The following is a 57,108-nucleotide window of genomic DNA, read 5'->3' as shown; positions in this document are numbered from 1 at the left end:
ATGATCTTGGTCTGTCCCGTCTCGGGATCGACCTCCACCTCGCAGATGTAGCAGCCGGCCGGGAAGGTGAAGTTGGCGGGGTCGTAGAAGGCCCCTTCCTTCAGCCCCGGCTCCATGCCGGCGGGCAGATTGTGGGCGGTATAGGCGGCAAGGGCCATCTGGAACCAGGGCACGGCCTTGTCGGTGCCGGCGACTTTCAGCTCGCCGTTCTCGATGACGATGTCGCTTTCGTCCGCTTCCATCAGATGCGCGGCGATCTTCTTTGCCTTGGCCTCGACCTTGTCGAGCGCCTTGACGACGGCCGACATGCCGACGGCACCGGAGCGGGAGCCATAGGTGCCCATGCCCATCTGCACCTTGTCGGTATCGCCATGCACGATGTTGACACTGTCGAGGGGCACCCCGAAGCGGTCGGCGACGAGCTGGGCAAAGGTCGTCTCGTGGCCCTGGCCATGGCTGTGCGACCCGGTCAGCACCTCGATCGTGCCGACCGCATTGACGCGGACTTCGGCCGATTCCCAGAGACCGACGCCGGCGCCGAGCGAACCCACTGCCGCCGACGGCGCAATGCCGCAGGCCTCGATGTAGCAACTCATCCCGATGCCGCGCTTCATGCCGCGGCTTTCGGCATCCGCCTTGCGGGCGGCAAAGCCGTTCCAGTCGGCCGCCTTCATCGCCGCATCGAGCGAGGCCTCGTAGTCGCCCGCGTCGTAGTTCATGATGACAGGCGTCTGGTGCGGGAAGGAGCGGATGAAATTGACCCGCCGCAGTTCCGCCGGCGAGACGCCGAGTTCGCGTGCCGCCGTCTCCATCGTGCGCTCGAGCAGATAGGTCGCCTCCGGCCGTCCGGCGCCGCGATAGGCATCCACCGGCGCGGTGTTGGTGTAGACGGTGCGGACATTGGCATGGATCGCCGGGATGTCATATTGCCCGGAAAGCAGCGTCGCATAGAGATAGGTCGGCACCGCCGAAGAGAAGAGCGACATATAGGCGCCGAGATTGGCGATCGTATCGACCTTGAGCCCGATGATGCGGTTGTTGGCGTCGAATGCCATCTTCACCTTCGATACGTGGTCGCGGCCATGCGCGTCGGTCAGGAAGGCCTCGGTGCGATCGGAGGTCCATTTGACCGGGACGCCCGTGCGCTTCGAAGCCCAGAGACAGACGATCTCCTCCGGATAGATGTAGATCTTCGAGCCGAAGCCGCCGCCGACATCGGGGGCGATGACGCGGAGCTTGTTTTCCGGCGCGACGTTATAGAAGGCACTCATCACCAGCCGCGCCACATGGGGGTTCTGGCTGGTCGTGTAGCAAGTATAGTGATCGTCGCCGCTGTCATAGATGCCGAGCGTGGCGCGCGGCTCCATTGGGTTGGGCGAAAGCCGGTTGTTGTGGATCTCGATCTCGGTGACATGCGCCGCCTCAGCGATCGCCTTGTCGGTCGCGGCCGCATCGCCGAGTTCCCAATCGAAGATCAGGTTGTTGGCCGCCTCCGGGTGAAGCTGCGGCTGGCCTGGCTCCAGCGCCTTGGTCGCATCGGTCACGACAGGAAGCTCCTGGTAATCGACCACGACCGCCTCGGCCGCGTCGCGGGCCTCGGCCACGCTGTCGGCCACGACGATCGCCACGGCATCGCCGACATAGCGCACCGTCTCGTGCGCGAGCGGTCGCCAGGCGCCCATCTTCATCGGCGTTCCGTCCTTGGAGTGGATCATCCAGCCGCAGATCAGGTTGCCGATTCCGTCGGCAAGAAGCTGCTTGCCGTCGAGCACGTCGATGACGCCAGGCATGCCCTTGGCTGCGGATGCGTCCACTTTGAGGATTTTGGCGTGCGCATGCGGGCTGCGCACGAACACCGCATATTTCATGCCCGGCACGGACATGTCGTCCGTATAGCGGCCCTTGCCGGTCAGGAACCGCTTGTCTTCCTTGCGCGCCACCCGCGCGCCAATGCCTTCAACTCCCATTGCCGATCTCCTCCCGAGATTTCCAGCGACAGTCCTTCGATGACATGCAGGGCGACGCTCTTTTCGCCCCCGTCCGGCCGCTATTCTGCAGCCACGCGTGCGCCGCTCATCTCGGCGGCAGCAGCAAGGATCGCCTTGACGATATTGTGGTAGCCGGTGCAGCGACAGATGTTGCCTTCGAGTTCGGCTCGAACCGTCGCCTCGTCCAGTTGCCCCTGGTGTCGGCGGATCATGTCGACGGCCGTCATCACCATGCCCGGCGTGCAGAAGCCGCATTGCAGGCCGTGATTGGCCTTGAACGCCGCTTGCACCGGGTGGAGTTCGCCGTCGGCCGCCAGCCCTTCGATGGTGGTGATCGTGGATCCGGCCGCCTGCGCGGCGAGGATGGAACAGCTCTTGACCGACTTTCCATCCATGTGGATGACGCAGGCGCCGCACTGCGAGGTGTCGCAGCCGACATGGGTGCCCGTCAGTCCAAGATTTTCGCGTATGAATTGCACCAGCAATGTGCGGTCGTCGCAATGACCACTCACCTGACGGCCGTTGACCGTCATTGTCACTTTCGCCATTTCGCTCCTCCGGGGTCGGTCAATGCCAACACGAGCGCGGCCGAAAAGTCGGGTGAGATGGTTCACGCGACTAGGGGTACGCGCCAACTGATATCGATGCCCGTCGCCCACGAATCCATTCCTCCCGGATTTCGTAGGCTTGTTTGTATCATTTGTCTTTTTTTGGAATGCCGCAACCGCTACCGCCCGCCGAACGACAAAATTTTTCCACGCCGGTTGTATCGCGGGGAACTGCGCCTTCATGTCCCGTTCAGGAACGATATCATTATCTTGCGCGCCGGAAGAAACCGCAGGTCTCCCGTAGACTTTAAATCGGGACCGCGTATTTTCCGAACTGCAAGTTCAGGTGGAGCGGGATGATCCCGGCTCCGCCATCATCCAAGGGACGGATTGAGCAAAGGCTAAGATCCGTAGAGATCGGAGAGGACAACATGAAGAAAGCCATCGCACTTGTGCTGGTCGCCCTGTCGGTCGCAAGCTGCACCCAGACGGAAAAGGGCGCCGGCATCGGTGCCGTTTCCGGCGCGATCATCGGCGGCGCGATCACCGGCGACGTCCGTGGCGCAGCGGTCGGCGCAGCCATCGGCGGCGTTTCCGGCGCAGTCATCGGCCATGTCAGCGAACAGCCGGGACAGTGCTACTACCGCGACCGCTACGGCCGCCGCTACATCGACGCCTGCCCGCGCTAAGGCGTAGCGAAGGCGATCATCCTTCGGCGTAGCGCAAGCCCACCGCAGGATTCGTTTACCCCCTCATGGCCGACGCCCTGAGGGGGTTTTTCGTTCCGGCGCATCACCCTTGGCATTTACGGCGCCGGCATGATGGTCGGTGCATTCGCCGCGCCCGCCATTGCGCGCCGTATTTCGTTCGGCGCAATGATCGCGCTTGGTCCTCTCGGCGGCCTGGCGGCGGCCGCGGTGATGCTCTCGACGATCTGGGTACCGTCCGGTATCCTCGCCGCGGTTAGCTTCTTTCTGTTCGGCGCCGGCCCGGTGCTCTGGTCGATCGCAACCCTCACCCGTCACGCCGAATGCCATGCTTGGCCGGGTTTCCGCCTTCATCACCACGGCCACGTTCGGAGCGCGGCCGATCGGTGCAGCGCTGGGGGCCGTCGTCGCCACGCGCTTCGGCGTCGAGCTATGCCTGGCGGTCGCCGCCGCGGGTTTCCTGATCCAGTTTCTCGTCATCATAGCCTCTCGCGTACCGCAGTTGCGCGCGTTGCCGGAAGCAGCCTAACCCTGGTGGACCGCGAACAAAGCCAGCCAAGCGCCCGACAAAATCGTCGGAACGCCTGGCTGGAAACCGTCCGTTCGGAGCCTATGGTTGTGATGCGCCGACAACATATCGAAGCTTTTTCCAGCAAATCGCCACCGAAAATCGGCATCAGGGGTGGATGCGGCCGGCCGTCATCGTTAACAGATGGAAAACCTTAGGCATGCAATAGTGACCCGGCCGCATATGCAGGCAGTTTGTATTGGGTCGCCTGAAGACGGGATGCGGAAGCGAATGTCCCCACCACGGTCGAGTATTGCGTACTGGAAGGCCGCAACTGCGCTTGCAGTCGCCTTCTCGTTTGCGCTCGGCCCGATTTCCGTCAAAAGCGCCCACGCCTTCAAGCTCTTCGGCATGAAGTTCTTCGAAAGCGACGAAGAGGAAGCGCCGGTCATCGACCCGGTCAACTACACGCTTACCTTCGATGCCGGCACCGACGACAAGGAACTGAAGGAAGCGCTGGAAAACAGCTCGCAGCTCGTCCAGGGCCAGGAAAAGCCCGTGTCCGGCGATCTCGGCCTTGCCATCCGCGCCCGCGACGATCGCGACCGTCTGCTCGCAGCCCTTTACGAAAAAGCCCGCTACGGCGGCACTGTGGCAATTCGCATCAACGGCCAGGACATCGACAGCCTGCCGCCGGATCCCGCCTTCCCCGATGGGCAGGCAATCCCGGTAACCGTCACCGTCACGCCCGGACCCGCCTTTACGGTCGGCTCCGTCAAGTTCGAAGGCGATGCGGCCGGCTTCAATCCGGATGACTACGGCCTGCCGGCCGGTGCCCGCGCCGATTCGACCCTGATCATCAAGGCTGGCGAAAAGGTCGTGAACGACCTGCGCGAGCAGGGCCGGCCGCTCGCCAAGCTTACCGAACGCAGCGCCGTCGCCAATCACGCCAATTCCACCGTCGACGTCGTCATCGGCGCAAGCGGCGGGCCGGTCGCGCCTGTCGGCGATGTCAGCGTGTCGGGAACCAAGACCGTCGATCCCGCCTTCGTGCGCGACTATTCGCGCCTCAATGAGGGCCGCCCCTATTCGCCCGAGAATATCCGCAGGGCATCCGAGCGCCTGCGCCAACTCGGCGTGTTCTCGAGCGTGACGATCAAGGAAGCCAACGCGCTTTCGCCCGATGGGTCGATCCCGATGAAGATCGAGGTCTCCGAGGGCAAGCATAAGTATTTCGGCTTCGGCGCCCAGGTTTCGACCACGGACGGTCTCGGTCTCTCGGGCTATTGGGGACACCGCAATCTCTTCGGACGGGCGGAATCGCTGCGCATCGAAGGCTCGGTCGACCGCATCGGCGAGACGAAGGAACTGGACAAGCTCGACTATTCGGTCGGCATCCTCTTCGCCAAGCCCGGCGCCTTCGGCCCTGCCTCGACCTTTACCGCCAGCGTCAAGGCCAACATCCAGGATCCGGACGCCTACCGCGCCAAGATCCTGACGGGTGCGGCCGGTGCGACATTCGAACTCTCGCCGACCGACACCGTCTCGGGGGGTGGCGAGCTGAGCTGGGCCAATATCGACGACGCCTTTGGCTCGAATTCCTACCTGACCGCCGCCATTCCGCTCGAATATGTGCGCGACACCCGCAACGACAAGCTGAACGCCACCGAAGGCTACCGGGCGATGATCAACGCCAAGCCGAGCTACGAGATCAAGGGCCAGACCTTCTTCTCGTCTTTCGAAGCGTCGGCATCGGGTTACCATGCGCTCGGCGACGAGAAGCGTTTCGTCCTCGCCGGCAAGATCGGCGCCGGCGTGCTCTTCGGCGGCGGCGGGCTCGAGGATATCCCGGCGAACCGTCGCTTCTATCTCGGCGGCGGCGGCTCGGTGCGCGGCTACTCCTACCAGGAGATCGGCCCGCGCAACTCCGAAAACAGGGAGACCGGCGGGCGCTCCTATGTCAACGCCTCGCTCGAAGCCCGCATCGCGATCACCGACACGATCGGCGTGGTTCCGTTTATCGATGCCGGCACCGTCTCGGCGAAAACGACGCCGGATTTCTCCGATATTCGCGCCGGCGCCGGCATCGGCTTGCGCTATGCCACGCCCTTCGGCCCCATCCGTCTCGACTTCGCCGTACCGCTGAACAAATACCCCGGCGGCACGAAATACGGGATTTATGCCGGTATCGGCCAATCCTTCTGATTCCTGATGTGGGTGATTCGGAGCGGGTCACCCCTACGGCGCCGCGCGTCTTTCAAGACGCGCTAAGGTCGCTAACACTTTAGATCTGCTGCATAATTCCTCAAATCGATGCCGATCTGAGGAATTATGCAGCAGGTTCCGCAAATTGCCCTCATCCGATGATAGTTTCGCCCGGCGGCGATTCCGCTGCAGCGCAACTTGCGCTATGGGTAGAACATGAATCAGGTCGTCCGCTTCCTTCGCGCGACGCTGCGCTATGGCCTTCGTGTGCTTGGCGTGATTGCGGTCGTTGCCCTCCTTCTCGTCGCCTTCGTGGGCTTCACGACCCCCGGCGCACGGCTCGTCGCCTGGGCAATCGAGAAATATGCGGCAACGCCTGACCAGATCGTGCGGATCGCCGATCCGAGTGCGCTGCTGACGGGTGAATTTGCGGCGGGAAGCATCACGCTCTTCGACGGCCAGGGCGTCTATGCGGAGATTCGCGACCTCAAGCTCAACTGGTCGCCGGCGGCCCTCCTCTCCTTCCGCTTCGACGCCGCTGCGATCTCCGCCGGCTCGGTGCGTGTCGAACGCCTGCCGATCCCCTCGACCGAGACCAAGGAAGTGCGCTCGACCTTCGTACTTCCCGTCGACGTCAAGATCGACGCGATCGATCTCAAGGAAATCGTCATCGGCAAGGCGATCGCTGGCGAGGACCAGTTCCTGACGGCCAGCGGCAAGATCAATGCGACCAACGAGAGCATCGCCCTTGGCCTGACCGCCGCCCAGCGCGATCGGCCGGAAGCGCGCGCCGTCGCCGATATCGTCTTCAATCCGGCGGGCAACGAGCTGAGGCTCGAAGCGACCGTGGACGAGCCCAGCAACGGTGTGTTGGCGAAGCTGCTTCGCCTGCCCAACGAACCTGCGGTCAATATCAGGCTGACCGGTCAGGGACCGCTTTCCGACTGGGCCGGCACGGCAACGGCTGCGCTCGACGGCAGCGAGATCCTCAAGCTCGACGGTCGCCACGTCCAGACACCGGATGGCATGCACCGGCTCACCGTCACCGGCGGCGGCGGCTTCGGTTCGCTGATGCCGCCGGCCCTGCGTCCGATGTTCGAGGGTGAGACCAGCATCGACGTTGCCGCCGCGTTCAACAGCCAGGGCATGGTGCGCGTCGACAAGGGGCAGATCGCGACCGGCGCGCTCACCTTCGGCGCCTTCGGCACCTTCGACAGCAAGGGCGACAACAATCTGCAGGCCCGGCTTGCCGGCACCAACGGCGCGATCGACTTCCGCTGGCCGCTGCAGAAGGGTGAGGCGCAGGCAAAGATCAACGCCGTCAACCTGTCGCTGATCGGCGACGCGCAAGCGGCAATCCTCGATCTCGCCGCCGACGTCGCCTCGGTCACTCTGCCGGATGTTGCGCTCGGTTCCGTCAAAATGTCAGCCCGCAGCGACGGCTTCAACCTCCAGGCCCAGTCCGGTCCCGTGAAGACCGTGCTCGAAGTGGGCGAAGCCGGCTTCAACGACGCCAACCTCGCCCGGCTGGTGCAGGCGCCGATGAAGGTTGACGCCAGCCTCGCGGTGACGAAGGAGAGCATAGGCTTCGATCCGGTGACGATCGAAAGCCCCGGCATTGGCGGCGCGCTTACGGGCGCCTTCTCGCGTGAAGAAAACACCGTCGCCGCTGCGTTCAAGCTCTTTGCCGTTCCGGGAGCCCTGCCGCCGGCCGCTGCAGCGAAGTTCGACGGCACCATCGCGCTTGCCGGGGAAGTAAAGACGACGAGCGACGGCGACGTTTCCGTGGAGGGCCTCGAGCTCAAATCGAGCACGATCGAAGCAGCCGGTACCGTCGCCCTGGCTCAGGGTCAGCTGACGACCGATCTCAGGGGAAAGCTGCCCGATCTCGGCAAACTCCTGGCCGATGCCAAGGGCGAGGCTGATTTCACGGCGGCGGTGGCCGGTCCACTCGCCGAACTCGGCATCAAGGCCGAACTGACCTCGAGCGGCGCCACGCTTGCCGGACGCACGCTCAGCGATCTTACGATCAAGGCCGACGCGAAGGCCAACCCATCAAGCCCGCAAGCGAGCCTGACCGCCACCGGCGCGCTCGACGGCCAGGCAATCGACGTCAAGGCCGACGTCGTCTCAAAGGACGGGCGCACCACGATCCCCGTGCTCGAAGCCCGGATCGGCGAGAACAAGCTGACCGGTGCGATCAGTTTCACCCCGGACTTCAAGCCGGACGGCACGATCGATTTCAACCTGCCCGATCTCGGCCTTTTGGCCGCCATGGCCGGACAGAAGGCTTCGGGCGATCTCAACGGGTCGGCCGCAATCAAGACCACAAACGGCATCACCTCCGTCGTCGTCAAGGCCGGCGGCAGCGGCATCAAGCGCGACGCCCTGACGATTGCCAAGCCGACCGCCGATATCACGATCTCCGATGTCGCCGCCCTTGCCATCAAAGGCAGTGTGCGCGCCGAGACGATCGCGCAAGGGCCGAACCGCGTCGCCGGTCTCGCCGTCGATTTTCAGCAGCAGGCCGGACGCACCGGCTTCTCGATCGACGGTAAATATGACGGAGGTCCGCTCACGGCCAAGGGCGATCTCACGAGTGCGAAGGGACGCACGGAAATTCGGCTCGCATCCTTTGGCGCGACGCCGAAGGGCATCCCGCTGAAGCTGGCCCAGCCGACGGTCATCGCCATCGAAAACGGCGTCGTCCGCCTCAACGCGCTGACGATCCAGGCATCGAAGGGGACCATCGCCGTCAACGGCACCGCCGGCGAAAAACTCGACATCACTACGAAGCTCAACGCGCTACCAGCGGCGTTGGTCAACGCCTTCGCGCCGGACCTCGGCGCCGAGGGCACGATTGCCGGCACCGTCAATGTCGATGGTGCAGCATCCTCGCCGGTTATCACCTACGACCTCAAATGGTCCGGTGCCTCGCTCGCCGCGGCACGCACGGCCGGGGTCGCCGCCTTCGACATCGCCGCCGACGGCAAGTTCGTCAACAACAAGGTAACGCTCGACACGACGCTTTCGGGCGCCGGCGGCCTTTCCTTCAAGGGCGGCGGCAATGTCGACATCGGCGGCAACATGCCGATCGCGATGAAGTTCAACGGCAACCTGCCCTTTGCCCTCATTGCCAACCTGATGGCGGAAAAAGGCTTCACGCTGACGGGCCAGGCGGGCATCGACCTTGCGATTTCCGGCTCCGCCAAGGCGCCGCAAATCGCCGGCACCGTCACCACATCTGGCGGCCGGCTCGTCGACGTGCGCCGCAACCTGGCGCTCAACGACCTCACGGCGAATGTCGCGCTCGACGGCAAGCAGGCAACGATCTCGAAGCTCTCGGCCAATCTCGCGACCGGCGGTTCGATCGAGGCGACCGGCACCGTCGGCACGGTTCCCGGCTCCGGTTTCCCGGCCAACCTGACAATCCGCCTGAACAATGCCACTTACGTCGACGGTACGCTGTTCAACGCCAATCTCGCCGGCGAAATGACGCTGACCGGTCCGCTGGTCGCGACCCCGACGCTCGGCGGCAAGGTGACGATCCGCAAGGCGTCGATCACCATTCCCGAGAAGCTGCCGACCTCGCTCTCGGCAATCGACATCAAGCACAAGAATGCGCCCGCCAAGGTGCAGAAGATGGTCAGGGACCTGCGCAAGGACGAGGTGCCGGCAGCCGGCGCCAATGCCAGCGGCATCATCGCCTTCGATCTCGGCGTCAGTGCCAACCAGGTCTTCGTGCGCGGCCGCGGCATCGACGCCGAACTCGGCGGCGACCTGACGATCCGTGGCACGGCGGTGCAGCCGATCGTATCCGGCGGCTTCGAAATGCGCCGCGGCCGGCTGGAAATCCTCGGCAAGCGCCTGACGTTCACCGAAGGCAAGATCGGCTTCGGCGGCGATCTCATCCCGACACTGGATCTGAAGGCAACTTCGAGCGTCGGCGCGACGACGATCACCGTTTCGGTCTCGGGCCTCGCCAACAATCCGCAGATCGGCTTTTCGTCATCGCCGGCGCTGCCGCAGGACGAGATCCTGGCGCAGCTCATCTTCAACCGGTCGCTGTCGAACCTCTCGGCCTTCCAGATCGCCCAGCTCGCATCCGCCGTCAGCCAGCTTGCCGGCGGTGGCTCGACGTCGCTGCTTGATGGCCTGCGCAACAAGCTCGGCGTCGACGACCTCGACGTCACCACCGACGAGAAGGGCGGCGCCTCGGTGCGGGCAGGCAAGTATCTCAACGACCGGACCTATATCGAACTGCAGCAGGGTTCCGATTCCTCCTCCAGCAAGGCGGTCATCAATCTCGATGTCGGCAAGGGCGTGAAGCTCAAGGGCTCAGCCGCCGGCGACGGCTCCGCAGCGGGCGGCATCTTCTTCGAGAAGGAGTATTGAGCGGCGACTCGTCTGGCGGCGCGCTCCTCGACGACCGTCTGATCAAGTCAAAATACGGCCTGCGGACCAAATGCGATCCTGAGCCGCGTGAACGCGCGCATCACCTGTGGAACTGCCGCCGCGGCGAACCAACATCGGCGTCGGCCGTCATCACGGCCAATTTGCTTCATTCATTTTTCAGGTGATCGTCTTGTCTTCCCAAAAACCGCATCTCGAATTGCCCGACAATTTCCTGCCGCTCGTTGCGGGTTATGACTGGAACCGGGACACGCTCGGACAGTCGGACTCGAGCATCTTTCTGCTGCAGGCGCCGGATCGTCCGATGCTGGTGCTGAAGATCGAGGTTGCCGGCCCGTTCGGCGAATTCGTCGACGAAGCGGCGCGGCTCGATTGGCTGGCGTCTCAGGGCATGCCGTGCCCGCGGGTGGTCGCCCGCGCCTTCGAAACGGAAACGAACTGGCTGCTGCTGCAGGCCGTCGAGGGCACGGACCTCGCATCCACGACGCGATCGCCAAGGGACCGGATCACCATCCTGGCGGACGCCCTGAAACGCTTGCATGCGCTGGATGTCTCCGGCTGCCCTTTCGATCACCGGATCGACAAGCGGATCGCCATTGCGAGAACGCGCACCGAAGCCGGCCTTGTCGATGAAGACGATTTCGATGAAACGCGGCTCGGCCGGACGGCGGTCGATCTCTTTGCCGAGCTGCAAGCCCGCGTGCCCTCGACCGGCACGCGCGTCGTCACCCACGGTGACGCCTGCCTGCCGAACATCATCGAGAACAACGGCCGGCTTTCCGGATTCATCGATTGCGGCCGGCTGGGCGTCGCCGATCGCTACCAAGACATCGCCCTTGCCTGCCGCAGCATCACCCACAATCTCGGCGAGGAATGGGTTGAGCCGTTTCTGACAGCCTACGGCATCAACGAGGACGATCCCGACAAACGCGACTTCTACTGCCTGCTCGACGAGTTCTTCTGATTGCCGCGCTGCGACCAACATATTCCGCCCAACCAGACAGCAATTTAGCGAAAGGCCCGCAACGCCTCAGGCGGCGTTGCGGGCCTCGATGCTCAGATCGACGATGTCGGCGTCCTCAATGGCATTGAACAGCGCCCAGATATGGCCGAAGGGATCGATGAAGGCACCGACACGATCGCCCGTCGACAAGGTTTCGGCCGGGTTCCGGAGGCTGGCACCGGCACCAATCGCCCGGCCGATGACACGATCGACATCCCGCACGTGCAGTTCCAGGATCACCGCCGTGGTGCCGAGCGCATGCGGCGAGCGCGGCCCCCCAAGCTTGGGTTCCGCATCACGACGCGGGTTGGCCCCGGCAATCCGGAAGACCGATTCCCCGATCCGCAAATCCGCGCTCGTCAGGATCCCGCTCGGCCATTCATGCCGCTGCAAAAGCTCGGCGCCGAGCGCCTCGCGATAAAAGGCGATGGCGCGATCCTCGTCGCCATGCCTGACAAACAGCTTCACACAGATCTGCCGATCGGCAAGCCTGCCGCCATTGGCAACCATGACATCCTCCATCTTGGGTGAGGCGCACATGATAGCGAAATACTGGAACAGAGCAAGAACAATTCGACCCCGGACGCGATTTCGTCATCCGCCAGAGCAGAGCCAACCGCTCAGAAGGCGCCGGTCATCTTGCTGGTTTTCAACAGGATATTGGTCTCCGTGACGGTGATGCCGTCGATCAGGCGGATGCGCCGCAGCGTTTCGTCGAAGGAGACGAGGTCGCGATCCTCGAGCTCGGCGATGAAGTCCCAGCGGCCATTGGTGCTGTGCAATGCGCGGACCTGCGGCAGGCCGCGCAATTGCTCGGCAACACGATCGGCCATCTTTCCGTGGACTTCGATCATCACCACGGCGCGGACCCCTGAGGCCGGAATTTCCGCGCCGGTGCGGATGGTAAAGGCGGCAATCGTGCCATTGGCGACGAGCCTGTCGATGCGGGCGGCAACGGTCGCGCGCGAGACGCCGGTCATTTCCGATAGCGTCGAAACGGGAATGCGCGCATTCTGGCGCAAGGCGCTGATCAGTGCCTGATCGAGATCATCCATTGCCTGTCACTTTGTAAAATGATGCTTATCAATCTGTCGATTCTATCTCACTAATCGGCAGTTTTCCATCTTTTTGCTGACACGCATTTTGGCCATAATCCGCGCGATCCCAACCGGGAACACACGGAATTATCTTGAGAAGGAATCGGGCGGATATGACGACCATCACGCTGATTGGCGCACCCATCGAAGAAGGTTCTGGACGACGCGGCGCGGCCATGGGGCCGACGGCGCTGCGCATCGCCGGCATCGACACGGTGCTGCGCGACCTCGGCCACACGGTTCACGACGAAGGCGACGTCAAGCCGCTGCCGGCCCGCGACCTCGCCAACCACCCGGGCGCCAACAATCTGCAGACCGTCGCCGCCTTCGCCCGCGCGCTGCATGACTCCGTGCACGACACGGTTCGCAAGGGCTATTTCCCGATCATCCTCGGCGGCGACCACGCGCTCTCCATGGGCAGCGTCTCGGGCATGGCGCGTTACGCCGCCGAAGTCGGCCGGCCGCTCTTCGTACTCTGGCTCGACGCCCACGCCGACTTCAACTCCCCGTCGACCTCGCCTTCGGGCAACATGCACGGCATGCCGGTCGCCTATTTCTGTGGCGAAGCGGAATTCGCCCCGATCCTGCCGGCCGACCGCCCCTTCGTCGATCCGAACAAGGTCTTCCAGGTCGGCATCCGCTCCGTCGATGATCGCGAGCGCGAAGAAATCGCCGAGCATGGCGTACGCGTCTATGACATGCGCGCCGTCGACGAACTCGGCATGGCCCACATCATGCGCCAGATCCTCGAAGAGGTTCGTGCCGCCAACGGCCTGCTGCATGTCAGCCTCGATGTCGACTTCATGGACCCGGAACTCGCGCCGGGCGTCGGCACCACCGTTCCCGGCGGCGCCACCTTCCGCGAAGCGCACCTGATCATGGAAATGCTCTGGGAAAGCGGGCTGGTTTCCTCGCTCGATGTCGTCGAGCTCAATCCCTTCCTCGACGACCGCGGCAAGAGCGCGCGCATCCTGGTCGAACTGACGGCGAGCCTCTTCGGCCGCCGCGTGCTCGACCGGCCGACCCGCAGCGCCTGAGATGACAAACGGAGGACAATGCATGAATACGACGGCAGCCCTGATCGAAACCGAATACCGGCTCGGCGCGCATAATTACAAGCCGCTCGACGTGGTGCTCTCGCGCGGCGAGGGCGTCTATGTCTGGGACATGGAGGGCAATCGCTATCTCGATTGCCTCTCTGCCTATTCCGCCGTCAATCAGGGCCACTGCCATCCGAAGATCCTGAAGGCGATGATGGAGCAGGCGCAGAAGCTGACGCTCACCTCCCGCGCCTTCCGCAACGACCAGCTCGCGCATTTCTACGAAGAGATCGCGGCGTTGACCGGCTCGCACAAGGTGCTGCCGATGAACTCCGGCGCCGAAGCCGTCGAAACCGCCGTCAAGGCGGTGCGCAAGTGGGGCTACGAGGTCAAGGGCGTCGCCGATAACAAGGCGGAGATCATCGTCTGCGCCAATAACTTCCACGGCCGCACCATGGGCATCGTCGGCTTCTCGACCGATCCGGACGCCCGCACCGGCTTCGGCCCCTTCGCACCGGGCTTCAAGGTCGTGCCGTTCGGTGACATCGAGGCCTTCCGGGCCGCAATCACCGAGAACACCGTTGCCTTCCTCGTCGAGCCGATCCAGGGCGAAGCCGGCGTCATCGTTCCGCCGGCTGGCTACTTCACCGCCGTCCGCGAACTCTGCACCAAGCATGGCGTCACGCTGATCCTCGACGAGATCCAGACCGGGCTCGGCCGCACCGGCAAACTGCTCGCGGAAGAGCACGAAGGCATCGAGGCCGACGTGACGCTGATCGGCAAGGCTCTTTCAGGCGGGTTCTACCCGGTCTCCGCCGTGCTTTCCAATACGGAAGTGCTGGGTGTCCTGAAGCCCGGCCAGCATGGCTCCACCTTCGGCGGCAACCCGCTCGCCTGCGCCATTGCCCGCGCGGCGCTTAAGGCGCTGACTGAAGAAGGCATGATCGAGAATTCGGCACGGATGGGCGAGCGCTTCCAGAAGGGCCTCACCGACATCCGCTCTAACATCATCAAGGAAGTGCGCGGTCGCGGCCTGATGCTGGCGGTGGAGCTGGTACCGGAGGCCGGCGGCGCCCGCAAATACTGCGAGGCGCTGAAGGAGCGCGGCATTCTCGCCAAGGACACCCATGGCGACACCATTCGCATCGCACCGCCGCTCGTCATCACCGCCGACCAGGTGGATTGGGCCGTAGAGCACTTCGCGGCAGTCCTCGCCTCCGCCTGACCCTTTTCAATCCTCCGCCCCGGGCCAACCTCGGGGCGGATTGGTTTGTGAGCACTTGCAAAAGCAAGTCTTAACGAATCCCGGCCTATAGTCCCTTCCCAAAGCGCAAAGCGGTTCTTCCGCGCATGATGCAGCTGCGCCCCGCCGGATGTGATCGGCGGACTGTAAGGATCTCTCCCCAACGGACCATCGCCGCGCTCCCGTCGTCGGCAGTCATGCGGAGATATCTCGAGTTGGGCGGTGTCGCGTCCATAGGCGTCGACCGGAAAGCTGGAAGGACCTTCGATGACAAACACAATCAGGACGGCCGGTTTCGACGGCGAGACGCTGGAGATCATTGCGTTCCGCCTCCACGATCAGGAATTCTGCGTCAAGACGACGACGATCCGCGAAATCCGCGGCTGGGCACCCTCCACCCCCATTCCGCATTCGCCGCCGGAAGTGATCGGCGTCATGAACTTGCGCGGCACGGTGATCCCAATCATCGACCTCGCCCACAAGCTCGGCATGAACTCGACGACGGCCAACGAACGCAGCGCCATCGTCGTCGCCGAAGTGCACAACATGGTGATCGGCCTCGTCGTCGACCGGGTCTCCGACATCCTCACCGTCCAGGGCAGCCAGGTGCAACCGGTGCCGGAAGTGACTGCATCCTTCGACAAGAGCTTTGCCGAAGGCATCATCGCCAACGAGAACGGCATGATCTGCTTCCTCAACCTCGCGCGAATGTTCAAGGAACGCGACGTCGAGGAAATGGCCGCCTGATCATACGCGCCGGCCTGCTATTCGAGGGCCCCCTCGCCCAACGGCGAGGGGGCCTTTCCTTTTGGCGAGGATACCGGAGTTACTTGAGGGGCGCCCAAAACAGGATGATCTAATTCAACTCATAGGGTTTATACAACTTTTCACAACTAAGATTTGATAATTTCTATTTTAACACCTGCTTAATAGTCATACCACTAACATAGATTGCAGAAACACGGCGCCTTGGGCATGAAGCCCGGTAGTTCGAACTCTCCCTACGATGCACGAAGCCGCTGGCCCGGAAGGGACGGCCGTAGAACGGACCAGACATTTTTTTGGCAATCCGGCCTATGTCCTCGTCCAGAGAGTTGCGCCGCTTTTGGCCCCGCAAACCCTGTCGACAGCACGTACGAGCCGGCTTGAACAACGAGCGGCTGGCAGAATTTCTGAGCGCACATCCCTGCACCCCGCGCTCGGGAATGGGGAAGGCGGCGACCGGTAGCCGCCTTCCCTTAAATCTTTTCAGATGAGGTAGCTTCGAAAAGCACCCGGTCGGAGAACCTTCGGGTGATGACAGCAGGTTAGGCAGCTTCCGGGCGCTTGATCTTCGGCGCCGCTTCCAGCACCAGCGGCGTCAGCCCTTCGCCGCCATTGTCGATATGCTCGAACAATTTGCGCCGCATGCGCGGCTCCCAATATTTGTTGATATGGGTGGCGACGCCCTGGGCCGCTTCGTTCTGCGGCTGGCTCTTGAAGAAGGTGGCGATCTGGTTCGCCATGTAGATCAGCTTGGCGTTGGTGTTGTCATGCGACATCGGCGACAGCTCCGGACTTGATGCGTTCGGCATGGGTGAAAATTTCGAATTCGTCGCCGCGCACCAGCGCAATCAACGTCATGCCTGCGGCTTCCGCCGTGCGGATGGCAAGCGCCGTCGGCGCCGAAATGGCGATGATCACGGGACTGCCGACCACCGCCGTTTTCTGCACCATCTCGACGGACACACGGCTGGTGACGACGACTGCGCCTTCGCTGCCCTTGAAGCCGGCGCGCGCGGCAGCACCCACCAGCTTGTCGAGCGCATTGTGCCGGCCGACGTCCTCGCGCACGGCGATCAGGCCGCGCCCAGGCACATAGAAGGCGGCACCGTGCACGGCACGCGTCTCGACATGCAGCGGCTGCTGGCCGTTGAGCAAGGCCACGGCCGAGACCACATCCTCCTGCGACAGCGTCAGCTTCGAATGGGAAACGTCCGGCGTCGGCCGGACCGCCTGTTCGATCGATTCGATGCCGCACAGGCCGCAGCCGACCGGGCCAGCCATATGCCGGCGACGCCGGCGGAGCATATCGTTCTCTTCGTCGCGAAGCGTAATCTGCAGGTCGATGCCGAGATTGTCCGCGACCGTCTCGGCCACGATCTCGACCGCTTCGATCTGGCCGGGATCCGTGATGATGCCCTCGGTCAGGCTGAAGCCGACGGCGAAATCCTCGAGATCGCCGGGTGTCGCCATCATCACCGCATGGGTCGAGCCGCCATAGGTAAAGGCGACAGGCGTTTCCTCCGGTACGGCTCGGGAACCCTCCCGCAGCGTGCCGTTGCGACGGGCAGCCTCGGGAACGGTTGTCGATGTCTTGAACCTGGTCATTCGTTCGTCGGGGCGTCGGTGCCCCCTCGCTTTGCTGAGAGCGGGCTACCCCCCTCTGCCCTGCCGGGCATCTCCCCCACAAGGGGGGAGATCAACATGGGGGAAGCGCTCGACCTCGGTCTCAAGTTGGCGGCATTCGCAAGGTCGCGCGCGGAGATCGCCTGACGCTCACCGCCAATCGTGGAGCAAGCGCTCGCCTCCGTGATCTCCCCCCTTGTGGGGGAGATGCCCGGCAGGGCAGAGGGGGGTAAGTTCCACGCGCACAACGCCATGGCTCGTTACTCCGCCGCCTCCAGCTTGCCGACAATCCGGCGTGACTGGCGGGCCTGCTCGTCGTAGTCCACCTGCCAGTCGGACGGACCGTTCGACGGCATCACCTGCACCGCCGTCACCTTGTATTCCGGGCAGTTGGTGGCCCAATCGGAGAAGTCTGTCGTGATGACGTTCGCCTGCGTCGACGGGTGGTGGAAGGTGGTGTAGACGACGCCGGGCGCCACGCGATCGGTGATCAGCGAGCGCAGGGTCGTCTCGCCCGAGCGGCTGGCAAGCCGCACCCAGTCGCCATCGCGGATGCCGCGCTGTTCGGCATCGTGCGGATGGATCTCCAGCCGGTCCTCCGCGTGCCAGGCGACATTGTCCGTGCGCCGCGTCTGGGCGCCGACGTTGTACTGGCTGAGGATACGGCCGGTGGTGAGCAGCAGCGGGAAGCGCGGGCCGGTGCGCTCGTCGGTCGCGACATATTCGGTGCGGATGAACTTGCCCTTGCCGCGCACGAAGCCGTCGACATGCATGATCGGCGAACCCTCGGGATGCGCCTCGTTGCAGGGCCACTGCACCGAGCCCATCTTTTCGAGATAGTCGTAGGAGACCAGCGCGAAGCTCGGCGTCGTCGCGGCAATCTCGTCCATGATCTCGGACGGGTGGCGATAGTTCCAATTGAGGCCCATCGCCTGGGCGAGCTTCTGCGTCACCTCCCAGTCGGCATAGCCGTTCTTCGGCGTCATCACCTTGCGCACCCGGTTGATCCGGCGCTCGGCATTGGTGAAGGTGCCGTCCTTCTCCAGGAAGGTCGAGCCCGGCAAGAAGACATGGGCATAGTTCGCGGTTTCGTTGAGGAACAGGTCGTGCACGACGACACATTCCATCGCGGCGAGACCGGCGGCCACATGCTTGGTGTCCGGATCCGACTGCAGGATGTCCTCGCCCTGGATGTAGAGGGCCTTGAAGGTGCCGTCGACGGCGGCATCGAGCATGTTGGGGATGCGCAGGCCAGGCTCGCTGGAAATCTCGACGCCCCAGAGCTTCTCGAAGGTCTCGCGGGTCGCATCGTCGGAGATATGGCGATAGCCCGGAAGTTCGTGCGGGAACGAACCCATGTCGCAGGAGCCCTGCACGTTGTTCTGGCCGCGCAGCGGATTCACGCCGACACCAGGGCGGCCGATATTGCCGGTGACCATGGCGAGGTTGGCGATCGCCATGACCGTCGTCGATCCCTGGCTGTGCTCGGTGACGCCGAGGCCATAATAGATCGCACCGTTGCCGCCGGTGGCATAGAGCCGCGCGGCGCCGCGCACGAGCTCGGCAGGCACGCCGGTATAGGCTTCGGTCGCCTCCGGACTGTGGTGCGGTTCGGCGACGAAGGCGGCCCAGTCCTCGTACTCCGACCAGTCGCAGCGCTCGCGGATGAATTTCTCGTCCGCAAGCCCCTCGGTGACGATCACATGCGCCATTGCCGTCAGGACCGCGACATTGGTGCCGGGCTGCAGCGGCAGGTGATAGGCGGCTTCCACATGCGGCGAGCGCACGATGTCGGTGCGGCGTGGATCGATGACGATCAGCTTGGCGCCTTCGCGCAGCCGCTTCTTCAACCGCGAGCCGAAGACCGGATGGCCGTCGGTCGGGTTGGCGCCGATGATGACGGCGACATCGGTGAACTCGACACTGTCGAAGTTCTGCGTGCCGGCCGACGTGCCGAAGGCCTGGCCGAGACCGTAGCCGGTCGGCGAATGGCACACGCGGGCGCAGGTATCGACATTGTTGTTGCCGAAGCCGGCGCGTACCAGCTTCTGCACCAGATAGGTCTCTTCATTGGTGCAGCGCGACGAGGTGATGCCGCCGACGGAATCACGGCCGTATTGGTACTGGATCCGCCGGAACTCGGAGGCCACATGCGCATAGGCCTCCTCCCAGGTGACCTCGCGCCAGGGATCGCTGACCTTCTCGCGGATCATCGGATTGAGGATGCGGTCCTTGTGGTTGGAATAACCATAGGCAAAGCGGCCTTTGACGCAGGAATGGCCGCGGTTCGCCTGGCCGTCCTTCCACGGCACCATGCGCACCAGTTCCTCGCCGCGCATTTCCGCCTTGAACGAGCAGCCGACGCCGCAATAGGCGCAGGTGGTGACGACGGAGTGCTCCGGCTGGCCGATCTCGATGACCGATTTCTCCGTCAGCGTCGCCGTCGGGCAGGCCTGCACGCAGGCGCCGCAGGAAACGCATTCCGACGACATGAAGTCTTCCGCCATGCCGGCCGAAACGCGGCTGTCGAATCCGCGGCCGCCGATCGTCAGCGCAAAGGTACCCTGCACTTCCTCGCAGGCGCGCACGCAGCGCGAGCAGACGATGCATTTCGCCGGATCATAGGTGAAATAGGGATTGGACTCGTCCTTGGGCATCCACTTGGCGTTGATTTCGCCATTGTTGCGGGCGGTGACGTGGTTCTCGCCGTCGTAGCCGTAGCGCACGTCGCGCAGCCCCACGGCGCCGGCCATGTCCTGCAGTTCACAATCGCCATTGGCTGCACAGGTCAGACAGTCGAGCGGGTGGTCGGAGATGTAGAGTTCCATCACCCCGCGGCGAACGTCCTTCAGCCGCGGCGTCTGGGTGGAGACTTCGATGCCGGCCGCCACCGGCGTGGTGCAGGAGGCCGGCATGCCGGCGCGTCCCTTGATCTCGACGAGACAGAGCCGGCAGGAACCGAAGGCATCCATCATGTCGGAGGCGCAGAGCTTCGGCACCTCGATGCCCGCATCCATCGCCGCGCGCATGATCGAGGTACCCTCGGGCACCGTGACCTCGCGGCCATCGATCGTCAGCGTCACCAGCTTTTCGGACTTGGAAGCGGGAGTGCCGAAGTCAATTTCATGAATGAGGGACATTAGCGGGCCTCCAGAGAAGATGCGTTCAAGAGGGCGGCGTTACCCCCCTCTGGCCTGCCGGCCATCTCCCCCACAAGGGGGGAGAAAAGATGTGGCGCGCGTTGCATAACGATTGAAACGTTCGGCCTGCGGAACCGTTCCTGCCGGGGCGAAAGGTCAGCCGCGGGTCGATCTCCCCCCGTGTGGGGGAGATGGCCGGCAGGCCAGAGGGGGGTGAACTGCTCCAACACAATCATTCCGCAGCCTCCACCGCCGGCGCCGGCTGAAAATCATCCGGGAAATGGGTCATGGCGCTCATCACGGGATAGGGCGTAAAGCCGCCGAGCGCACAGAGCGACCCGAACTTCATGGTGTTGCAGAGATCGGCAAGCAGTTCGCGGTTCTTCTCCGGTTCGATGCCGGCTGCGATCTTGTCGGCGACCTCGACGCCGCGGGTCGAACCGATGCGGCAGGGCGTGCACTTGCCGCAGCTTTCGACCGCACAGAATTCCATCGCGAAACGGGCCTGGTGCAGCATGTCGACCGTGTCGTCGAAGACGACGATGCCGGCATGGCCGATGAGGCCGTCACGCGCGGCAAAGGCCTCGTAGTCGAACGGCGTGTCGAACAGCGCCCGCGGGAAGTAGGCGCCGAGCGGACCGCCGACCTGTACCGCTTTCACCGGCCGGCCGCTCGCCGTGCCGCCGCCGATCTGATCGACGATTTCACCCAGCGCCAGGCCGAAGGCGGTTTCAAACAGACCGGCATGTTTGACATTGCCGGCGATCTGGATCGGGATCGTGCCGCGCGATCGGCCCATGCCGAAGTCGCGGTAGAAGGCTGCGCCCTTGTCCATGATAATGGGCACCGAGGCGAGCGAAATCACGTTGTTGATGACGGTCGGACAGTCGAAGAGGCCCTTATGGGCCGGAAGCGGCGGCTTGGCGCGGACGATGCCGCGTTTGCCTTCGAGGCTGTTCAACAGCGCGGTTTCCTCGCCGCAGACATAGGCGCCGGCGCCGGTGCGCACCTCCATGTCGAAGGCCCGGCCCGACCCGAGCACCGAGGGTCCGAGCACGCCCGCCTTGCGCGCGATCTCGATCGCCTCTGCCATCACCGTGATCGCATGCGGGTATTCGGAGCGGGTATAGATGAAGCCCTTGGTGGCGCCGGTCGCGATCCCGGCAATTGCCATGCCCTCGATCAGCACGAAGGGATCACCCTCCATGATCATTCGGTCGGCAAAGGTGCCGCTGTCGCCCTCGTCGGCGTTGCAGACGATGTATTTGCGGTCACCCGCAGCATCGAGAACCGTCTTCCACTTGATGCCGGTCGGGAAGCCGGCGCCGCCGCGGCCGCGAAGCCCGCTCTCGGTCACCTGCGCAACGATACCTTGAGGTGTCAGCGCGATGGCATTGCGCAGACCCGCAAGCCCGCCATGGGCCTGGTAATCGTCGAGCGACAGGGGATCGATGATGCCGCAGCGGGCAAAGGTCAGCCGCGTCTGCTGCTTGAGAAAGGGGATCTCCTCGGTCTTGCCGAGACAGAGCGCGTGATCACCGCCGTCCAGCAGGCCGGCATCGAGGAGCGAGGCAACGTCGCGCGCCTTGATCGGGCCATAGGCAATCCGGCCCTCGGCCGTCTCCACTTCGACCAGCGGTTCCAGCCAGTGCATGCCACGCGAACCATTGCGCACGATCACCGCATCGAGACCGCGCGAAGCGATCGCCTCGCTCATCGCCGTCACGACCTTCTCGGCGCCGAGCGCCACGGCGGCCGCGTCCCGCGGGATATAGATCTTCACCGTCATCGACGCGCCTCCTGAACGAGCACTTCCAGTTCGGCGGCATCGACCCGGGCATGCACCTCTCCGTCGAGCATGGCGGAGGGTGCGCAGGAACAGAGCCCGAGGCAGTAGACCGGCTCCAGCGTCACCGCGCCGTCCGGCGTCGTCTGGTGAAAGTCGATGCCGAGCAGCCGCTTTGCCCGCTCGGCAAGCTGATCTCCACCCATCGACTGGCAGGCCTCGGCACGACAGAGCTTCAGCACGTGGCGCCCGGCCGGATGCTCCCGGAAGTCATGGTAGAAGGTCATCACCCCATAGACTTCGGCGCGCGACAGGTTGAGCTCGCGCGCAATCAGCGGCAGACATTCCTGCGGCACATAGCCGAACTCTTCCTGGATCCCGTGCAGGATCGGAAGCAGCGGCCCTTCGAGCCCCTTCAGCTCCTCGACGATGGCGAGCGTGGTTTCCGCGATATCGGCGCGCGGCTGATGGATATTCAACGGGAGCCCTCCCGGCTCGTGGGCTAGGATGGCGGCACCCGAAACGGGCAACCGGCCCAGCCGACATTTCACTTGTCTCAAGGAGGCCGTTCCCCGGCGGTCTCCGGCCATGATTAAAAAAGCTTCGCGCTTATGCCCCAATGGGTCAATAACGCTGTTCCGTCGATCGATAGAAAAAATCTATTGAACCTGATTTCGCTCGCCGAGAATGCGCGCCTCATGCAGCAGAGCCGAGACGAGTGGCGTAAACGGCTCGCGATGCGTCGCTACCAGGCCAACCGTGTGGCGGGCATCCGGATCGACGATCGGAATCATCCGGATGTCCTCATGAAAACCGAATGATTTCGCGACGTTGAACGGCATGATGCTGGCCCAGCGACCGGTCCGTACATGCGAAAAAAGTACGATCATCGAGTTTGATTCGAGCGTCGGACTGGCAACGGCGCCGGCTTCCGTAAAATGCTGGTTGATGATGCGGCGGTTCTGCATGTCGGCCGTCAATAGACAAAGCCGAACGTCGCTAACCTCTTTCCAGGTCACGCTTTCCCGCTCCGAAAGCGGCGTCCCGGCAGCGGTGACGAGGTGGTAACGCTCGACCTGGAGGGGAACGCTGGTCACGCGGCCGAGCGGTTCGTTCTCCAGATAGGTCAATCCGGCGTCGATCTCGAGATTTTCGAGCAGCGCCAGGACCTGCACCGATGTCGTCGACTGCACGGAGAAGGTGACGTCGGGGTGCTTTTCCTGGAAGGGCGCGGTGATCATCGGCACCATGGCAAGCGTCGTCGGCACTGCCGCCAGGCGGATATGGCCGGAAAGACCCTTGCGCGCCGCCCGCATCTCCTCCCGCATCGTCCGGGTATCTCCGACGATGCGGCGCGCCCATTCGAGCACCCGCTGTCCCTCGGGCGTCAGTCCTCGGAAACGCGAACCGCGGCTGACGAGCATGACGCCGAGCTGATCCTCGAGCTGACGAATGGCGGCCGACAACGTCGGCTGCGTCACCCCACACTCCTCCGCCGCGCGGCCGAAGTGCCGTTCGCGCGCGAGAACGAGGAACATTTCCAGCTTATCGATCATGTCTACCCTTCGGGGACTGCCCTGCCCCTCACCCTAACGGGTTCGCCCCTCACCCTGGCCCTCTCCCCGCGTGCGGCGAGAGGGGACGCGCCGCAGGCGGCATTAACGATGGTTCAAACGGTGCAGCTTGTCCCTCCTCCCCGCCTGCGGGGAGAAGGTCCCGGCAGGGGGATGAGGGGCGAATGCGACCGCAAACACATACTCAAGCGATCAATTGCCCGCCATTCACCTCCAGCACCTGGCCCGTGATGTAACCCGACAGCACATGCGAGGCGAGGAAAAGGTAGGCCGGTGCGCAATCCTCCGCCGTTCCCAGCCGGCCGAGCGGAATGGTCTTGCGGGTCGCCTCCAGCTTTTCCGGCGACGAATAACGTTGATGAAAGTCGGTGGTGATCGTGCCGGGCGAAACGCAGTTGACCCGGATGCCCTCGGGCGCGAGCTCGCGCGCCAGCGCCTTGGAATAGGTGGCGACGAAAGCCTTGGTGGCCGAATAGATCGAGGAGCCGGCACTGCCGCCCGTGACCGCCGAGATCGACACGGTATTGACGATCGCCGGATGCGTGCCCTTCCGCAGCAATGGCAGCATCGCCCGCGTCATCTCGACGACCGCTGTCTGGTTGAGCTGGACGACGGTCTGGTATTGCTCGTCGGTAAGCTCCGCCGCGGGGAAACGGCCGACCATTGTGCCGGCATTGTTGATGAGGATATCGACGCTTTCGAACCGGCTCCGCACCACCTCGGCCAAACTCTCGACGCCATCCGGCGCCAGAAAATCCGCCGTCACCACATGCGCCCGCCCCTCGGTCGCCGCCGATTCGAGAAAGTCGGGCAGCTCGCCGATAGACCGGCCGGCATGGACGAGCACGCGCGCGCCGCAGTCCAGGAATTGCCGCGCGACCTCCAGCCCGATGCCGCGCCCGGCCCCGGTGACGACGACGGTCATTCCCTTGAACAAGGCCGGATGAAACATGTCTTTCCCCTCTTCGCTCCTCAGGGCAGCGTCGCCCATCGCCGAAACGAATGCAACGCGCTCCCGCATTTTAAACCATGGCGAAACCGGTTTCACGATAAACGCCAATTTATGAAATTGCGCGACTTTCGTTTTTGCATATTATGAAACAAAACGAAAATGGGGAGGATGGAATGTATCTGACGGGTCGGCAGGCGGAGATCCTGGAACTGGCAAAGAGCGAGGGTCGCGTGCTCGTGGAGGAGCTGGCGCAGCGCTTTTCCGTCACGCCGCAAACCATCCGAAAGGACCTGAACGACCTTTGCGACGCCAAGGTTTTGAACCGCATCCACGGCGGCGCGATCTTCCCGAGCGGCAAGGAAAACGTCAAATATGATGCCCGCCGCCAGATCGCAGCGCCAGAGAAACAGGCAATCGGCAAGGCCGCCGCCGAACTCATTCCCGACAATGCCTCGCTGTTCATCAATATCGGCACGACGACCGAGGCCGTGGGCGAGGCCCTTCTCGACCACAAGGAACTGATGGTCATCACCAACAATATAAATGTCGCCAATCGCTTACGTGTCTTCCCCTCGATCGAGGTGGTGATCACCGGCGGCGTCGTGCGTGGCTCCGATGGCGGCATCGTTGGCGAAGCCGCCGTCGACTTCATCAAACAGTTCAAGGTCGATTTTGCCGTCATCGGCGCCTCGGCAATCGACCATGACGGCGCGCTTCTCGATTTCGATTTCCGCGAAGTGAAGGTCGCACAGGCAATCATCGCCAATGCGCGCCATGTCATCCTCGTTTCCGACTCGACCAAGTTCGAAAGAACCGCGCCGGTGCGCATCGGTCATATCTCGCAGGTTCAGACCTTCATCACCGATCGCTGCACGCTCGAAAACGTCAGGAAAATCTGCGCCGAACAGGACGTTCGGCTGATCGAAACCGATGCCTGAGACGGGAGGTTTAGGCACCCCTAAAGATTCGGGGAGCATTCGTTTGACATTCGATATGTTTTCGTTTTAACTGATTTCACTTTCGCTGACGCATCAATTTGTGCGCCGCGAAAAGTGGAGAGGAAACAGACAGTGTCAGAGCAGACAATCTACGACGTCTTCGTCATCGGCGGCGGCATCAACGGATGCGGTATCGCGCGCGACGCGGTCGGCCGCGGATATTCGGTCGCCTTGGCCGAAATGAACGATTTCGCTTCCGGCACCTCTTCCGGCTCCACCAAGCTCATTCATGGCGGCCTGCGCTATCTCGAGCATTATGAGTTCCGCCTCGTGCGCGAGGCGCTGATGGAGCGGGAAGTGTTGTGGGCGATGGCGCCGCACGTCATCTGGCCGATGCGTTTCGTGCTGCCGTACCATAAGGGCGGCCTGCGTCCGGCCTGGCTCATCCGCCTCGGCCTCTTCCTTTATGATCACATCGGCGGCCGCAAGCTGTTGCCGCCGACGGCGACGCTGGACATGAACCGCGATCCGGCCGGCAAGCCGCTGAAGCGCCTGTTCAACAAGGCGTTCGAGTATTCCGACGGCTGGGTCAACGACGCCCGCCTCGTCGTATTGAACGCCCGCGACGCCGCCGACCGCGGTGCGGTGATCATGGCCCGCACCCGCGTCGTCTCGGCACGGCGCAATGGCGCGCTCTGGACCGTCGAGACCGAAGACCAGACGAGCGGCGAACGCAAGACCCTGCGGGCCCGCATGCTCATCAATGCGGCCGGCCCCTGGGTCGACACGGTGCTCTCCGGCGCGCTCGGCAAGAACGACGTTCACAATGTCCGCCTCGTCCAGGGCAGCCACATCGTCGTGAAGAAGAAGTTCGACGATCCGCGCGCCTATTTCTTCCAGAACCCGGATGGCCGCATCATGTTCGCCATCCCCTATGAAGAAGACTTCACGCTGATCGGCACCACCGATCGCGACTACCCCGGCAACCCGGCCGATGTCCGCATCAGCGACGCCGAGGTCGACTATCTCTGCAAGGCCGCAAGCGAGTATTTCCTGGAGCCGGTGACGAAGGACGACATCGTCTGGACCTACTCCGCCGTGCGCCCCCTCTATGACGACGGCGCCAGCAAGGCGCAGGAGGCAACCCGCGACTACGTGCTGCGGGTCGAGGGCGACAAGGGTGCGGCGCCGCTGCTCAACGTCTTCGGCGGCAAGCTCACGACCTACCGCCGCCTCGGCGAATCCGCGCTTGAGAAGATCGGTGAGGCAATCGGCGTCAAGGGATCGAAATGGACCGCCGGCTCGACCTTGCCGGGCGGAGATTTTCCCGCGCAGGGCTATGCCGATGAAGTCGCAGGGCTGCAAAAACAATATCCCTTCCTTGCGCCGGCACACGCGCGACGCCTGGTGCGCCTCTACGGCACACGCGCCGCCGTGCTCCTCGGTTCTGCTTCGAGCGAGGCCGCACTCGGCCACCATTTCGGCGCGGATCTCTACGAGGCCGAGGTCAGGTGGCTGATGACGAAGGAATGGGCGCGGCACGCCGAGGACGTGCTGTGGCGCCGGACGAAACTGGGATTGAAGCTGACGCCCGGCGAGGCGGCAGCACTGGAGGAGTACATGCGGGGCGCGGCCAACGCAGCCGCCTGAAAACGCTCGCATTCAAGAGCATTTCCAGCAAAAGCGCGCAGCGGTTCTGCGTCCGGAAATGCGAAAGACGATGAGGTAGAGCGTTTCCGCGCCGGCGTGGAAACGCTCTGGACTGCCGATGGCTGGGTGGAGAATTCAATGCTTGAAATGAAGAAGATATCCAAGGTCGTGGGCGGGGAGACGCATATCTACCCGACCGACCTGGTGCTGGAGAGGGGGTCGCTCAATGTGCTGCTCGGCCCGACCCTTTCCGGCAAGACGTCGCTGATGCGGCTGATGGCCGGTCTCGACAAGCCCGCCTCCGGTTCACTGATCTTCGACGGTACCGACGTCACCGGCCTGCCGGTGCAGAAGCGCTCCGTCGCCATGGTCTACCAGCAGTTCATCAACTACCCGGCGATGACCGTCTATGAGAACATCGCCTCGCCGATGCGCATCAGCGGCGCCGATACCGCCACCATTGACCGCGAAGTCCGCAAAGCAGCCGAGCTCCTGAAGCTGACGCCCTATCTCGACCGTACGCCCCTGAACCTCTCGGGCGGGCAGCAGCAGCGCACCGCGCTGGCGCGCGCCATCGTCAAGAATGCCGATCTCGTGCTGCTCGACGAACCGCTCGCCAATCTCGACTACAAGCTGCGCGAGGAACTGCGCGAGGAACTGCCGAAGATCTTCGCCGCGTCCGGCGCCATCTTCGTCTATGCCACCACCGAGCCATCGGAAGCGTTGCTGCTCGGCGGCAATACGGCAGCCCTCAGCCAGGGTCGCGTCACCCAGTTCGGCAAGACGATCGACGTCTACCGTCGTCCGATCGATCTCATCACCGCCCGCACCTTCGCCGACCCGCCGCTGAACACGATCGAACTCGTCAAGACCGGCTCGGCCTTCACGCTCGACGGCAAGTCCGTGCTCGCCGTGCCGACGCATCTGACGGCGATTGGCGACGGTCCCTGCACCGTCGCCTTCCAGCCGCACCACATCTCCTTCGACCGGCCGAACGGCGGCGGCAACCCGCTTACGGTCAAGACGGCGATCTCGGAGATCGCCGGCTCGGAAAGCTTCATTCACGTCGGCTTCGCCAATGCGCGCTGGGTCATGCTCGCGCCGGGCGTTCACGACATCGAACCGGACGCGACCCTCGAGGTCTTCGTCGACACCCGCCATCTCATGGCCTTCGGGCCTGATGGACGCGCCATCGGCGGCGCAGCCTAAAGGAGGCGCTGGGAGGAAAACATGGCACGCATCAACCTGGAACATATCCGCCACGCCTACGGCGCCAAACCGAAGTCGGAAAACGACTACGCGCTGAAGGAAGTGCATCACGAATGGAACGACGGCGGCGCCTATGCACTGCTCGGCCCGTCCGGCTGCGGCAAGACCACGCTGCTCAACATCATCTCCGGCCTGATCAACCCGTCGGAAGGGCGCATCCTCTTCGACGGCAAGGACGTGACGCATCTCTCCACCCAGGAACGCAACATCGCCCAGGTGTTCCAGTTCCCGGTGATCTACGACACGATGACCGTCTACGACAATCTGGCCTTCCCGTTGCGCAACCGGCACGTGCCGGAAGCCGAGGTCGACCGCCGCGTCAAGGAAACGATCGAAATGATCGGTCTCGGCGGCTGGGCGAAGAAGACCGCCCGCGGGCTTACCGCCGACCAGAAGCAGAAGATCTCGCTCGGCCGCGGCCTCGTGCGCAATGACGTCAGCGCCATCCTGTTCGACGAGCCGCTCACCGTCATCGATCCGGAAATGAAGTGGGTGCTGCGTTCGCAGATCAAGCGGCTGCACAAGCAGTTCGGCTTCACCATGGTCTACGTCACCCACGACCAGACCGAGGCACTGACCTTCGCCGACAAGGTCGTCGTCATGTATGACGGCCAGATCGTCCAGATCGGCACGCCGGCCGAGCTCTTCGAGCGTCCGCGCCATACCTTCGTCGGCTACTTCATCGGTTCGCCGGGCATGAACGTGCTGCCGGTCAATCTCGACGGCAACACCGCCACCGTCGGCGGCGAACATGTGGCCTTGAACTTCCTGCCCAAGGTCAAGGCCGGCGCCAAGACCGAGCTCGGCATCCGCCCGGAATTCGTTTCGATCGGCCGCGAGGGCATGCCGGTCGCAATCACCAAGGTCGAGGACATCGGCCGCCACAAGATCGTACGCGCCCGCTTCGCCGATCAGCCGATCTCGATCATCGTCGACGAGGACGGCGAGATCCCCGCCGATCCGCGCGTCCGCTTCGATCCGAAAGCCATCAACATCTACGCCGATTCCTGGCGCGTCGGCGAGGAGGCCTGACCATGGAGAAAACCTGGAACAACAAGGCCTGGTTCATGGTGCTGCCGGTCCTCGTGCTGGTCGCCTTCTCGGCCGTCATCCCGCTGATGACCGTCGTCAACTATTCCGTCCAGGACACCTTCGGCAACAACGAGTTCTTCTGGGCCGGCACCGACTGGTACGTCCAGGTGCTGACGTCCGACCGGTTCTGGGATGCGCTCACCCGCAACCTGATCTTCTCAGCGATCATTCTCGCGATCGAAATCCCGCTCGGCATCATCATCGCGCTCAACATGCCGAAGAAAGGTCTCGGCGTGCCGGTCTGCCTCGTCCTGATGGCATTGCCGCTGCTGATCCCGTGGAATGTCGTCGGCACCATCTGGCAGGTCTTCGGCCGCGTCGACATCGGCCTGCTCGGCCGCACGCTCGAAGGCATGGGTATCAACTACAACTACGTGCAGAACCCCGTCGCCGCCTGGGTGACGCTGATCGTCATGGACGTCTGGCACTGGACGAGCCTCGTCGTGCTGCTCTGCTATGCCGGCCTCGTCTCGATCCCCGACGCCTACTACCAGGCGGCCAAAATCGACGGCGCCTCGCGCTGGTCGGTGTTCCGCTACATCCAGCTGCCGAAGATGAAGCGCGTGCTTTTGATCGCCTTCCTGCTGCGCTTCATGGACAGTTTCATGATCTATACCGAGCCCTTCGTCGTCACCGGCGGCGGCCCGGGCAACTCCACCACCTTCCTGTCGATCGACCTCGTCAAGACGGCCATTGGCCAGTTCGACCTCGGTCCGGCGGCAGCGCTATCGATCATCTACTTCCTCATCATCCTGCTGCTCTCGTGGATCTTCTACACCGTGATGACCACGAGCGACGCGCAAGGCTGACGTGAGCGGGAGGAGAACCAACATGCAGACACAACCGCTTACCGAACGCCTTTCCTGGCTGGTGCCGACGATCTACATCGTCTTCCTGCTGCTGCCGATCTACTGGCTCGTCAACATGAGCTTCAAGGAGACGAGCGAGATCCTCAGCACCTTCTCGCTCTGGCCGCAGAACCCGACGCTCCGGAACTACCAGGTGATCTTCACCGATCCGTCCTGGTACAACGGCTACATCAACTCGATCATCTACGTCGTCATGAACACGGTGATCTCGGTGACGGCAGCGCTGCCGGCGGCCTACGCCTTCTCGCGCTACCGCTTCCTCGGCGACAAGCACCTGTTCTTCTGGCTGTTGACCAACCGCATGGCGCCGCCCGCGGTCTTCGCGCTACCCTTCTTCCAGCTCTATTCGGCTTTCGGCCTGATCGACACGCACATCGCCGTGGCACTCGCCCACTGCCTGTTCAACGTGCCGCTCGCCGTCTGGATCCTGGAAGGTTTCATGTCGGGCGTGCCGAAGGAAATCGACGAAACCGCCTATATCGACGGCTATTCGTTCCCGCGCTTCTTCGTGAAGATCTTCATGCCGCTGATCGCCTCTGGCATCGGTGTCGCCGCCTTCTTCTGCTTCATGTTCTCCTGGGTCGAACTCCTGCTTGCCCGCACGCTGACGACCACCGACGCGAAGCCGATCGCTGCCACCATGACCCGCACGGTTTCCGCCTCTGGCCTCGACTGGGGCGTGCTGGCCGCTGCCGGCGTGCTCACCATCATTCCGGGCGCGCTCGTGATCTATTTCGTTCGCAACTACATCGCCAAGGGCTTTGCCCTCGGGAGGGTATGATGACCGCTCAACCCAATCGCAAGGCCCGTTGGCAACTGCCCTTCGCCGCCGTTCTCGTCGTCTATGCCGCCGTCGCCGGGCTGCTCATGAGCATGCTGCCGATCAAGGACGGCGCGCGCGACTGGTTCGCGCCGCTGGTAGCCGGCGGCTGGATGGCCTGGTCGTTCCCGTCGGCCATGTTCTTCCTCACCATCTTCGCACTGCTGTCGATGATGGCAGTCTGGGAATATGCCTCGCCGGGCGGCAATCCGCGCGTCGGCATCCTGCGCTTCGAGACCACGCGGGGCGATCGCCTCTTCGTGTCATTGCTCGGCAGCGCCTTCATTCACCTTGCATGGCTCGGCTTCGTCGGCGGACAGAACCTGTGGTGGGCGCTCGCGCTCTCCCTGGTCTATGCCGTCGGCGTCTTCCGCTACGTCTGAGGCGAACCGATTTGACGGGCCGCTGGGTAGCGGCCCGTCAAAACCTAAAGAACCGCACTCGCAAACCTAAGGGAGGGAATTATGCGACGGCATCTTTTGACTACGACGGCAGCAATGCTGCTGGCCTTTACCGGCACGGCATTCGCCGGCATGGACGAGGCGAAGAAGTTCCTCGACAGCGAGATCGGCGACATGTCGTCACTCGACCGCGCGGCCCAAGAAGCCGAAATGCAATGGTTCGTCGATGCGGCCAAGCCCTTCGCCGGCATGGAGATCAAGGTCGTTTCCGAAACGATCACCACCCATGAATACGAATCGAAGGTTCTCGCCAAGGCCTTCTCCGACATCACCGGCATCAAGATCACCCACGACCTGATCGGCGAAGGCGACGTCGTCGAAAAGCTGCAGACGCAGATGCAGTCGGGCGAAAACGTCTACGACGCCTACATCAACGACTCGGACCTGATCGGCACCCATTGGCGCTACCAGCAGGCCCGCAGCCTGACCGACTTCATGGCCAATGAAGGCAAGGACGTCACCAACCCGAACATCGACATCGACGACTTCATCGGCAAGTCCTTCACGACCGCGCCGGACGGCAAGCTCTACCAGCTTCCCGATCAGCAGTTCGCGAACCTCTACTGGTTCCGCTACGACTGGTTCAACGACGAGAAGAACAAGGCCGACTTCAAGGCGAAGTACGGCTACGACCTCGGCGTTCCGGTCAACTGGTCCGCTTACGAAGACATCGCCGAGTTCTTCACCGGTCGCGAAGTCGACGGCAAGAAGGTCTATGGCCACATGGACTACGGCAAGAAGGACCCGTCGCTTGGCTGGCGCTTCACCGACGCCTGGCTGTCGATGGCCGGCAACGGCGACAAGGGCATCCCGAACGGCAAGCCCGTCGACGAGTGGGGCATCAAGGTCGACGAGAATTCGCGTCCGGTCGGCTCCTGTGTTGCCCGTGGCGGCGACACCAACGGCCCTGCCGCGGTCTACTCGATCCAGAAGTATCTCGACTGGATGAAGGCCTATGCACCGGCTGCCGCCCAGGGCATGACCTTCTCGGAGTCCGGCCCGGTTCCGTCGCAGGGTGAAATCGCCCAGCAGATGTTCACCTACACGGCGTTTACCGCCGACTTCGTCAAGGCTGGTCTGCCTGTGGTCAACGAAGACGGTACGCCGAAGTGGCGTTTCGCTCCGAGCCCGCACGGCGTCTACTGGAAGGACGGCATGAAGCTCGGTTACCAGGACGCCGGTTCCTGGACGCTGCTGAAGTCCACCCCCGACGATCGCGCCAAGGCCGCATGGCTCTATGCGCAGTTCGTAACCTCGAAGACCGTCGACGTGAAGAAGAGCCATGTTGGCCTCACCTTCATCCGCCAGTCGACACTCGACCACAAGAGCTTCACCGACCGCGCTCCGAAGCTCGGCGGTCTGATCGAGTTCTACCGTTCGCCGGCCCGCCTGCAGTGGTCGCCGACCGGCACGAACGTTCCTGACTATCCGAAGCTGGCCCAGCTTTGGTGGCAGGCGATCGGCGATGCCTCCTCGGGTGCGAAGACCGCCCAGGAAGCCATGGACTCGCTGTGCGCCGAGCAGGAGAAGGTTCTCTCCCGTCTCGAACGCTCAGGCGTCCAGGGCGACATCGGTCCGAAGCTCGCTGAAGAGCACGATCTCGAATACTGGAACCAGGACGCCGTTTCCAAGGGCAACCTCGCTCCGCAGCTGAAGGTCGAGAACGAGAAGGAAAAGCCGCAGACCGTCAACTACGACGATCTGGTCAAGAGCTGGCAGCAGTAAAAAACGGGGCCGCCCGCAAGACGGGCGGCCTCTTCTCTTCAGGAGATGCGGCACCGGGGTCGGCAACGGCCCCGGTTTTTCTTGGTCGGCACATCTCGGAAAAGTGGCCGCGACCTACATGCGCGCCAGTCGCAAGCGCCTGGACTTCTCGGACCGGCGCTTGTCGAAGATCGCCCTGACTGTCCGTGTCGAGCCATCGTCCATCCGCACGGTCATGTCCATGTAGAGATGCTTGTCGACAATCGCGATCCGGATGTCGAAGGGCTGGCCGCGATAGTGACTGTCGCCGCCCTCGCTCCACCGGCCGATCCCCTCGGCGCTATAGCCGCCTCCGGCGCGCCCGAGATGGACCACCGCGAACCATCCGTCCTTGCCCGTCACCTTCAGGACAGGACCGTTCCGCCTGATTTCGACCCAGCAGGTCTCGCATGCGGGCGTTCCCGACGCCACCTGCTGCCACTGTCCCGGAAAGGTAGCGCCGCTGGCCCGCGCAACAGCCGGCAGAAGGGCGAAGGCGAGCGTGAACAGCATAGCGGCCAAATGCCGGAAGGCCTGTCTCCAAGATACCATTGATCGTGGTCCCCAAACGAACGACGCCGAAGCATTCGCATCGGCGCAGAAACCATCGACGCTTCGCATTGCGGCTAGGTTGCATGGTCTTTGGATTCGTCAGGCCGCCTCGGGCAAGCGCTCAGACCTCGCAACACGCGTTCCGACCTCCGTGCGTCTTGGCGGATTTCCCCCGGATTCCAGAAAGTGTTTTCGTTCTGGCGATACTTGCGACATTCTGCCTCGACACGGAAAAATTGCATTCCCCTGTTGGAGGACGGGGGAGCCGGACTGGTCGACGTGATGGGAGGAGGAACCATGAGCGACGTTTCCAGCATACACCCGGTGGACGAGAAGCTGCCGGTGGGCAGGCTCGCGACCCTCGGGATCCAGCATGTTCTTGTCATGTATGGCGGTGCCGTCGCGGTGCCGCTGATCGTCGGCCGAGCGCTGCAGCTCAGCCCTCAGGACGTCGCTTTTCTGATCTCGGCCGACCTGTTCGTCTGCGGCATCGTCACCATCATCCAGTCGCTTGGCCTCGGCCGCGGCATCGGCATCCGCCTTCCGGTCATGATGGGCGTTACTTTCGCGTCCGTCGGCCCGATGGTTTCGATGGCGGCGATGACGCCCGGGCAGGAAGGGGCGCGCATGATTTTCGGCGCCATCATCGGGGCCGGCCTCGTCGCACTCCTGCTCGCGCCGCTGATGGGCAGGTTGCTCAAGTTCTTCCCGCCTGTCGTCACCGGCACCATCATCCTCGTCATCGGCGTCTCGCTGATGCGCGTGGGCGTGAACTGGATCTTCGGCAATCCCTTCGGGCCGACGGCGCCGAAGCTCGTCGATCCGACCCATACCGAATGGCTGGCCGAATTGAAGAAGGCTGCCGCCGCCGGCGGACCTGCCGTTCCTGATGGTCTGGTGCTCGGCGCCACTGTGCCGAACCCGCTCTATGCGGAGCCGAGCCATATCGCCCTTGCCGCCTTCGTGCTCGTCTCCATTCTCGTGATCGCGCGCTTCGGTCGCGGGCTGATCAGCAACATCGCAGTGCTGACCGGTGTCGTCGTCGGCTGTGTCGTCGCCGCGGCCCTCGGCATGATGCATTTCGACCGGGTGGCGGATGCCGGCTGGTTCGCCGTGGTCACGCCATTGCGCTTCGGCATGCCGATCTTCGATCCGGTTCTGATCGCCACCATGTCGCTGGTGATGATCGTGGTCATGATCGAATCGACCGGCATGTTCCTGGCACTCGGTGAAATGACCAACCGCGAGGTGTCGCAGCAACAATTGACCGCGGGCCTTAGGGTCGATGGCCTCGGCACCATGATCGGTGGCCTGTTCAACACCTTCCCCTATACGAGCTTCTCGCAGAATGTCGGCCTCGTCGGCGTCACCGGCGTGAAAAGCCGCTATGTCTGCGTGATGGGCGGCGTCATCATGATCGCGCTCGGCCTGATCCCGAAGATGGGCGCGCTGGTCGAAGCGGTACCTACCTTCGTGCTCGGCGGCGCCGGCCTGGTGATGTTCGGCATGGTGGCAGCAACCGGCGTGCGCATCCTTTCGACGGTCGACTTCAAGTCATCGCGCAACAACCTCTTCGTCGTCGCCGTCTCGGTCGGCTTCGGCCTGATCCCGCTGATTGCGCCGAACTACCTGATGTGGCTGCCGCATGCGATCCGTCCGATCATCGAGTCCGGCATCGTGCTTGCCTCGATCTCCGCGGTGATGCTCAACGCCTTCTTCAATGGGCTGAGCTTTGAAAGATCCGCCTCCGTCGATGCGGCCAAGCTCGCCGACGGCCACTGAGAGGCCGAAAACATCTACCCCGGCCCCTGAAAGGTGGCCGGGGCTTTGTCGTCTCATGCACATTTCGATACTTCGACCGCCACCGAAGCCTCGGTTGCGTCATCGTCGGTGTTGCCGCCATGACCGTACCGGCACGGTGGCGCAGTTCCGCCGTCGCGGGTCGCGGCTGACTTTCTTTCATTTGAAGACAACAGGAGACGTGGCGCGGCTCCAACGAGCTTGGCTCAGTCCTTGCGCTTGCGGCAGTAGAGCTCGAGGCGGTGCCGCACGAGATCGTAGCCAAGCTCGGCGGCAATCTCCGCTTGCAGTTGCTCGATCTTGTCGGAGCGGAACTCGATGACCGCACCGGTATCGATGTCGATCAGATGATCGTGATGTGGCGCGTCGGCGGTCTCGAAACGGGCGGTGGCGCTTTCAAAGGCGTGGCGATGCACCACGCCCTGCTGTTCGAGCGCCGACAGCGTCCGGTAGACGGTCGAAAGCGAGACGGTGGCGTCGATCTCCTTCGCCCGGCGATGCAGTTCGTTTGCATCCGGATGGTCTTCGGCGGTGGCGAGAATCTTCAGGATTGCGGAGCGCTGACGCGTCACACGCACGCCGCCATCCCGCAAGACGCCTTCCAGTTCTTCGACACGATTCTTGTTCTGTTTCATGGTCGTACACTAGCCAAGGGCACCGGTTTTGAAAATAGCTAGTTGCGAATGCTTCTCATTTGCATTGACTTATGCAAACCATTCGCCTACTCCTGTGGGCATCAACATCTGGGAGTAGTGAATGATCGATCAGACGAGGCGCGCGATCCTGGCAGCGGCAGCTGCCCTGACAGCCATCGCGCTCGCTCCGGGCGCCAGCTCGGCGCAGGAAAAGTTCAAGGCAGTGACGACCTTCACGGTCATTGCGGACATGGCAAAAAATGTCGCGGGCGACGCGGCCATCGTCGAATCGATCACCAAACCGGGTGCCGAAATCCACAACTACCAGCCGACCCCGCGCGACATCCTGAAGGCGCATGACGCCAAGCTGATCCTGTGGAACGGCCTGAACCTGGAACGCTGGTTCGAGAAGTTCTTCCAGAATTTCGATGCCGTACCGGGCGTCGTCGTCTCGACTGGCGTGGAACCCATGGGCATTGCCGAGGGCCCGTACACCGGCAAGCCCAACCCGCATGCCTGGATGTCACCGTCGGCCGCGCTGATCTATGTCGACAACATCCGTGATGCCTTCGTGAAGTACGATCCCGCCAATGCCGAGACTTACAAGGCCAATGCCGAGGCGTACAAGCAGAAGATCGAGGCGACCATTGCGCCGATCCGTGCCGAGATCGCCAAGATCCCCGAGGACAAGCGCTGGCTGGTCTCGAGCGAAGGCGCCTTCAGCTACCTGATCCGCGATTTCGGCATGAGGGAGCTTTACCTCTGGCCCATCAACGCCGACCAGCAGGGCACCCCGCAGCAGGTCCGCAAGGTCATCGACGCGGTCCGTGCCAACCACATTCCGGTTGTCTTCTCCGAGAGCACCATCTCGCCCGATCCGGCCGAGCAGGTGGCGCGCGAGACCGGTGCAAAATACGGCGGCGTGCTCTACGTTGATTCCTTGAGCGAGGCGGACGGCCCGGTTCCGACCTATATCGATCTGCTGCGCGTCACATCGGAAACCATCGCCAAGGGCCTCTCGCAATGAACCTCCAGGTGAAGCCCCGCACCGGCCAGCCGCCCATATCAGGCGAGCAAGGCAGCGGCATCCGCGTCTCAGGCGCCACCGTCACCTACCGCAACGGGCTGCGCGCCCTGCGCGACGCCACCTTCGAGATCCCGACGGGCACCATCACGGCGCTCGTCGGCGTCAACGGCAGCGGCAAGTCCACTCTGTTCAAGGCGATCATGGGGTTTGCCCGTCTGTCGCGCGGCGAGATCTCGATCCTTGGGCGCTCCGTTCCGGAAGCGCTCAGGAAGAACCTCGTCGCCTATGTGCCGCAGGCGGAAGAGGTCGACTGGAACTTCCCGGTTCTGGTCGAGGACGTCGTCATGATGGGCCGCTACGGTCACATGAACATGCTGCGCGTCCCGAAGAAGGCCGACCACGCGGCGGTCGAGGCGGCACTTGCCCGGGTCGGCATGAGCGACTACCGCAAGCGCCAGATCGGCGAGCTTTCCGGCGGCCAGAAGAAGCGCGTCTTCCTGGCGCGCGCCCTTGCCCAGGATGGCAAGGTCATCCTGCTGGACGAACCCTTCACCGGGGTCGACGTCAAGACCGAGGACGCGATCATTCGCCTCCTGATCGGCCTTCGCGACGAGGGCCGGGTCATGCTGGTCTCGACCCACAATCTCGGCAGCGTGCCGGAATTCTGCGACCGCACGGTGCTCTTAAAGAACACCGTGCTCGCCTACGGCCCGACCGAAACCACCTTCACCCGCGAAAACCTCGAACTGGCCTTCGGCGGCGTGCTCCGGCATTTCGTGCTCGGCGGCGAAAACCTGCACGACGATGCCGACCCGCGGCAGCTTGCCGTCATCACCGACGACGAGCGCCCGCTGGTCATGTATGGCGACAAGGACCGCATGGTGGCGCAGCCGGCAAAACCCGAAACGGACGCGGAGTCGAACGGCAAATGACCGCCACACTCCTGGAACCATTCACCTATGGCTACATGCTCAACGCCATGTGGGTGAGCGCGCTGGTCGGCGCCGTCTGTGCCTTTCTTTCCTCCTACCTGATGCTCAAGGGCTGGTCGCTGATCGGTGACGCCCTTTCGCACTCGATCGTCCCCGGTGTCGCCGGCGCCTACATGCTCGGCCTGCCGTTTTCCATCGGCGCCTTTTTCTCCGGCGCGCTTGCGGCGGGCGCCATGCTGTTTCTCAGTCAGCGCACCCGACTGAAGGAAGACACGATCATCGGCCTGATCTTCACCTCCTTCTTCGGCCTCGGGCTCTTCATGGTGTCGCTGTCGCCGACCTCCGTGAACATCCAGACGATCGTGCTTGGCAACATCCTGGCGATCACGCCCGCCGACACGCTGCAGCTTGCCATCATCGGCATCGTCTCGCTCATCATCCTGACGGCGAAGTGGAAGGACCTGATGGTGACCTTCTTCGACGAGAGCCACGCCCGCTCGATCGGCATTCCCACCACTTTCCTCAAGGTGCTGTTCTTCACGCTGCTTTCGGCCTGCACCGTCGCAGCACTGCAGACCGTCGGCGCCTTCCTCGTGATCGCCATGGTGGTGACGCCCGGCGCCACGGCCTATCTGTTGACGGATCGTTTTCCGCGGCTGATCCTGATCAGCGTCGCGATCGGGGCGCTCACGAGCTTCTTCGGCGCCTATTTCAGCTACTTCCTCGATGGCGCCACCGGCGGCATCATCATCGTGCTGCAGACCCTGATCTTCCTTGGGGCCTTCGTCTTCGCGCCGAAGCACGGGCTTCTCGCCGCGCGCCGACGTGGTGCCGAACCGGCGGAGGTTGGCCGATGATCTCGCTCGACATGCTGCTTGCCGTCTTCGAATTCGAGTTCATGCGCAACGCGCTGTTGATCTCGGTGCTGGTGGCGATCCCGACGGCGATGCTTTCCTGCTTCCTGGTGCTGAAGGGCTGGTCGCTGATGGGCGACGCGATTTCGCACGCGGTCTTCCCCGGCGTCGTGATCTCCTACATCGTCGGCCTGCCGCTCGCCGTCGGCGCTTTCGCAGCCGGCATGTCCTGCGCGCTTCTGACCGGCTATCTCAAGGAGAACAGCCGCATCAAGCAGGACACGGTGATGGGCGTGGTCTTCTCCGGCATGTTCGGCTTCGGGCTGGTGCTCTACACCAAGATCCAAAGCGACGTGCACCTCGACCATATCCTCTTCGGCGACATGCTCGGCGTCGGCTGGCCGGACATTGTCGAAACCGGCGTGATCGCCCTGGTCGCCACTGGCATTCTCGCCGTTAAATGGCGCGATTTCCTGCTGCACGCCTTCGATCCTGCCCAGGCCAAGGCCGTCGGCCTTCCGGTCAACTGGCTGCATTACGGGCTGCTCGCGATCCTGTCGCTGACGATCGTCGGCGCGCTGAAGGCGGTAGGGCTGATTCTTGCCATCGCCATGCTGATCGCGCCCGGCGCCATCGCTTTCCTGATTACCCGCACCATGGGCGCGATGCTCGTCGTCGCTGTGCTCATAGCGATGACGGCCTCCTTCTGCGGTGTCTACCTTTCCTTCTTCATCGACAGCGCGCCCGCGCCGACTATCGTGCTCCTGATGACCGCAATGTTCCTGCTCGCCTTCGCCTGGTCATCCTGGCGGACCTACCGGATCGAAGCGCGGCGAACGACGGCCGAGTGACGACGCGGCTCCCGTTGCAGGGAGCCGCCTTTGCCTGCCCTCAATGGCTCGGATGGAGCGCGTCGTTGAGATACATGCCGGTCAGCATGGTGAAGATATAGGCCTGGATGAGCGCCATCAGCAGTTCGAGCCCGGTCAGCGCCGCCGTCATCATCAGCGGGATGACCGCGGCCAGGATCCCGAGTGCCCCGAGGCCACTGAGCCCCACGACGAAGCCGGCGAAAACCTCGAGGGTGATGTGGCCGGCCAGCATGACCGCGAACAGACGAACCGAGTGGCTGACGGGGCGCGCGAGGTAGGAGACCACCTCGATCGGGATGATGATCGGCGCCAGAATCAATGGCACGCCGGCCGGCATGAACAGTCGCAGGAAGCCGAAGCCGTGCCGGTAGATACCAAAGAGCGTGACCGTCAGGAACACGAGCATCGCCAGCGCAAACGTCACGGCAATATGGCTCGTCACCGTGAAGGCATAGGGGAACGTGCCGATCACATTGGCGACCAGAATGAACATGAACAGCAAGAAGACCAGCGGGAAGAAGCGCATGCCCTTCTCGCCGGCATTGTCGCGGAGCGTCTTTGCCGCAAACTCATAGAGGATCTCGGCCGCCGCCTGCGCCCGGTTCGGCACGAGGCCGTGTCTTCGCGTTGACAGGATCAGGAAGAGGCTGGCGATCGCGACGGTCAGCACCATGTAGGCGGCCGAGTTGGTAAAGCTGATCTGGTGGCCGCCGACCTCGGCGATCGGAAGGAGCGACTTGATCTCGAATTGTTCGATGGGTCCAGCCATCATCAACCTCGTGCATTGGTGACGAAACATCGGCGGCACGCGGCGGCGGCCACCGACGCGTCAATGTGTTGGATAAGCGTCGACGACCGAGATCGTTCCACGAAGCGAACGCTTCCGATGGATTGATCGGGCTGTTCCAGGAGGAGGAAGGTCACGTGGACGTGCCGCGGGTTTTGGGGCTGCATGATGCGATCGACTCCAGTATCTCGGTCGAGATAGTGGGGCCGTCCCCATGCGAAGCAGCGACGTAGGCCGTCCTGCGTGCGCCCGAGCCGGAGGCAACTTGCCGCCCGGTCAGGCTGGCGCCTGTCCGATGCGCAACCGGCCTCAGCCGTAGCGGCGATGATCCATAAGCACGTCTTCGATCACCGCGCGCTGCTTTGCCCTCTCGCTTGCGGGCGCGCCGGTCATGCCGGCAAGAACGATTAGCGCCTTCCACAGCGTCCAGCCCCGCCCGCGCGCCCAGGCGCCGCGATCGAGTGCCATGCCATCGCGGAACACGTCGCGACTCTCGCCGTGGAAGAACGTCCAGGCTATCGCGAGATCACAGGCCGGATCGCCGACGCCCGAGGTGCCGAAATCGATGACGGCGCTTAAGCGACCGTGATCGACCAGCAGGTTGCCCCAGGCGATATCGCCGTGAAACCAGACGGGAATCCCCTCGAACGGTGCGGCAAGGGCGGCTTCCCACGCCTCCCTGGCCGCCGCCGTGTCGACCTCGCCCTCGAGCAGCGTGAGCGCCTGGCGCGTCTGCGCGTCATAGAAGCCTGGCGGGCCGCCACGATGGAAATTGTGGTCGCCGGGCAAGGGCCCGCCGGCCGTATCCGCCTGCCGCATGGCGCGCAGAAACCGCGTGAGATCCTTCGCCACGTCGCGAAGATCCGTGACCCGTTCCACCGCCAATGTCTCGCCCGGAAGCCAGCGGTAGACCGACCAGCGCCAGGGAAAGCCTTCGCCGGGCGTGCCCTTGGCCAGGGGCACGGGAATGGGCAGCGGCAGGTGCGGCGCCAGCCGCGGCAGCCAGTGGTGCTCCTTCTCCACCTGCGCCACGTAATGCTCGGCGCTCGGCAGGCGCACGGTCATCCGGTCGCCGAGCCGGAAGGTTCGGTTGTCCCAACCGCCGGGTTCGACGGGGCGCACCTCGAGATCCGACCATTGCGGAAACTGTGTCGCAATCAGCCGCCGTACCAGCGACGCGTCGATCACAAGCTCGGCTGAACTCGAAACTGCCATGGCGCATCCCATTCGATATTTGCGCCAAGCTATGTGATCGCCCCTGGATTTCAACTTCTTAGTTCCACCGCGCTCCCCGTTCAGCGGCGCGTTGTGCCGAGATGCAATAGTCCTTTGCCGATATCGGCGGTTGCATATTGCCGCCGCGACGGATTTCGGGGATGAAGAGGGCCCAGACCCGTTGATAACCCGAGACCATGGAAGCCCGGCCGACCGTTCACCTTTTGCAGGAGGCGCCGCGCCTCATCGCGCCCCGCCGGGCAGGCGAGGTGGCATGAGCACGTCCCGTGGCAAGACGCCGGCTCAAAGGCCCGCCGGCCGGACTGGACTGCGCTTCTTTCTTGTGGCCCTCGTTCTGATCGTCACCGCTATTCTCGCGACGGCCCTGCTCGCCAACGAGCAGCGCAACCTCAGGAAAGTTCTCGTCGCATTGGGCCTGCCGACGACATTCCTCGAGAGGAGCGAGCCCTCCGAACCAGCGGCCGACAAACCGGCAAGGCGCGAACCGCCGCGCATCGCCCTGCCCACCTGGACCTTCCAGGATCTGCAGACGCCGGAGCAGCAATTCCTGCGCGTGATCCGCAGCGATCCCAAGGCGCTCTGCGATGAATTGCGTGACGCCGGCTTCCGCGAACTCGAATGGAAAGCCGGTGCCGGCGAACGCGGCCAGTGGGAATGTTCATCGCTCGTCTCCTTCCCGCGTCCGGGCGAGGACAAACCCTCGTCGATCTTCATCTTCGTCAAGGGCAGCGGCGAAGAGGAAATCACCTCCTTCCGCGTCAAGCTCAACATCGAACGCCCCGAGGACCGCCAGGCCGTGACCACCGCAGCAGCACGGGCGGCCTCCGTATTTCTCGACCATGTGCGCTGGGCCGACGCGGCCAGCGTCACGCTGCAGATGCAGGCTCTAAAAGAATTCGACCTCAAGCGTTTCGGCAGCCGCATCCAGTTCAAGCGCGAGTCCGACGAGGTGACGCCACGCTACAATTTCCTTGCGAACCAGCCGCCCCGCGCCCGGCCGAAGAGCATTGCCGAGCTCTACTTCGACCGGAGCAAATGGCTCGCCTATGGCGATGCCAGTCAACGCAGCTTCGTCAAGGGCCCCACGGAATGGAACGTGCCGGCGGAAGTGCCGGATGGCACGGAACCGGCGACCGATACCAGCGCCGGTGAAAAGCCCGCCGCCAACCGCACGCCATGACGATCCTGTCGCGCAAGGTTCACGGAAAGCAACGACTTACCGATCGATCCGGGTCGACAGGATAATCGAAGATAACGTCCGGTCGACGCCATCGATTTCGCCGATGCGATCGATCAGAAGATCGAGTTCGCTGATCGACGTCGCCGCGACCACGGCGATGAGGTCGAAACTGCCGCTGACGGAATGCAGCGTCTGGATTTCACGGATCGCGCTGAGTTCAGGGGTGACGCGGGAGAGCGCGCGCGGCGCGATGGTGATGAGCACATGCGCCTTGACCAGCCCTTTCTCGTAGCTCTCCGACAGGCGCACGCCATAGCCGGTGATGATGCCCTCACGCTCCAACCGCTCGATCCTCGCCTGCACCGTCGTACGCGACAGGCCGAGCCTCCGCGCGATCGTCGCGGTCGGCATGCGGGCGTTTTCGCTGAGGATGGCGAGGAGCTCGCGATCCTTGTCCGTGATTTGCATTTCGTCGGTCCGGTTTGGCAATCTGCCGAATATCTATAGGCGATTTAGTCGTTTCAGAGCTTCAAATCAACAACCCTTCCCCCGACAATAGAGACAGAAACAGTTCTCATACCCTGGGGGAAAGAATGAAGAATATCGTCGTCATCGGAGCAGGCAAGATCGGCTCCACCATCGCTCGCATGCTCGCCCACACCGGCGACTACAGCGTCTGTGTCGCCGACCGCAGCGCCGAGCAGCTGGAGCAGATCGAAATGCATGCCGCGATCACGACGGCAACCGTCGACATCAGCGACAAGAAGGCGCTCGTCGCCCTTCTCTCCGGCAAGTTCGCCGTGCTCAGCGCCGCTCCGTTCCACCTGACGGTGGCGATCGCCGAAGCCGCTGCCGAAGCCGGCATTCATTATCTCGACCTTACCGAAGACGTCGAATCCACCCGCCAGGTCAAGGCGATCGCTGCCAAGGCGAACACCGCCTTCATCCCGCAGTGCGGCCTCGCACCGGGCTTCATTTCGATCGTCGCCAACGATCTCGCCAGCCGCTTTGAGACGCTGGAAAACGTGCGCATGCGCGTCGGCGCCCTGCCGCAGTATCCGTCGAACGCTCTGAACTATAACCTGACCTGGAGCACCGACGGCGTCATCAACGAATACATCGAGCCCTGCGAGGCGATCGTCGAAGGCAACCTCATCGAAGTGCCCGCCATGGAAGAGCGCGAAGAATTTTCGCTCGACGGCGTCACCTACGAAGCCTTCAACACCTCGGGCGGCCTCGGCACCCTCTGTGAATCGCTGAAGGGCAAGGTCCGGACGCTCAACTACAAGACGATCCGCTATCCGGGCCACGCCGCGATCATGAAGGCGCTCCTCAATGACCTCGGCCTGCGTCACCGTCGCGAAGTCCTCAAGGATATCTTCGAGAACGCGCTGCCGACCACGACCCAGGACGTCGTCGTGATCTTCGTCACCGTTTCGGGCTTCCGCGACGGCCGCCTGATCCAGGAAACCTACGCCAACAAGGTCTATAGCGGCGTCGTTGCCGGCCGCATGCAGAGCGGTATCCAGATCACAACGGCAGGCAGCATCTGCGCCGTGCTCGACCTGCTCGCCGAAGGCAAGATCGCCTCGAAGGGCTTTGTCCGCCAGGAAGACATCAGCCTCGACACCTTCCTCGCAAACCGCTTCGGCCACTACTACGCTCAGAAGAGCGAAACCGAGCGCGTCGCCGGCTGATCCTTCAGCTTGAAGCGTGCCAGATTTGGAGCGGGGTAGATATTCCGCTCTCACCTACGCAAAGCCCGGCTCCGCCCGGGCTTTTTTCATGTCGTCCAGTCATTTGCCGGTATCGCAAAAGCGCGACGCGCCCTTGCGCGACATGTTTCAAGGGACCTTAGCTTCGCCCGAATTCGTCCTCGATGCGGACGATGTCGTCTTCTCCGAGATAGGAACCGGTCCGCACTTCGATCAGTTCCAGCGGAATCTTGCCCGGATTATGAAGCCGATGCACGATTCCCGGCGGGATGTAGGCCGACTCGTTCTCGTGCAGCATTCGCGTTTCTCCGGCCATCGTGATCTCCGCCGTGCCGCGCACCACGATCCAATGTTCTGCCCGATGATGATGCTTCTGCAGCGAGATCTTCTTGCCGGGATTCACGCGCAGCCGTTTGACGGCAAAACGTTCTCCGTCCGATATGGCGGCGACCGCCCCCCAGGGACGATAGGAGGTCGGGTGAACCTCGGTCAGGACCGTCGTCTGCGGCGACTTCGCCAGTGTCTTGACGATAGAACCCACGCTCTGGCTATCGGCCAGCCGTCCGACATAGACGGCATCCTCGCCGGCAATGACGGCGACATCGTCCAGCCCTTGAACCGCAAGGTGGATGTCGCGCGACAAGACCAGCGAATTGCGCGTGTTCGACACCGTCGCCTTGTCTGTGACGACATTGCCGTCACCGTCCTTTTCTCCCGTCTTCCAAACGGCATCCCAGCTGCCGAGATCGGACCAGAGGAAGGAAGACGGTACCACGGCTGCCCGCTCGGTCTTTTCAAACACCGCATAATCGACGGAGATCTCGGGCGCAGTCGCAAAGCTCGCCGCATCCAGGCGCGTGAAATCGAGATCCTTCTGTGCCCCTTCCAGTGCGAGCTTCGTCGCTTCCCAGACCTGCGGCGCGTGCCGCTTCATTTCGTCGAGAAAGGGATTTACCGGCAGCATGAACATGCCGGAGTTCCAGAGGTAGCGCCCGGTTACGAGCATCGCTTCGGCATTCGCACGGTCCGGCTTCTCGACGAAACGCGCCACACGGTTCGTGCCCGCCGTCAACTCCTCGCCGCACTCGATATAGCCGTAGCCGGTGGCGGGTTCCGTCGGCGTGATGCCGAAGGTCACCAGCTCGCCGTGACTTGCGGCCTGGTGCGCCCTGATGATGCAATCCCTGTAGACCTCGCCGGCGTCGATCTCGTGGTCGGAGGCAAGGACCTGCATGATGGCGCCCTTGCCGTAGCGGGCGAGAACCTGGAAAGCCGCAGCAGCCAGCGCCGGTGCGGTGTTGCGGGCCATCGGCTCAAGCAGGATGTCGCCCAGGTGAACGTCGATCGCCCGAGCCTGCTCCGCGACGATGAAGCGAAAGTCGCTGTTGGTGACGACGATGGCCGGCTCGAACTGGCTGGCGTCGCGAACGCGCTCCAGCGTCTGCTGAAACAACGAGCGATCGGAGAGGATTTGCAGGAATTGCTTCGGCGCAGCGGCGCGAGAGAGCGGCCACAGGCGGGTACCCCGTCCGCCGGCCATAATCACCGGAACAATCTTTGACGTCATACCGGCGCCTCTTCCTCTTCGAGCTGAACGTTCCGGGACCAATTGAGGGCTTCTGACGAAGAATAGCCAAAGCGCCGATCCGGGCAAGCCATTCGCCGACGTAAGGGGCTTGGGCGGGATGACGATGGGTGTGCCGCTGCCCGCACATCGCTCTAACGGAAGAGAAGCGATTGCGGCAAGGCCTGGCGACCAATAAAAGACCCCGAAAGCGGATGTCCAGCTTTCGGGGCCATTTCAGAAGGCGGGCCTTTTCAAATCGGTTACCCTTCCGGGTGTCCCTTTCAAGCTGGGATCACGATCTCGCCAAGCTTCGTCAGCTCGGCAACGAACTGTTCGAGACGGGTCTTCTTCTCGTCTCCGGCGCCTTCCAGCTCGGCACGAACCGCTTCGATGCGGTTTTCAAGGATCGTACGGTCGAGTTCGTCGACGTGGACGGCGGACTCGGCCAGAAGCGTGCAGCCGGTCGGCAGAATGTCGGCAAAGCCGCCGAACACGGCAAAGCGCTCGGTCTTGCCGTCAGCCGTCTTCACCGTGACCACGCCGGGCTTGACCGTCGTCATCGTCGGAGCGTGATTGGCCATCACGGTCATCTCGCCCTCGGTCGCCGGAATGACGACTTCCGTCACTTTTTCGGAGAGGAGGAGGCGCTCGGGGGAAACAAGCTCAAAGTTGAAATCGGCCATGACCATTCACTTCTCGTGGGCGCGCCACCCGAAGGCGGCTGTGCATGTCTTCCCTGCCCTCTGAAAAGGCAGGATGAAAGCCTCGGCGCGCCGTCGCGCCGAGGCTTAACAGCGCTATCAAGCGGCTTCTGCAGCCAGCTTCTTGGCCTTTTCGATCGCTTCTTCGATCGAGCCGACCATGTAGAAGGCAGCTTCCGGCAGGTGGTCGTACTCGCCATCGACGAGGCCCTTGAAGCCCTTGATCGTGTCTTCGAGGGCGACGAGCTTGCCCGGCGAGCCGGTGAAGACTTCGGCGACGAAGAACGGCTGCGACAGGAAGCGTTCGATCTTGCGAGCGCGGGCAACAGCCAGCTTGTCTTCTTCAGACAGTTCGTCCATGCCCAGGATGGCGATGATGTCCTGGAGCGCCTTGTAGCGCTGCAGCGTGCCCTGGACCTTACGAGCGACTTCGTAGTGGTCTTCGCCGACGATCATCGGGTCGAGCATGCGCGATGTGGAGTCGAGCGGGTCAACGGCCGGGTAGATGCCCTTTTCAGCGATCGAGCGCGACAGAACGGTCGTCGCGTCAAGGTGCGCGAACGAGGTTGCCGGCGCCGGGTCGGTCAAGTCGTCGGCCGGAACGTAGATGGCCTGAACCGAGGTGATCGAGCCCTTGGTCGTGGTGGTGATGCGTTCCTGCATCGCGCCCATGTCGGTCGCCAGCGTCGGCTGGTAACCCACGGCCGAAGGAATACGGCCGAGCAGAGCCGACACTTCCGAGCCAGCCTGGGTGAAGCGGAAGATGTTGTCGACGAAGAACAGAACGTCCTGGCCCTTGTCGCGGAAGTCTTCAGCGATCGTCAGACCGGTCAGAGCAACACGTGCGCGTGCGCCCGGCGGTTCGTTCATCTGGCCGTAAACGAGCGCAGCCTTGGAGCCTTCGCCGCCGCCGTGCTTGTTAACGCCGGACTCGATCATTTCGTGGTAGAGGTCGTTGCCTTCGCGGGTACGTTCACCCACGCCTGCGAACACCGAGTAACCACCGTGCGCCTTGGCGACGTTGTTGATCAGTTCCATGATGAGAACGGTCTTGCCGACGCCTGCACCGCCGAAGAGGCCGATCTTGCCGCCCTTTGCGTAAGGAGCGAGAAGGTCGACGACCTTGATGCCGGTGACGAGGATCTGGGCTTCCGTCGACTGTTCGACATAGGCCGGAGCGTCCTGGTGGATTGCGCGCTTTGCGGACGTGACCAGCGGACCGGCTTCGTCAACCGGCTCGCCGATGACGTTCATGATACGGCCGAGCGTTTCGTCTCCGACCGGAACCGAGATCGGGCCGCCAGTGTCGGTGACCGACTGGCCGCGAACCAGACCTTCGGTCGAGTCCATGGCGATCGTGCGGACGGAGTTTTCGCCGAGGTGCTGCGCGACTTCGAGAACGAGGCGGTTGCCGTTGTTGTCGGTTTCCAGCGCGTTCAGGATCTGCGGAAGCTGGCCTTCTTCGAACGCGACGTCGACGACGGCGCCGATGACCTGCGTTACACGACCCACAGCGCCGGTTGCGGCAACTGCTGCGGTCTTGGCGGAAGCTGCCTTCCTCGGTGCAGCGGGCTTCTTCTCCGCTACGGTTTCTTTCGGGGTAGCTGCCTTAGCCATAATTCTTACCCTCTTCTCGTGACCTTAGAGCGCTTCCGCGCCCGAGATGATTTCAATGAGTTCCTTGGTGATCTGCGCCTGACGCTGACGGTTGTAGTTCAGCGTCAGCTTGTTGATCATCTCACCAGCATTGCGCGTCGCATTGTCCATCGCGCTCATCTTCGCGCCCATTTCGCCGGCAACGTTTTCCAGCAGAGCCCTAAAGATCTGCACGGAGATGTTGCGCGGAATGAGATCGGTGAGGATGGCGCCCGCGTCCGGCTCGTATTCGTAGACGGCCGAAGCGTCCGATGCGTCGGCGGCAACCGGTGCCGCCGAAGCCGGGATCAACTGCTGCGCAGTCGGAACCTGCGAAATAACGGACTTGAACTCGGAGTAGAACAGCGTGCAGACATCGAACTCGCCCTTCTCGAAGAGCCCGATGACCTTGTGACCGATCTGATCGGCGTTCTCGAAGCCGATCTTCTTGACTTCACGCAGATCGACACGATCGATGATCAGCGACGCATATTCGCGACGCAGGATATCGAAGCCCTTCTTGCCGACGCAGATGATCTTGACCGTCTTGCCGGCTGCAAGCAGCTTGCGAACGTGGTCGCGGGCATGGCGGGCGATCTGCGAGTTGAAGCCGCCACAAAGGCCGCGTTCAGCCGTGCAGACGACCAGAAGGTGCGTATCGTCCTTACCGGTCCCGGTCATCAGCGCAGGCGCGCTGTCGTCCGCACCAACCGCCTGGGCGATGTTGGTGAGAACGGCAGCCATGCGCTGCGAGTAAGGCCGGGCGGCCTCGGCCGCCTCCTGCGCACGCCGAAGCTTCGCCGCGGCGACCATCTTCATCGCCTTGGTGATCTTCTGCGTCGCCTTGACGGAGGCGATCCGGTTTTTCAGATCCTTAAGTGAAGGCATCCGTTGTCCGTCCTAAATGAAATCCGCTCAGGCGAAAGACTTGGCGAAGCTGTCGATTGCTGCCTTGAGCTTTGCCTTGGTGTCGTCCGAGATCGCCTTTTCCTTGCGGATGGTTTCCAGAACGTCCTTGCCTTCCGAACGCATGTAGGAAAGCAGACCCTGTTCGAACTTGCCGACCTGGGCGACCGGAAGCTTGTCGAGGTAGCCGTTGACGCCGGCGAAGATCACCGCGACCTGCTCTTCCGTCTTCAGCGGCGAGAACTGCGGCTGCTTCAGGAGTTCGGTCAGGCGAGCACCACGGTTCAGGAGGCGCTGGGTTGCGGCATCGAGGTCCGAGCCGAACTGAGCGAAGGCCGCCATTTCGCGGTACTGAGCCAGCTCACCCTTGATCGAGCCTGCGACCTGCTTCATCGCCTTGATCTGGGCCGACGAACCAACGCGCGAAACCGACAGACCGACGTTAACGGCCGGGCGAATACCCTGGTAGAACAGGTCGGTTTCAAGGAAGATCTGGCCGTCGGTGATCGAGATCACGTTGGTCGGGATGAACGCCGAAACGTCGTTGCCCTGCGTTTCGATGACCGGCAGAGCCGTCAGCGAGCCGGCGCCCATGTCGTCGTTCAGCTTTGCAGCGCGCTCGAGCAGGCGGGAGTGCAGGTAGAAAACGTCGCCCGGATAGGCTTCGCGGCCCGGCGGGCGGCGCAGCAGCAGCGACATCTGACGGTAGGCAACGGCCTGCTTGGACAGGTCGTCATAGCCGATGAGAGCGTGCTTGCCGTTGTCACGGAAGTATTCGCCCATGGCGCAGCCGGCGAACGGCGCGAGGTACTGCATCGGAGCCGGATCGGAAGCCGTTGCGGCAACGACGATCGAGTACTGCAGGGCGCCGCGCTCTTCCAGAACCTTCACGAACTGGGCAACCGTCGAACGCTTCTGACCGATAGCGACGTAGACGCAGAACAGCTTGTCGGCGTCCGGGCCGTTGTCGTGGATCGGCTTCTGGTTGAGGAAGGTGTCGAGGATGATCGCGGTCTTGCCGGTCTGGCGGTCGCCGATGACGAGCTCGCGCTGGCCGCGACCGACCGGGATCAGCGCGTCGATGGCCTTGAGGCCGGTCGACATCGGTTCATGCACCGATTTGCGCGGAATGATGCCCGGAGCCTTGACGTCAACGCGGGCGCGCTGCTTGGCATTGATCGGGCCCTTGCCGTCGATCGGGTTGCCGAGCGCGTCAACGACGCGGCCGAGCAGTTCCGGACCAACCGGGACGTCCACGATGGCGCCAGTCCGCTTGACGGTGTCGCCTTCCTTGATGTCACGGTCCGAACCGAAGATAACGACACCGACGTTGTCGGCTTCGAGGTTCAGCGCCATGCCGCGAATTCCACCCGGGAATTCGACCATTTCGCCTGCCTGAACATTGTCGAGGCCGTAGACGCGGGCAATACCGTCACCGACGGAAAGCACCTGACCGACTTCGGAGACTTCTGCTTCCTGGCCGAAATTTTTGATCTGATCTTTGAGAATTGCGGAAATTTCCGCGGCGCGGATATCCATCAGCCGACCTCTTTCAGTGCAAGCTTAAGGGTAGAGAGTTTGGTGCGAAGGGAGGTGTCAATCTGGCGGGACCCGACCTTGACGATCAGACCTCCAAGAATAGACGGGTCGACGGTGACGTTGACCGCCACGTCTTTGCCGGTGACGCTTTTCAGAGTCGCCTTCAATTCAGTTTCCTGCGCTGCGGTGAGCGCATGGGCCGACGTGACGTCGGCGGAGATTTCGCCACGATGGCGCGCAGCGATCAGGCGGAACGCCTTGATCATGCCCGGCAGCGCGAAGAGGCGGCGATTGCGGGCAACGACCTTGAGGAAGTTGCCGACGAGCCCGGAGATGCCAGCCTTCTCGGCAACTGCCGAAATGGCCTTGAACTGGTCGTCTGCAGAAAAGACCGGGCTTACGATCAGCCGCTTCAGATCATCGCTGCCGTCGATCAGGGCCTGGACACGGGTAAGATCCGCGCCGACTGCCTCGACGGAACCGGCGCTAAGCGCGAGTTCAAAAAGCGAGGACGCATATCTTTCTGCAACACCGGAAATAAGCTGGGATGTGTCTGCCACGGGCACAAGCTTCTCTCAATTTCATCCAAGAACCGAGCTGGCGTTGAGCCGTCAACTTAACTTCTTGAATTTGCTGCAATAACTTGCAGGATATCGAGGCCTGGCGACCCACTTCCCCCGCAATTCGCGGTTCGTCTAGCATAGGATGTTTGGACTCGCAACACGCGAACGGCAGGAATGCGGCATAAGTCGGCCACCTTCGGCCGAATTTTGCCGTAAATCCGTTTCTTGCACCGTGAATCGCGGAATGGCCCGCGGGCTCGATCAGATCATGCCGAAGACGTAGGCGAGCGGAAGGATGGCGAGTGCCGCCTGAATGAAGAGCGCCAGCCAGTTGTAGACCGTGCCACCATTGTCACTCATCATCGAGAGGATGCGGCCGAAGGCGGCAAGCGCAAAGGCCGCTCCGACGGCAAGATAGACCATCGGCTGCGCCAGCAGAATGGCGGCAAGCCCGAGCCCGACATGCATGCCACCCATGGTGGAACGCGCCTCGGCATAGCCGCCGCGCCGCCCCTCGGCGATGCCGATGCCAGCCGCGCGAAAGGTAAGCCGCGGCGCAAACAGCATCACGACGCCGATCAGCGCCGCGGCCGCAGCAGCGCAGAAGGCGAGAAATTCGCCGGTTTCCGTCGGAATATAGAACTCCATGCCCGTTCCCGCAGATGAGCCGTTGTCATGTCGTTTCGCCTTCGGCTGGCTGGCCGCCCGAAGCGAAGCACTTCTGACCTCTAGCGCATGTCGCGCTGGTTGTGAATCGCCTGCCGTCTCATAGCAACGACGATCACAGGAAACTTGGATTTACAGGAAGCTTTGGGGATCGATGTCGAGTTGGACGCTGATCGAGCCGCGTTCCTTCGGGCCGGCGGCGATCATCGCCTTGACGAAGGCCTGCATGTCGCTGTTGCGCCGGCCATGCACCAGCAGGCGGAAGCGATGCCGACCGCGGATCAGCGCCAGCGGGGCTTCCGCCGGGCCGAGGATCGTAATGCCATCGGTCCGAGGCGCGGCCATGCGCAAGCCGCGCGCATGGCCCTCGGCATCTTGCCGCGTATCGGCTGAGACGATCAGCGAGGCGAGCCGGCCGAAGGGCGGCAGCAGCGCCTTCTCCCGCTCGGCGATCTCGCGCTCGTAGAAGGCGTCGGCATCGCCCGAAACGATCGCCTGCATCACCGGATGCTGCGGCTGGTAGGTCTGTAAGAGGCCAAGGCTCTTGAGACCGGTTCGCCCCGCACGACCCGTGACCTGCGAGAGCAATTGGAAAGTCCGCTCCGCCGCACGCGGATCGCCGTTCGCCAGGCCGAGATCGGCATCGACGATACCGACCAGCGTCATCAGCGGAAAATTATGCCCCTTGGCGACGAGCTGCGTGCCGATGACGATGTCGGCTTCGCCGCGGGCAATGGCGTCGAGTTCCAGTCGCAAGCGCTTGACGCCCATCAGGTCCGAGGACAGCACGATGGTGCGCGCCTCGGGAAAATGCCGCTCCACCTCCTCGGCGATGCGCTCGACACCGGGACCGCAGGCAACTAGGTGATCGAGCGTACCGCATTCCGGGCAGGCTTCCGGCGTCTTCTCCGAGTAGCCGCAATGGTGGCATTGGATCTGGCCGCGGAAGCGGTGCTCGACCAGCCAGCTCGCACAATCCGGGCACTGGAAGCGATGACCGCAGACACGGCAGAGCGTCAGCGGCGCATAGCCGCGGCGATTGAGGAAGAGCAGCGCCTGCTCGCCGCGCTCGACGGCCTTGCCGATCTGGTTGATGAGGACAGGCGACAGGAACCCGCCGCGCGCCGGCGGATGCTGGCGCATGTCGACCAAGCCGAGCCGCGGCAGCGCCGCATCGCCGAAACGCGTCGGCAGATGGATCGGCTTGTAGCGGCCGACCTCGCCATTGACCCGGCTTTCGACGGAAGGCGTCGCCGAGACGAGTACGACCGGAAAGCCGGTGATGCGGCCGCGCACGACCGCCATGTCGCGCGCATTGTAGAAGACGCGGTCCTCCTGCTTGTAGGCCGGGTCGTGCTCTTCGTCGACGATGATGAGACCCAGGTCCTCGAAGGGCAGGAACAGCGCCGAGCGGGCGCCGGCAACGACACGCACCGTGCCGGTCGTCACCTGACGCCAGACCTTTTCACGCGTGCGCGGCGCGAGGTCCGAATGCCACTCCGCCGGCTTCGCGCCGAAACGATCCTGGAAGCGCTCGAGAAAACTCGACGTGAGCGCGATCTCCGGCAGCAGGATCAGAACCTGCTTGCCCGCCCGAAGTGTCGCGGCGATCGCCTCGAAATAGACCTCGGTCTTGCCGGACCCGGTGATGCCGTCGATCAAGGATACCGAGAAGCCGCCCTCCTCCACCGCTGCCAGGAGGTCGGCGGCGGCGTCCTTCTGAGCGCCTTCGAGCCGGGGCGCGACGAAATCGGGATCGGGCAAGGCGACGACCGGCGGCGGCGGCATGAACACCGTCTCGAAGACGCCTTGCTGGGCCAGCCCATCAATCACGCTCGACGAGGTACCGGCCGCGTGCGCGAGCCCCGAGCGCGTCCAGGAGAAGCCGTCGCTGGCGGCGGCAATCACGCGCTCGCGCGCCGCCGTCATGCGCTCCGGCCGCATCTCGGTAAGGCGCAAGGCCTCGACCATCGGCTCCGGATCGAATGCCGCCGGCGCCCGGAGCGCCATGCGCGCGACGAGCCCCGGCGGCGTGACGGTATAGGCGGCGACCCAATCGAGAAAGGTCCGCATATCCCGCGTCAGCGGCGGGCAGTCGAAAACTTTCTCGATTGATTTGAGCTTCTTCGGGTCGACGGAGCCATCGTCATCACCATCCCAGACGACGCCGACGACGAGGCGCGGCCCGAGCGGCACCTGCACGATCGAGCCCGGCTCCACCGCCATGCCATCAGGAACCCCATAGGAATAGGCTTTCGGCGCCGGCATGGGCACCAGGACCGGCACGACGCGGCGGGCCGAAACAGGCCCGAGCAAATCGCCGAATAAATCGGTTGAATCGCGAGTCATTTTGCCGTGACCTTGCCACGTGTTTCGGTTAAAGAAAACTGCGCTGCGAACCGCAGCCTTGCCGGCGCAGGGTTTGTCACGGTTCCACCAGAGTTTCAACGCGCGCGATCTCTGCCAACGGAATTCCTCCCCGGTAGATATGCGCCCGAACGGCAATCGTGCCCCAAGGGAGTGACTCCATGAAATTTTTCGTTGATACCGCCGACGTCAAGGAAATCCGTGAGCTGAACGATCTCGGCCTCCTCGACGGCGTCACCACCAACCCGTCGCTGATCCTGAAGTCGGGCCGCGACATCACGGAAGTCACCAAGGAAATCTGCTCGATCGTCGAAGGCCCGGTTTCGGCTGAAGTGACTGCAACCGAATACGCCGAGATGATGAAGGAAGCGGCCGTTCTCTCGAAGATCGCCGACAACATCTGCATCAAGCTGCCGCTGACGCTCGACGGCCTCAAGGCCTGCAAGGCGCTGACCTCGGACGGCCACCAGACCAATGTGACGCTGTGCTTCTCGGCCAACCAGGCCCTGCTCGCCGCCAAGGCCGGCGCGACCTTCGTTTCGCCCTTCGTCGGCCGTCTCGACGACATCGCCTTCGACGGCATGGACCTGATCCGCGAAATCCGCCACATCTTCGACAACTACGGCTATGAGACCGAGATCCTCGCAGCCTCGATCCGCACCGTGAACCACGTCAAGGAAGCCGCCCTCATCGGCGCCGACGTCGTTACCGCGCCGCCGGCAACGCTGAAGGCCCTGGTCAAGCACCCGCTGACCGACAAGGGTCTGGAGATGTTCCTGGCCGACTGGGCCAAGACCGGCCAGAAGATCGCCTGATCATTCAGGAGCGACCAGAAACCCCGCAGCGACGCGGGGTTTTTTGTTGCCTACTCATCGTCGCCCATCAGCCCCGTCAGCCGCATGCCGTCGATCCAGGTGGCACTATCCTTGCGGATCACCCGCCGCGGACGAATGCCGCAGCGCTGGCGCACCTCTTCCGCCAACCGCTCCGAATGGGTGACGATCCAGATCTGGCTCTCGCGCGAGGCGCTGGCGATCATGTCGGCAAGCGCCGGCAGCATGTCCGGATGCAGGCTCGTTTCCGGCTCGTTCAGTGCGATGAAGCGTGGGCGACGATAGGAAAGCAGCGCCGCCGCCAAGGCCAGGAAGCGCATCTGCCCGTCGGAAAGCTCGCGCGGCGAAAACGGCCGGTTGGGAAAATCCGGAAAGACCAGCGAGAATTCGGCGAACTGGCCGGGATCGGGAACATCGAGATGGGCGCCGCCGAAGGCATCGGCGATGGCGCGGTCGAGATCGACCGTATCCTGACGCGTGTGCCGAAGCGTCGCGAAGACCGCGGCCATGTTGACGCCCGTCTCGTCGAGCATCGGCGCCGTGACGGCGAGGCAAGGCGACCGCAAGGGCGAATCGCGATCGGTCCGGAAGCCGTGGAAGAACCGCCACTGATCGACCGCGCGACGAAAGGTGCCGACCTCTGGATAATGGCCGGCGTCGCCGAGCAGCGAGATCGCCGTCTCCGATGTCAGCGCCTGTTCGGGATAGTCTTCCATGCGTCCGCGCTCGCCGCGCACGAAGATGCCGGGCCCGGACCGCTTCATCATCGTCACCGGCCGGCGGCCGGTTTCGACCGTCAGTTCCTCTTCCTTGACCTGGGGTTCATAGGCAAAGCCTGCGGCTGCCAACGGCGGACGCAGCCCTGCCTCGATCCGGTAGCGGAAGGTGATCGCCCGCTCCTCGTCCAGAAGCTCGGTTTCGAGCCGGATGCGCGCCGGCTTGTCGGCGCGCCGACGGCCACTCCAGAGCGTCGACGACATGCCGCCCTCTTCGGCGATCTCGCGCGCCAGCGTGCCGCGTGTCGCAGACTGCACGAGTTGAAGCGCCCGATAGAGATTGGACTTGCCGACGCCGTTCTCGCCGATGAACAGGTTGACCCCGGTCAGATCCATGCGGATCGACTTCAGCGAACGATAGTTTTCGGCAAACATGGATCGAAGCAGCATGGCTTCTGACCTAGCCGATCCGCCGCACGGCGTGAAGCCGCCAGACATGGTGCGGCTGGTCGCTAGAGCCCAGCCGCCATTTGCAGCCTGGGCTCGAACGCCGCGTCCGCGTCCACTGCGAGATCGAAGACCGTGTGCCGC

49 protein-coding genes and 1 pseudogene (2 of these 50 running past the window's edge) are annotated in these 57,108 nt (G+C 63.3%); 24 read left to right on the top strand and 26 right to left on the bottom strand.

The genetic code is table 11. From position 1 onward, the window contains the following. Together AC0C6X_RS09045 and AC0C6X_RS09040 are read right to left on the bottom strand one after the other, a co-directional pair. Positions 1-1,967: the 5' portion of a xanthine dehydrogenase family protein molybdopterin-binding subunit gene (locus tag AC0C6X_RS09045; RefSeq protein WP_247959487.1), read on the bottom strand. 379 nt of this gene lie to the left of the window's left edge; 1,967 of the gene's 2,346 nt are visible here — the first part of the coding sequence; its start codon is at positions 1,965-1,967; its stop codon lies off the left edge, out of view. A gap of 80 nt (positions 1,968-2,047) precedes the next feature. Further along, positions 2,048-2,536: a (2Fe-2S)-binding protein gene (locus AC0C6X_RS09040; protein ID WP_034802397.1), complete on the bottom strand. Its 489-nt coding sequence runs from the start codon at positions 2,534-2,536 to the stop codon at positions 2,048-2,050. A 431-nt stretch (positions 2,537-2,967) separates the two neighbouring features. Here AC0C6X_RS09040 and AC0C6X_RS09035 point away from each other — a divergent pair, with 431 nt between their 5' ends. The 5 genes and pseudogenes from AC0C6X_RS09035 to AC0C6X_RS09015 all read left to right on the top strand — a co-directional run bounded on the left by AC0C6X_RS09035 (position 2,968) and on the right by AC0C6X_RS09015 (position 11,333). Beyond that, the gene (locus AC0C6X_RS09035; RefSeq protein WP_065774087.1) at positions 2,968-3,225 is read left to right on the top strand and encodes a YMGG-like glycine zipper-containing protein; all 258 of its coding nucleotides are present in this window, start codon (positions 2,968-2,970) and stop codon (positions 3,223-3,225) included. A 346-nt stretch (positions 3,226-3,571) separates the two neighbouring features. Beyond that, a complete protein-coding gene (locus AC0C6X_RS09030) occupies positions 3,572-3,772 on the top strand; it encodes a hypothetical protein (RefSeq protein ID WP_472952649.1) in 201 nt (66 codons plus the stop codon). Between the two features lie 270 nt (positions 3,773-4,042). Beyond that, positions 4,043-5,956, top strand: coding sequence for an autotransporter assembly complex protein TamA (locus AC0C6X_RS09025; protein ID WP_472952646.1), 1,914 nt, complete (start codon positions 4,043-4,045; stop codon positions 5,954-5,956). Positions 5,957-7,534: 1,578 nt separating this feature from the next. Continuing rightward, positions 7,535-10,351 (top strand): annotated as a pseudogene (locus AC0C6X_RS09020) (translocation/assembly module TamB domain-containing protein); the annotation flags it as partial. A gap of 190 nt (positions 10,352-10,541) precedes the next feature. Beyond that, a complete protein-coding gene (locus tag AC0C6X_RS09015) occupies positions 10,542-11,333 on the top strand; it encodes an APH(3') family aminoglycoside O-phosphotransferase (protein ID WP_247959483.1) in 792 nt (263 codons plus the stop codon). Between the two features lie 66 nt (positions 11,334-11,399). On the opposite strand, the gene AC0C6X_RS09010 is transcribed toward AC0C6X_RS09015, so the two are convergent. Both AC0C6X_RS09010 and AC0C6X_RS09005 read right to left on the bottom strand, forming a co-directional pair. Then, the gene (locus AC0C6X_RS09010) at positions 11,400-11,882 is read right to left on the bottom strand and encodes a VOC family protein (RefSeq protein ID WP_173517698.1); all 483 of its coding nucleotides are present in this window, start codon (positions 11,880-11,882) and stop codon (positions 11,400-11,402) included. A gap of 110 nt (positions 11,883-11,992) precedes the next feature. After that, entirely contained in the window at positions 11,993-12,427 is a 435-nt protein-coding gene (locus AC0C6X_RS09005) for an Lrp/AsnC family transcriptional regulator (RefSeq protein ID WP_173517699.1), read from the bottom strand. Positions 12,428-12,582: 155 nt separating this feature from the next. Here AC0C6X_RS09005 and rocF point away from each other — a divergent pair, with 155 nt between their 5' ends. From rocF to AC0C6X_RS08990, 3 genes are all read left to right on the top strand, one after another. Beyond that, entirely contained in the window at positions 12,583-13,506 is a 924-nt protein-coding gene (gene rocF, locus AC0C6X_RS09000) for an arginase (RefSeq protein WP_173517700.1), read from the top strand. A 22-nt stretch (positions 13,507-13,528) separates the two neighbouring features. Further along, a complete protein-coding gene (gene rocD, locus AC0C6X_RS08995; protein ID WP_173517701.1) occupies positions 13,529-14,734 on the top strand; it encodes an ornithine--oxo-acid transaminase in 1,206 nt (401 codons plus the stop codon). A 285-nt stretch (positions 14,735-15,019) separates the two neighbouring features. Continuing rightward, a complete protein-coding gene (locus AC0C6X_RS08990; RefSeq protein WP_472952641.1) occupies positions 15,020-15,499 on the top strand; it encodes a chemotaxis protein CheW in 480 nt (159 codons plus the stop codon). A 560-nt stretch (positions 15,500-16,059) separates the two neighbouring features. Here AC0C6X_RS08990 and AC0C6X_RS08985 read toward each other — a convergent pair. The 7 genes from AC0C6X_RS08985 to AC0C6X_RS08955 form a co-directional block, all read right to left on the bottom strand. Continuing rightward, positions 16,060-16,293, bottom strand: coding sequence for a formate dehydrogenase subunit delta (locus AC0C6X_RS08985; RefSeq protein ID WP_247959481.1), 234 nt, complete (start codon positions 16,291-16,293; stop codon positions 16,060-16,062). After that, on the bottom strand, positions 16,283-17,122 hold the full coding sequence (fdhD, locus tag AC0C6X_RS08980; RefSeq protein ID WP_247959480.1) for a formate dehydrogenase accessory sulfurtransferase FdhD: 840 nt from the start codon (positions 17,120-17,122) through the stop codon (positions 16,283-16,285). Before fdhD ends, AC0C6X_RS08985 begins: the two co-directional genes overlap by 11 nt. Positions 17,123-17,400: 278 nt before the next feature. Beyond that, entirely contained in the window at positions 17,401-20,280 is a 2,880-nt protein-coding gene (gene fdhF / locus AC0C6X_RS08975; protein ID WP_472952638.1) for a formate dehydrogenase subunit alpha, read from the bottom strand. A 232-nt stretch (positions 20,281-20,512) separates the two neighbouring features. Next, a complete protein-coding gene (locus AC0C6X_RS08970; RefSeq protein ID WP_472952634.1) occupies positions 20,513-22,069 on the bottom strand; it encodes a formate dehydrogenase beta subunit in 1,557 nt (518 codons plus the stop codon). Then, positions 22,066-22,545, bottom strand: coding sequence for a formate dehydrogenase subunit gamma (locus AC0C6X_RS08965; protein WP_173517707.1), 480 nt, complete (start codon positions 22,543-22,545; stop codon positions 22,066-22,068). Before AC0C6X_RS08965 ends, AC0C6X_RS08970 begins: the two co-directional genes overlap by 4 nt. Before the next feature lie 180 nt (positions 22,546-22,725). Then, positions 22,726-23,622 carry a LysR family transcriptional regulator gene (locus tag AC0C6X_RS08960; RefSeq protein ID WP_472952633.1) on the bottom strand — a complete coding sequence of 299 codons (897 nt, stop codon included), beginning with the start codon at positions 23,620-23,622 and terminating at the stop codon, positions 22,726-22,728. Between the two features lie 202 nt (positions 23,623-23,824). Then, entirely contained in the window at positions 23,825-24,592 is a 768-nt protein-coding gene (locus AC0C6X_RS08955) for an SDR family NAD(P)-dependent oxidoreductase (RefSeq protein WP_173517709.1), read from the bottom strand. Between the two features lie 173 nt (positions 24,593-24,765). Between AC0C6X_RS08955 and AC0C6X_RS08950 the strand changes: the two genes are divergently transcribed. The 8 genes from AC0C6X_RS08950 (at position 24,766) to AC0C6X_RS08915 (ending at position 33,416) form a co-directional block, all read left to right on the top strand. Next, positions 24,766-25,530, top strand: a complete 765-nt coding sequence (locus tag AC0C6X_RS08950; protein ID WP_077967971.1) for a DeoR/GlpR family DNA-binding transcription regulator — start codon at positions 24,766-24,768, stop codon at positions 25,528-25,530. 132 nt (positions 25,531-25,662) lie between these two features. After that, complete coding sequence (glpD, locus tag AC0C6X_RS08945; RefSeq protein ID WP_472952630.1) at positions 25,663-27,180, top strand: glycerol-3-phosphate dehydrogenase; 1,518 nt, start codon at positions 25,663-25,665, stop codon at positions 27,178-27,180. A gap of 138 nt (positions 27,181-27,318) precedes the next feature. Next, a complete protein-coding gene (locus tag AC0C6X_RS08940) occupies positions 27,319-28,389 on the top strand; it encodes an ABC transporter ATP-binding protein (protein WP_472952627.1) in 1,071 nt (356 codons plus the stop codon). A gap of 21 nt (positions 28,390-28,410) precedes the next feature. After that, positions 28,411-29,481: an ABC transporter ATP-binding protein gene (locus AC0C6X_RS08935; RefSeq protein WP_173517712.1), complete on the top strand. Its 1,071-nt coding sequence runs from the start codon at positions 28,411-28,413 to the stop codon at positions 29,479-29,481. Between the two features lie 2 nt (positions 29,482-29,483). Then, on the top strand, positions 29,484-30,350 hold the full coding sequence (locus AC0C6X_RS08930) for a carbohydrate ABC transporter permease (protein WP_173517713.1): 867 nt from the start codon (positions 29,484-29,486) through the stop codon (positions 30,348-30,350). Positions 30,351-30,372: 22 nt separating this feature from the next. Then, positions 30,373-31,191: a carbohydrate ABC transporter permease gene (locus AC0C6X_RS08925; RefSeq protein ID WP_173517714.1), complete on the top strand. Its 819-nt coding sequence runs from the start codon at positions 30,373-30,375 to the stop codon at positions 31,189-31,191. Then, positions 31,191-31,613 carry a DUF2160 domain-containing protein gene (locus AC0C6X_RS08920; RefSeq protein WP_173517715.1) on the top strand — a complete coding sequence of 141 codons (423 nt, stop codon included), beginning with the start codon at positions 31,191-31,193 and terminating at the stop codon, positions 31,611-31,613. Before AC0C6X_RS08925 ends, AC0C6X_RS08920 begins: the two co-directional genes overlap by 1 nt. 81 nt (positions 31,614-31,694) lie before the next feature. Then, positions 31,695-33,416: an ABC transporter substrate-binding protein gene (locus AC0C6X_RS08915; protein WP_173517716.1), complete on the top strand. Its 1,722-nt coding sequence runs from the start codon at positions 31,695-31,697 to the stop codon at positions 33,414-33,416. A 114-nt stretch (positions 33,417-33,530) separates the two neighbouring features. Here the strand turns inward: AC0C6X_RS08915 and AC0C6X_RS08910 are convergent, their stop codons facing one another. After that, complete coding sequence (locus AC0C6X_RS08910) at positions 33,531-33,986, bottom strand: hypothetical protein (RefSeq protein ID WP_472952625.1); 456 nt, start codon at positions 33,984-33,986, stop codon at positions 33,531-33,533. A 297-nt stretch (positions 33,987-34,283) separates the two neighbouring features. On the opposite strand from AC0C6X_RS08910, the gene AC0C6X_RS08905 reads away from it, so the two are divergent. Continuing rightward, entirely contained in the window at positions 34,284-35,768 is a 1,485-nt protein-coding gene (locus AC0C6X_RS08905; RefSeq protein ID WP_472952623.1) for a nucleobase:cation symporter-2 family protein, read from the top strand. Between the two features lie 224 nt (positions 35,769-35,992). Here the strand turns inward: AC0C6X_RS08905 and AC0C6X_RS08900 are convergent, their stop codons facing one another. Beyond that, positions 35,993-36,421, bottom strand: coding sequence for a Fur family transcriptional regulator (locus AC0C6X_RS08900; protein ID WP_173517719.1), 429 nt, complete (start codon positions 36,419-36,421; stop codon positions 35,993-35,995). Between the two features lie 121 nt (positions 36,422-36,542). On the opposite strand from AC0C6X_RS08900, the gene AC0C6X_RS08895 reads away from it, so the two are divergent. The 4 genes from AC0C6X_RS08895 to AC0C6X_RS08880 are packed head-to-tail and all read left to right on the top strand — an operon-like array spanning position 36,543 to position 40,085. Next, positions 36,543-37,448, top strand: a complete 906-nt coding sequence (locus AC0C6X_RS08895) for a metal ABC transporter substrate-binding protein (protein ID WP_472952619.1) — start codon at positions 36,543-36,545, stop codon at positions 37,446-37,448. Further along, a complete protein-coding gene (locus tag AC0C6X_RS08890; RefSeq protein WP_173517721.1) occupies positions 37,445-38,380 on the top strand; it encodes a manganese/iron ABC transporter ATP-binding protein in 936 nt (311 codons plus the stop codon). Before AC0C6X_RS08895 ends, AC0C6X_RS08890 begins: the two co-directional genes overlap by 4 nt. Then, positions 38,377-39,237 carry a metal ABC transporter permease gene (locus AC0C6X_RS08885; protein WP_247959472.1) on the top strand — a complete coding sequence of 287 codons (861 nt, stop codon included), beginning with the start codon at positions 38,377-38,379 and terminating at the stop codon, positions 39,235-39,237. Before AC0C6X_RS08890 ends, AC0C6X_RS08885 begins: the two co-directional genes overlap by 4 nt. Then, complete coding sequence (locus AC0C6X_RS08880) at positions 39,234-40,085, top strand: metal ABC transporter permease (protein ID WP_472952616.1); 852 nt, start codon at positions 39,234-39,236, stop codon at positions 40,083-40,085. Before AC0C6X_RS08885 ends, AC0C6X_RS08880 begins: the two co-directional genes overlap by 4 nt. 40 nt (positions 40,086-40,125) lie before the next feature. Here AC0C6X_RS08880 and AC0C6X_RS08875 read toward each other — a convergent pair whose 3' ends face one another. Both AC0C6X_RS08875 and AC0C6X_RS08870 read right to left on the bottom strand, forming a co-directional pair. Further along, positions 40,126-40,875, bottom strand: a complete 750-nt coding sequence (locus tag AC0C6X_RS08875) for a F0F1 ATP synthase subunit A (RefSeq protein ID WP_472952615.1) — start codon at positions 40,873-40,875, stop codon at positions 40,126-40,128. A 327-nt stretch (positions 40,876-41,202) separates the two neighbouring features. Then, positions 41,203-42,108: an aminoglycoside phosphotransferase family protein gene (locus AC0C6X_RS08870; RefSeq protein WP_247959469.1), complete on the bottom strand. Its 906-nt coding sequence runs from the start codon at positions 42,106-42,108 to the stop codon at positions 41,203-41,205. Positions 42,109-42,382: 274 nt separating this feature from the next. Between AC0C6X_RS08870 and AC0C6X_RS08865 the strand changes: the two genes are divergently transcribed. Then, positions 42,383-43,309 (top strand): DUF6030 family protein, encoded by a 927-nt coding sequence (locus AC0C6X_RS08865; protein ID WP_472952613.1) that lies wholly within the window; start codon positions 42,383-42,385, stop codon positions 43,307-43,309. 36 nt (positions 43,310-43,345) lie between these two features. Here AC0C6X_RS08865 and AC0C6X_RS08860 read toward each other — a convergent pair whose 3' ends face one another. Then, positions 43,346-43,777 (bottom strand): Lrp/AsnC family transcriptional regulator, encoded by a 432-nt coding sequence (locus AC0C6X_RS08860; protein ID WP_429815038.1) that lies wholly within the window; start codon positions 43,775-43,777, stop codon positions 43,346-43,348. Between the two features lie 125 nt (positions 43,778-43,902). On the opposite strand from AC0C6X_RS08860, the gene AC0C6X_RS08855 reads away from it, so the two are divergent. Next, positions 43,903-45,006: a saccharopine dehydrogenase family protein gene (locus AC0C6X_RS08855; RefSeq protein WP_472952611.1), complete on the top strand. Its 1,104-nt coding sequence runs from the start codon at positions 43,903-43,905 to the stop codon at positions 45,004-45,006. Positions 45,007-45,163: 157 nt separating this feature from the next. On the opposite strand, the gene AC0C6X_RS08850 is transcribed toward AC0C6X_RS08855, so the two are convergent. From AC0C6X_RS08850 to AC0C6X_RS08815, 8 genes are all read right to left on the bottom strand, one after another. Then, positions 45,164-46,591, bottom strand: a complete 1,428-nt coding sequence (locus AC0C6X_RS08850) for a mannose-1-phosphate guanylyltransferase/mannose-6-phosphate isomerase (protein ID WP_472952609.1) — start codon at positions 46,589-46,591, stop codon at positions 45,164-45,166. 281 nt (positions 46,592-46,872) lie between these two features. Then, the gene (locus tag AC0C6X_RS08845; RefSeq protein ID WP_173517729.1) at positions 46,873-47,274 is read right to left on the bottom strand and encodes a F0F1 ATP synthase subunit epsilon; all 402 of its coding nucleotides are present in this window, start codon (positions 47,272-47,274) and stop codon (positions 46,873-46,875) included. A 117-nt stretch (positions 47,275-47,391) separates the two neighbouring features. Next, positions 47,392-48,909 (bottom strand): F0F1 ATP synthase subunit beta, encoded by a 1,518-nt coding sequence (gene atpD, locus AC0C6X_RS08840; RefSeq protein WP_173517730.1) that lies wholly within the window; start codon positions 48,907-48,909, stop codon positions 47,392-47,394. A gap of 24 nt (positions 48,910-48,933) precedes the next feature. Next, a complete protein-coding gene (locus AC0C6X_RS08835) occupies positions 48,934-49,815 on the bottom strand; it encodes a F0F1 ATP synthase subunit gamma (protein ID WP_472952607.1) in 882 nt (293 codons plus the stop codon). A 27-nt stretch (positions 49,816-49,842) separates the two neighbouring features. Then, positions 49,843-51,372 (bottom strand): F0F1 ATP synthase subunit alpha, encoded by a 1,530-nt coding sequence (gene atpA / locus AC0C6X_RS08830; protein ID WP_173517732.1) that lies wholly within the window; start codon positions 51,370-51,372, stop codon positions 49,843-49,845. Continuing rightward, entirely contained in the window at positions 51,372-51,938 is a 567-nt protein-coding gene (locus AC0C6X_RS08825; protein ID WP_173517733.1) for a F0F1 ATP synthase subunit delta, read from the bottom strand. Before AC0C6X_RS08825 ends, atpA begins: the two co-directional genes overlap by 1 nt. Positions 51,939-52,196: 258 nt before the next feature. Further along, positions 52,197-52,583, bottom strand: coding sequence for an AGROH133_08824 family phage infection protein (locus AC0C6X_RS08820; RefSeq protein ID WP_173517734.1), 387 nt, complete (start codon positions 52,581-52,583; stop codon positions 52,197-52,199). Positions 52,584-52,733: 150 nt separating this feature from the next. Further along, entirely contained in the window at positions 52,734-54,950 is a 2,217-nt protein-coding gene (locus AC0C6X_RS08815) for a primosomal protein N' (RefSeq protein ID WP_472952606.1), read from the bottom strand. Positions 54,951-55,129: 179 nt separating this feature from the next. Between AC0C6X_RS08815 and fsa the strand changes: the two genes are divergently transcribed. Further along, complete coding sequence (fsa, locus tag AC0C6X_RS08810) at positions 55,130-55,783, top strand: fructose-6-phosphate aldolase (protein ID WP_173517736.1); 654 nt, start codon at positions 55,130-55,132, stop codon at positions 55,781-55,783. Between the two features lie 50 nt (positions 55,784-55,833). On the opposite strand, the gene AC0C6X_RS08805 is transcribed toward fsa, so the two are convergent. Next, positions 55,834-56,967 (bottom strand): AAA family ATPase, encoded by a 1,134-nt coding sequence (locus tag AC0C6X_RS08805; protein ID WP_247959464.1) that lies wholly within the window; start codon positions 56,965-56,967, stop codon positions 55,834-55,836. Positions 56,968-57,029: 62 nt separating this feature from the next. Continuing rightward, positions 57,030-57,108 carry the 3' end of a GNAT family N-acetyltransferase gene (locus tag AC0C6X_RS08800; protein WP_472952604.1) on the bottom strand. Its footprint extends 845 nt past the window's final position, so the window shows 79 of its 924 coding nt (coding positions 846-924); the start codon falls outside the window, past its right edge; it ends in the stop codon at positions 57,030-57,032.

The organism is Ensifer sp. VA4 (assembly GCF_055710065.1).
This window is presented reverse-complemented; position numbering and strand designations above follow the sequence as displayed.

What these genes read in the sequence shown, in the direction of transcription:
- AC0C6X_RS09030 (WP_472952649.1), top strand. Translation starts at nt 3,572, where the DNA reads ATGCTTGGCCGGGTTTCCGCCTTCATCACCACGGCCACGTTCGGAGCG.
- AC0C6X_RS08885 (WP_247959472.1), top strand. Translation starts at nt 38,377, where the DNA reads ATGACCGCCACACTCCTGGAACCATTCACCTATGGCTACATGCTCAAC.
- AC0C6X_RS09010 (WP_173517698.1), bottom strand. Translation starts at nt 11,882, where the DNA reads ATGGTTGCCAATGGCGGCAGGCTTGCCGATCGGCAGATCTGTGTGAAG.
- AC0C6X_RS08880 (WP_472952616.1), top strand. Translation starts at nt 39,234, where the DNA reads ATGATCTCGCTCGACATGCTGCTTGCCGTCTTCGAATTCGAGTTCATG.
- AC0C6X_RS08925 (WP_173517714.1), top strand. Translation starts at nt 30,373, where the DNA reads ATGCAGACACAACCGCTTACCGAACGCCTTTCCTGGCTGGTGCCGACG.
- AC0C6X_RS08940 (WP_472952627.1), top strand. Translation starts at nt 27,319, where the DNA reads ATGCTTGAAATGAAGAAGATATCCAAGGTCGTGGGCGGGGAGACGCAT.
- AC0C6X_RS08950 (WP_077967971.1), top strand. Translation starts at nt 24,766, where the DNA reads ATGTATCTGACGGGTCGGCAGGCGGAGATCCTGGAACTGGCAAAGAGC.
- AC0C6X_RS08955 (WP_173517709.1), bottom strand. Translation starts at nt 24,592, where the DNA reads ATGTTTCATCCGGCCTTGTTCAAGGGAATGACCGTCGTCGTCACCGGG.
- AC0C6X_RS09005 (WP_173517699.1), bottom strand. Translation starts at nt 12,427, where the DNA reads ATGGATGATCTCGATCAGGCACTGATCAGCGCCTTGCGCCAGAATGCG.
- AC0C6X_RS08890 (WP_173517721.1), top strand. Translation starts at nt 37,445, where the DNA reads ATGAACCTCCAGGTGAAGCCCCGCACCGGCCAGCCGCCCATATCAGGC.
- AC0C6X_RS08920 (WP_173517715.1), top strand. Translation starts at nt 31,191, where the DNA reads ATGACCGCTCAACCCAATCGCAAGGCCCGTTGGCAACTGCCCTTCGCC.
- AC0C6X_RS08985 (WP_247959481.1), bottom strand. Translation starts at nt 16,293, where the DNA reads ATGTCGCATGACAACACCAACGCCAAGCTGATCTACATGGCGAACCAG.
- AC0C6X_RS08845 (WP_173517729.1), bottom strand. Translation starts at nt 47,274, where the DNA reads ATGGCCGATTTCAACTTTGAGCTTGTTTCCCCCGAGCGCCTCCTCCTC.
- AC0C6X_RS08875 (WP_472952615.1), bottom strand. Translation starts at nt 40,875, where the DNA reads ATGGCTGGACCCATCGAACAATTCGAGATCAAGTCGCTCCTTCCGATC.
- AC0C6X_RS08960 (WP_472952633.1), bottom strand. Translation starts at nt 23,622, where the DNA reads ATGATCGATAAGCTGGAAATGTTCCTCGTTCTCGCGCGCGAACGGCAC.
- AC0C6X_RS08910 (WP_472952625.1), bottom strand. Translation starts at nt 33,986, where the DNA reads ATGGTATCTTGGAGACAGGCCTTCCGGCATTTGGCCGCTATGCTGTTC.
- atpA (WP_173517732.1), bottom strand. Translation starts at nt 51,372, where the DNA reads ATGGATATCCGCGCCGCGGAAATTTCCGCAATTCTCAAAGATCAGATC.
- rocF (WP_173517700.1), top strand. Translation starts at nt 12,583, where the DNA reads ATGACGACCATCACGCTGATTGGCGCACCCATCGAAGAAGGTTCTGGA.
- AC0C6X_RS08895 (WP_472952619.1), top strand. Translation starts at nt 36,543, where the DNA reads ATGATCGATCAGACGAGGCGCGCGATCCTGGCAGCGGCAGCTGCCCTG.
- AC0C6X_RS08990 (WP_472952641.1), top strand. Translation starts at nt 15,020, where the DNA reads ATGACAAACACAATCAGGACGGCCGGTTTCGACGGCGAGACGCTGGAG.
- atpD (WP_173517730.1), bottom strand. Translation starts at nt 48,909, where the DNA reads ATGGCTAAGGCAGCTACCCCGAAAGAAACCGTAGCGGAGAAGAAGCCC.
- AC0C6X_RS08835 (WP_472952607.1), bottom strand. Translation starts at nt 49,815, where the DNA reads ATGCCTTCACTTAAGGATCTGAAAAACCGGATCGCCTCCGTCAAGGCG.
- AC0C6X_RS08970 (WP_472952634.1), bottom strand. Translation starts at nt 22,069, where the DNA reads ATGACGGTGAAGATCTATATCCCGCGGGACGCGGCCGCCGTGGCGCTC.
- AC0C6X_RS08870 (WP_247959469.1), bottom strand. Translation starts at nt 42,108, where the DNA reads ATGGCAGTTTCGAGTTCAGCCGAGCTTGTGATCGACGCGTCGCTGGTA.
- AC0C6X_RS08930 (WP_173517713.1), top strand. Translation starts at nt 29,484, where the DNA reads ATGGAGAAAACCTGGAACAACAAGGCCTGGTTCATGGTGCTGCCGGTC.
- AC0C6X_RS08865 (WP_472952613.1), top strand. Translation starts at nt 42,383, where the DNA reads ATGAGCACGTCCCGTGGCAAGACGCCGGCTCAAAGGCCCGCCGGCCGG.
- fdhD (WP_247959480.1), bottom strand. Translation starts at nt 17,122, where the DNA reads ATGACCAGGTTCAAGACATCGACAACCGTTCCCGAGGCTGCCCGTCGC.
- AC0C6X_RS08860 (WP_429815038.1), bottom strand. Translation starts at nt 43,777, where the DNA reads ATGCAAATCACGGACAAGGATCGCGAGCTCCTCGCCATCCTCAGCGAA.
- AC0C6X_RS08915 (WP_173517716.1), top strand. Translation starts at nt 31,695, where the DNA reads ATGCGACGGCATCTTTTGACTACGACGGCAGCAATGCTGCTGGCCTTT.
- rocD (WP_173517701.1), top strand. Translation starts at nt 13,529, where the DNA reads ATGAATACGACGGCAGCCCTGATCGAAACCGAATACCGGCTCGGCGCG.
- AC0C6X_RS08935 (WP_173517712.1), top strand. Translation starts at nt 28,411, where the DNA reads ATGGCACGCATCAACCTGGAACATATCCGCCACGCCTACGGCGCCAAA.
- AC0C6X_RS08905 (WP_472952623.1), top strand. Translation starts at nt 34,284, where the DNA reads ATGAGCGACGTTTCCAGCATACACCCGGTGGACGAGAAGCTGCCGGTG.
- AC0C6X_RS08805 (WP_247959464.1), bottom strand. Translation starts at nt 56,967, where the DNA reads ATGCTGCTTCGATCCATGTTTGCCGAAAACTATCGTTCGCTGAAGTCG.
- fsa (WP_173517736.1), top strand. Translation starts at nt 55,130, where the DNA reads ATGAAATTTTTCGTTGATACCGCCGACGTCAAGGAAATCCGTGAGCTG.
- AC0C6X_RS09040 (WP_034802397.1), bottom strand. Translation starts at nt 2,536, where the DNA reads ATGGCGAAAGTGACAATGACGGTCAACGGCCGTCAGGTGAGTGGTCAT.
- fdhF (WP_472952638.1), bottom strand. Translation starts at nt 20,280, where the DNA reads ATGTCCCTCATTCATGAAATTGACTTCGGCACTCCCGCTTCCAAGTCC.
- AC0C6X_RS08815 (WP_472952606.1), bottom strand. Translation starts at nt 54,950, where the DNA reads ATGACTCGCGATTCAACCGATTTATTCGGCGATTTGCTCGGGCCTGTT.
- AC0C6X_RS08855 (WP_472952611.1), top strand. Translation starts at nt 43,903, where the DNA reads ATGAAGAATATCGTCGTCATCGGAGCAGGCAAGATCGGCTCCACCATC.
- AC0C6X_RS08900 (WP_173517719.1), bottom strand. Translation starts at nt 36,421, where the DNA reads ATGAAACAGAACAAGAATCGTGTCGAAGAACTGGAAGGCGTCTTGCGG.
- AC0C6X_RS09025 (WP_472952646.1), top strand. Translation starts at nt 4,043, where the DNA reads ATGTCCCCACCACGGTCGAGTATTGCGTACTGGAAGGCCGCAACTGCG.
- AC0C6X_RS09035 (WP_065774087.1), top strand. Translation starts at nt 2,968, where the DNA reads ATGAAGAAAGCCATCGCACTTGTGCTGGTCGCCCTGTCGGTCGCAAGC.
- AC0C6X_RS08820 (WP_173517734.1), bottom strand. Translation starts at nt 52,583, where the DNA reads ATGGAGTTCTATATTCCGACGGAAACCGGCGAATTTCTCGCCTTCTGC.
- AC0C6X_RS08850 (WP_472952609.1), bottom strand. Translation starts at nt 46,591, where the DNA reads ATGACGTCAAAGATTGTTCCGGTGATTATGGCCGGCGGACGGGGTACC.